The 44,855-nt window shown below is 71.4% G+C and carries 38 protein-coding genes; 13 read left to right on the top strand and 25 right to left on the bottom strand.

The annotated features are described in order from the left end of the window. Positions 1–24: 24 nt before the first annotated feature. From AC5LUJ_RS03810 to AC5LUJ_RS03825, 4 genes are read right to left on the bottom strand one after another with little or no spacing between them, the layout of a single operon-like run. Positions 25–999, bottom strand: a complete 975-nt coding sequence (locus tag AC5LUJ_RS03810) for a TIGR01777 family oxidoreductase (RefSeq protein ID WP_250291275.1) — start codon at positions 997–999, stop codon at positions 25–27. A 46-nt stretch (positions 1,000–1,045) separates the two neighbouring features. After that, positions 1,046–1,501 carry an anthrone oxygenase family protein gene (locus tag AC5LUJ_RS03815; RefSeq protein ID WP_250280687.1) on the bottom strand — a complete coding sequence of 152 codons (456 nt, stop codon included), beginning with the start codon at positions 1,499–1,501 and terminating at the stop codon, positions 1,046–1,048. Positions 1,502–1,504: 3 nt separating this feature from the next. Next, positions 1,505–1,813 carry an antibiotic biosynthesis monooxygenase family protein gene (locus AC5LUJ_RS03820; protein ID WP_250280685.1) on the bottom strand — a complete coding sequence of 103 codons (309 nt, stop codon included), beginning with the start codon at positions 1,811–1,813 and terminating at the stop codon, positions 1,505–1,507. Next, on the bottom strand, positions 1,810–2,142 hold the full coding sequence (locus AC5LUJ_RS03825; RefSeq protein ID WP_250291273.1) for an antibiotic biosynthesis monooxygenase family protein: 333 nt from the start codon (positions 2,140–2,142) through the stop codon (positions 1,810–1,812). The genes AC5LUJ_RS03820 and AC5LUJ_RS03825 overlap by 4 nt, the downstream gene beginning before the upstream one ends. Before the next feature lie 659 nt (positions 2,143–2,801). Between AC5LUJ_RS03825 and AC5LUJ_RS03830 the strand changes: the two genes are divergently transcribed. Next, complete coding sequence (locus AC5LUJ_RS03830) at positions 2,802–4,355, top strand: O-antigen ligase family protein (protein WP_250291271.1); 1,554 nt, start codon at positions 2,802–2,804, stop codon at positions 4,353–4,355. A gap of 95 nt (positions 4,356–4,450) precedes the next feature. Here AC5LUJ_RS03830 and thrS read toward each other — a convergent pair whose 3' ends face one another. The 7 genes from thrS to AC5LUJ_RS03865 all read right to left on the bottom strand — a co-directional run bounded on the left by thrS (position 4,451) and on the right by AC5LUJ_RS03865 (position 13,365). Then, entirely contained in the window at positions 4,451–6,283 is a 1,833-nt protein-coding gene (gene thrS / locus AC5LUJ_RS03835; RefSeq protein ID WP_250280679.1) for a threonine--tRNA ligase, read from the bottom strand. A 341-nt stretch (positions 6,284–6,624) separates the two neighbouring features. Then, a complete protein-coding gene (locus AC5LUJ_RS03840; RefSeq protein ID WP_250280677.1) occupies positions 6,625–7,608 on the bottom strand; it encodes an SDR family NAD(P)-dependent oxidoreductase in 984 nt (327 codons plus the stop codon). Further along, the gene (locus AC5LUJ_RS03845; protein ID WP_250280675.1) at positions 7,605–8,615 is read right to left on the bottom strand and encodes a GumC domain-containing protein; all 1,011 of its coding nucleotides are present in this window, start codon (positions 8,613–8,615) and stop codon (positions 7,605–7,607) included. Before AC5LUJ_RS03845 ends, AC5LUJ_RS03840 begins: the two co-directional genes overlap by 4 nt. A gap of 47 nt (positions 8,616–8,662) precedes the next feature. Continuing rightward, the gene (locus tag AC5LUJ_RS03850) at positions 8,663–9,910 is read right to left on the bottom strand and encodes a DegT/DnrJ/EryC1/StrS family aminotransferase (protein WP_250280674.1); all 1,248 of its coding nucleotides are present in this window, start codon (positions 9,908–9,910) and stop codon (positions 8,663–8,665) included. Positions 9,911–9,927: 17 nt separating this feature from the next. Beyond that, the gene (locus AC5LUJ_RS03855; protein ID WP_250280673.1) at positions 9,928–10,638 is read right to left on the bottom strand and encodes a sugar phosphate nucleotidyltransferase; all 711 of its coding nucleotides are present in this window, start codon (positions 10,636–10,638) and stop codon (positions 9,928–9,930) included. Beyond that, entirely contained in the window at positions 10,532–11,512 is a 981-nt protein-coding gene (locus tag AC5LUJ_RS03860) for a sugar transferase (protein ID WP_493464469.1), read from the bottom strand. Before AC5LUJ_RS03860 ends, AC5LUJ_RS03855 begins: the two co-directional genes overlap by 107 nt. A gap of 509 nt (positions 11,513–12,021) precedes the next feature. Continuing rightward, on the bottom strand, positions 12,022–13,365 hold the full coding sequence (locus tag AC5LUJ_RS03865) for a glycosyltransferase (protein WP_493464470.1): 1,344 nt from the start codon (positions 13,363–13,365) through the stop codon (positions 12,022–12,024). 362 nt (positions 13,366–13,727) lie between these two features. On the opposite strand from AC5LUJ_RS03865, the gene AC5LUJ_RS03870 reads away from it, so the two are divergent. Continuing rightward, positions 13,728–15,113, top strand: coding sequence for an oligosaccharide flippase family protein (locus AC5LUJ_RS03870; RefSeq protein WP_250280667.1), 1,386 nt, complete (start codon positions 13,728–13,730; stop codon positions 15,111–15,113). 23 nt (positions 15,114–15,136) lie between these two features. Here the strand turns inward: AC5LUJ_RS03870 and AC5LUJ_RS03875 are convergent, their stop codons facing one another. The 3 genes from AC5LUJ_RS03875 to AC5LUJ_RS03885 all read right to left on the bottom strand — a co-directional run bounded on the left by AC5LUJ_RS03875 (position 15,137) and on the right by AC5LUJ_RS03885 (position 18,353). Beyond that, positions 15,137–16,219 carry a glycosyltransferase family 2 protein gene (locus AC5LUJ_RS03875; RefSeq protein WP_250280664.1) on the bottom strand — a complete coding sequence of 361 codons (1,083 nt, stop codon included), beginning with the start codon at positions 16,217–16,219 and terminating at the stop codon, positions 15,137–15,139. A gap of 178 nt (positions 16,220–16,397) precedes the next feature. Next, positions 16,398–17,255 (bottom strand): class I SAM-dependent methyltransferase, encoded by an 858-nt coding sequence (locus AC5LUJ_RS03880; RefSeq protein ID WP_250280662.1) that lies wholly within the window; start codon positions 17,253–17,255, stop codon positions 16,398–16,400. A gap of 99 nt (positions 17,256–17,354) precedes the next feature. Beyond that, positions 17,355–18,353: a hypothetical protein gene (locus AC5LUJ_RS03885; protein WP_250280660.1), complete on the bottom strand. Its 999-nt coding sequence runs from the start codon at positions 18,351–18,353 to the stop codon at positions 17,355–17,357. 515 nt (positions 18,354–18,868) lie between these two features. On the opposite strand from AC5LUJ_RS03885, the gene AC5LUJ_RS03890 reads away from it, so the two are divergent. The 5 genes from AC5LUJ_RS03890 to AC5LUJ_RS03910 all read left to right on the top strand — a co-directional run bounded on the left by AC5LUJ_RS03890 (position 18,869) and on the right by AC5LUJ_RS03910 (position 22,832). Further along, positions 18,869–19,438: a tetratricopeptide repeat protein gene (locus AC5LUJ_RS03890; protein ID WP_250280658.1), complete on the top strand. Its 570-nt coding sequence runs from the start codon at positions 18,869–18,871 to the stop codon at positions 19,436–19,438. Positions 19,439–19,977: 539 nt separating this feature from the next. Continuing rightward, positions 19,978–20,610 (top strand): response regulator, encoded by a 633-nt coding sequence (locus AC5LUJ_RS03895; RefSeq protein WP_493464475.1) that lies wholly within the window; start codon positions 19,978–19,980, stop codon positions 20,608–20,610. A 188-nt stretch (positions 20,611–20,798) separates the two neighbouring features. After that, positions 20,799–21,545, top strand: coding sequence for a response regulator transcription factor (locus AC5LUJ_RS03900; RefSeq protein ID WP_250280655.1), 747 nt, complete (start codon positions 20,799–20,801; stop codon positions 21,543–21,545). 203 nt (positions 21,546–21,748) lie between these two features. After that, complete coding sequence (locus tag AC5LUJ_RS03905; RefSeq protein ID WP_250280653.1) at positions 21,749–22,012, top strand: hypothetical protein; 264 nt, start codon at positions 21,749–21,751, stop codon at positions 22,010–22,012. A gap of 517 nt (positions 22,013–22,529) precedes the next feature. After that, entirely contained in the window at positions 22,530–22,832 is a 303-nt protein-coding gene (locus AC5LUJ_RS03910; protein ID WP_250280651.1) for a hypothetical protein, read from the top strand. Positions 22,833–23,250: 418 nt separating this feature from the next. On the opposite strand, the gene AC5LUJ_RS03915 is transcribed toward AC5LUJ_RS03910, so the two are convergent. From AC5LUJ_RS03915 to AC5LUJ_RS03940, 6 genes are all read right to left on the bottom strand, one after another. Next, the gene (locus AC5LUJ_RS03915) at positions 23,251–27,285 is read right to left on the bottom strand and encodes a cobaltochelatase subunit CobN (RefSeq protein WP_250280648.1); all 4,035 of its coding nucleotides are present in this window, start codon (positions 27,283–27,285) and stop codon (positions 23,251–23,253) included. Between the two features lie 99 nt (positions 27,286–27,384). After that, positions 27,385–27,591: a hypothetical protein gene (locus AC5LUJ_RS03920; RefSeq protein ID WP_493464471.1), complete on the bottom strand. Its 207-nt coding sequence runs from the start codon at positions 27,589–27,591 to the stop codon at positions 27,385–27,387. 261 nt (positions 27,592–27,852) lie between these two features. Further along, positions 27,853–28,521: a hypothetical protein gene (locus AC5LUJ_RS03925; protein WP_250280644.1), complete on the bottom strand. Its 669-nt coding sequence runs from the start codon at positions 28,519–28,521 to the stop codon at positions 27,853–27,855. 393 nt (positions 28,522–28,914) lie between these two features. Continuing rightward, positions 28,915–30,576 carry a cobyric acid synthase gene (locus AC5LUJ_RS03930; RefSeq protein WP_250291289.1) on the bottom strand — a complete coding sequence of 554 codons (1,662 nt, stop codon included), beginning with the start codon at positions 30,574–30,576 and terminating at the stop codon, positions 28,915–28,917. Continuing rightward, the gene (locus tag AC5LUJ_RS03935) at positions 30,573–31,640 is read right to left on the bottom strand and encodes a cobalamin biosynthesis protein (RefSeq protein WP_493464472.1); all 1,068 of its coding nucleotides are present in this window, start codon (positions 31,638–31,640) and stop codon (positions 30,573–30,575) included. Before AC5LUJ_RS03935 ends, AC5LUJ_RS03930 begins: the two co-directional genes overlap by 4 nt. Before the next feature lie 356 nt (positions 31,641–31,996). Next, the gene (locus AC5LUJ_RS03940) at positions 31,997–33,466 is read right to left on the bottom strand and encodes an ATP-binding protein (RefSeq protein ID WP_250281388.1); all 1,470 of its coding nucleotides are present in this window, start codon (positions 33,464–33,466) and stop codon (positions 31,997–31,999) included. Between the two features lie 217 nt (positions 33,467–33,683). Here AC5LUJ_RS03940 and AC5LUJ_RS03945 point away from each other — a divergent pair, with 217 nt between their 5' ends. From AC5LUJ_RS03945 to AC5LUJ_RS03970, 6 genes are all read left to right on the top strand, one after another. Further along, on the top strand, positions 33,684–33,953 hold the full coding sequence (locus AC5LUJ_RS03945) for a hypothetical protein (protein ID WP_250281389.1): 270 nt from the start codon (positions 33,684–33,686) through the stop codon (positions 33,951–33,953). Positions 33,954–33,958: 5 nt separating this feature from the next. Continuing rightward, positions 33,959–34,309, top strand: a complete 351-nt coding sequence (locus AC5LUJ_RS03950; protein WP_250281437.1) for a type II toxin-antitoxin system PemK/MazF family toxin — start codon at positions 33,959–33,961, stop codon at positions 34,307–34,309. A gap of 99 nt (positions 34,310–34,408) precedes the next feature. Continuing rightward, the gene (locus AC5LUJ_RS03955; RefSeq protein WP_250281390.1) at positions 34,409–34,741 is read left to right on the top strand and encodes an OsmC family protein; all 333 of its coding nucleotides are present in this window, start codon (positions 34,409–34,411) and stop codon (positions 34,739–34,741) included. A 71-nt stretch (positions 34,742–34,812) separates the two neighbouring features. Continuing rightward, positions 34,813–35,088, top strand: a complete 276-nt coding sequence (locus tag AC5LUJ_RS03960) for a hypothetical protein (protein WP_047224250.1) — start codon at positions 34,813–34,815, stop codon at positions 35,086–35,088. Continuing rightward, entirely contained in the window at positions 35,085–35,492 is a 408-nt protein-coding gene (locus AC5LUJ_RS03965) for a hypothetical protein (RefSeq protein WP_250281391.1), read from the top strand. The genes AC5LUJ_RS03960 and AC5LUJ_RS03965 overlap by 4 nt, the downstream gene beginning before the upstream one ends. A 207-nt stretch (positions 35,493–35,699) precedes the next feature. Then, on the top strand, positions 35,700–36,935 hold the full coding sequence (locus AC5LUJ_RS03970; protein WP_250281392.1) for a cytochrome P450 family protein: 1,236 nt from the start codon (positions 35,700–35,702) through the stop codon (positions 36,933–36,935). 167 nt (positions 36,936–37,102) lie between these two features. Here the strand turns inward: AC5LUJ_RS03970 and AC5LUJ_RS03975 are convergent, their stop codons facing one another. The 5 genes from AC5LUJ_RS03975 to AC5LUJ_RS03995 all read right to left on the bottom strand — a co-directional run bounded on the left by AC5LUJ_RS03975 (position 37,103) and on the right by AC5LUJ_RS03995 (position 44,193). Beyond that, on the bottom strand, positions 37,103–40,045 hold the full coding sequence (locus AC5LUJ_RS03975; protein ID WP_493464473.1) for a DEAD/DEAH box helicase: 2,943 nt from the start codon (positions 40,043–40,045) through the stop codon (positions 37,103–37,105). Between the two features lie 159 nt (positions 40,046–40,204). Next, entirely contained in the window at positions 40,205–41,200 is a 996-nt protein-coding gene (tatC, locus tag AC5LUJ_RS03980) for a twin-arginine translocase subunit TatC (RefSeq protein ID WP_250281394.1), read from the bottom strand. Between the two features lie 51 nt (positions 41,201–41,251). Next, positions 41,252–41,578: a Sec-independent protein translocase subunit TatA gene (gene tatA, locus AC5LUJ_RS03985; RefSeq protein WP_250281396.1), complete on the bottom strand. Its 327-nt coding sequence runs from the start codon at positions 41,576–41,578 to the stop codon at positions 41,252–41,254. A gap of 132 nt (positions 41,579–41,710) precedes the next feature. Further along, positions 41,711–42,547: a formylglycine-generating enzyme family protein gene (locus AC5LUJ_RS03990; RefSeq protein ID WP_493464474.1), complete on the bottom strand. Its 837-nt coding sequence runs from the start codon at positions 42,545–42,547 to the stop codon at positions 41,711–41,713. 218 nt (positions 42,548–42,765) lie between these two features. Further along, positions 42,766–44,193 carry a sulfatase family protein gene (locus AC5LUJ_RS03995; protein ID WP_250281399.1) on the bottom strand — a complete coding sequence of 476 codons (1,428 nt, stop codon included), beginning with the start codon at positions 44,191–44,193 and terminating at the stop codon, positions 42,766–42,768. Between the last annotated feature and the right edge of the window lie 662 nt (positions 44,194–44,855).

Raw genomic sequence — 44,855 nt, forward strand, 5'->3', positions numbered from 1 at the left:
TGGCGGTGGGATCGGCCAGGCCGGTCATGAGCGGCTCCTGGATGCGGCCGTCGTCCGTGTCACGGTCCGTGCCGGCGCCGGGCCGGCGTCGCCGGCCGCGGATGGGGCGAGAACATGGCGCAACGCCGCCTCGAGCTCGGGGAAGCTGAAGGTGAACCCGGTGTCCGACAGGCGTGCCGGCAGCGCGCGGGTGCTGCGCAGCAGGGTTTCCTCCGCGAAGGAGCCGAGCGCCTTGCGCAGGACGAACGGCGGCACGGCCAGCACAGCCGGCCGGCCCAGGACACGGCCGAGGGTGCGGGTGTACTCGGCGTTGGTCACCGGGTTCGGCGCGACGGCGTTGACCGGCCCGGACACCTCCGGATGCTCCAGGACGTGCTGGCATGCCCGGGCCGTGTCCAGCCTCGTCACCCACGCCAGGTATCGGCGGCCGCGGCCGACGCGCCCGCCCAGGCCGCGCCGGAACCGCGGCAGGAGGAAGCGGAGCATGCCCTGGTCCGGGGCCTGGACCACGCCGACGCGCAGGTTGACCACGCGCAGGCCGCCGTCGGCGGCGACCATCGCGGCGGCCTCTCTGTCACGTCCGAGTTCCGCGAGGAAGCCCTGCCCCGGTGGGCTGTTCTCCGTCAGCGTCTCGTCGGTGTGCCCGAGGCCGTAGTAGCCGATCGCCGCCGCGTTCACCAGGGTGCGCGGGGCGTACCGGCCGGTGGCCAGCTGTTCGGCGAGACGCCGTGTCACATCCACCCGGGACGACCGGATGCGGTGGCGTACCTGCGGATCCTCCCAGCGGCCGAGGATGTTCTCGGCGGCGAGGTGCACCACGGCCTCGGCCCGTTCCAGGGCCGCGGGGTCGACCGAGCCGGTCGCGGGGTCCCAGCGTGCCTCGTCGGGAGCGGCCGGCTCCCGACGGACCAGGCGTACGACGTCGTGCCCGGACGCGCGCAGCAGCGGCACGAGATCGTTACCAAGACGCCCGGAGGTACCCGTCACCGCAATGATCATTGCTTTTCCTTCTCCCTCTCATGACACCGCCAGTCGCGTCCGCCACTCACAGGGCCGTCGCGGCAGCGCAGTCCAGGGCGAGCCCGGCTATTGCCAGGGCGAGGCGCAGCCGGTTGCCCCACGCCCAGCGCCGCCGTACCGCCTCCCAGTTCGGCGGCGGATGGCCGGGATCCCAGGAGCGGATCCGGCGGTTCAACGCGACATTGATACTTTCCGAAACAATGCCTACACCTGCCGTGCAGAGGAGCCCGGCGCCGAAGAGCACCTGGGAGGCGGTCGAGTGCGCGGTCACGATCGCGGCGATCGTGACCAGTGCCTTGACCCTGGCCAGCCAGGGCATGAACGGGTCGAACCTGTCGTCGAGAAACGTCAGGGTGGGGACGTACCGGCCCGCCGGCAGCGAGGCGAAATACGGTATGACGGCTTTCTCCACCGCGAGCAGCGCGCCGGCGAGCAGCCCCGCGCCGATCACCACCGCCACCGCGATCGTCCCTGCGAGCACCGGTCACCCTCGCTGGTCCGCCGGGCGCACCGCGACCTCGTACACCGCGCGCTGGAACGTCCGCTCCAGATACGGCACGAGCGGCCCGGTACGCGCGGTGTGGGCGGGGTCGCTGACCCAGGCCGTGAAACGGCGCTCGTCCTCCCATTCCGCTAACAGCAGGTAGCGACTGCTCCCCGGCTCGCGCAGGAGCTCGTCGGCGATGTGCCCGTCGACGCCGCGCATCTGCACCGCGACCTGGCGGTATGCCTCCTCGAACTCCTGCTCGCCGCCCTCGGGAGCCTCCGTGTACAACATCACTCTGATGCTCATGCGTCCTCCGTCGACGTCGGACACGGGCCGGTTATCGCGTCCCGTACCTCGTAGACGCGCCGCTGCGCGTCCTCCCGCAAGTCACGCAGCGCGGTGGTGAGCCGTTCGCGGTAATCACTGCCGCCGAACGCCTCCAGGCGCTGCCGGTCCGCCCAGTCGCTGGTGATGACGTACGTACGCGGATCGGTGAGATCGCGGATGAGCGCCTGGCCGAGGTTTCCCGCAACCTGCGCGATTTCCTCGGCCGCTTCGCGCCAGGCCCGCTCGAACGCGTCCTCGCAGCCCGGACGCACCCGCATCCGTAACTCCGCCCTGATCATGCCTGTCATCCCCGCCCCCTTCGGCGACACCGGTCCCTCGGAGTTCAGCCGTCGGTGACGTCGACGAAGACGTCGACGAAACGGCGCGGCCCTGACCCGCGGGCGTGTTTTCGCGCCCGGATGATGCCGGGTCAGGGATGCACGGCCGTACAGCTGAAGCTGAAAACGTCCGCGGTGCGCACTTGTGGCCCACGGCTCCCACTGGGACGTGTTCCACGCTACGGGCGGCCGGCGGCGGCGTCTTCCGGCTCAGGTCTGGCTTTTCGACATCCATCCTGGGACGGAGACGTGCTGTTTCCCAGCCCGCGGCCTTTCCGCCCGAAGTCCTGCTGACCTGGGATTCCGGGACGCGGCACGGCACCACCAGCCTGCTGGTACCACCCGCTTACGACGAAACGCCTACGACGAAAGTCGTAGGCCGCAGGTCGCCACCAGCGCGGCAGCGGGCCCGCCGAACCGCCCGTGAACGCGGACGAACCATCCCATCGGCATCGGCATCGGCGCCTGCCACCCGCATCCGGCGTAGGCGAACTACCGCGCCTGCGGGGCCTGCGCACGGCCGGGCCGGCATACGGTCGACCACGGTACGACAGATGGGGACGGGATGGTGACGAACCGTCGGACAGGCCGGCGGCCAGGCAGGTGCCGCGCGGACCGGGAGGGTGCACGTGCCTCGACGAGATGGCCGGCCGGAGACGGTGGTCGCCGTCGCCGCCACCGTCGGTGCCGGGCTCGTCGGTGCCGCCATGGCCGAACGGGTGTGGGTGGGCCTGGCGCTGCTCGTGTTCGTGCTGTACGTCGCCCTGGCCACCGTGAACCTGCGGCTCGGTATCGCCCTGTGGGCGCCGACGCTGTTCTTCGAGGCCGTCCCGGCCCTCAACCTCGGCGCGAAAGCGGCCGGTCTGGTCATCATCCTGCGCTGGCTCACGGCGCTGGGAAGACCGGCACAGGAGCCGGCGGGACGGCCGGGGCACGGAGCGCGGGGGCCGGCAGAGCAGGCAGGGCTGACAGGGACGGCAGGGACGGCAGGGCTGACAGCGGAGTACGGGGCACGGTGGGCGGCGGGACGGGGCGTTGGCTTCCGCGCTCTCCGGCAGCGGCCGGGGCTCGTCATCGTGGGCGTGCTGCTGCTGGTGTGGCTGTCGCTGTCGCTGCTGTGGGCTGTCGACATCGGGGCGGCCGCCACCGACCTGTGGCACTGGTGGGCGCTGGTAGTGATCTTCGTTGTGGTGGGCACGGCAATGGCTGACGTGGGGGCCGTGCGCATGGCCAGTGGCGCGTTTCTCGCCGGTGCGGTGCTCTCGGTGGCCGTCGGCCTGGCCGGCGCCGGCCCGTGGCCGAGCAACCCCGCGGACACGGCCGGGGCCACCCGGCTGCAGGGCGGGGCGGGTGATCCCAACTTCCTCGCGTCATGGCTGCTGGCGGCGCTGATCCTGACGGTTGGTCTTATCGCGGCGAGCGAGAACCGGGCGCTGCGCCGGCTCCTCGTCGCGGCCGGCGGCATCGCCGCCGTCGGGCTCGCCGCGACACTGTCCCGCGGGGCGTTTGTCGCCGCCGTCGCCAGCGCCCTTGCCGCGCTCGTCCTGCTGCGGCGCCACCGCCGGCAGCTGGCCGGGCTGATCCTGCTGGTCACGGCCGTGGCCACCGCCTGGCTGGCGATGTCGCCCACGGCCTGGGAGCGCATCACGACGAACGACCGCGGGGACGGCCGGGTGGACCTGTGGAAGGTCGCCTGGAGCGTCGTACGGGACCATCCGCTTCTGGGGGTCGGGCTGAACAACTACACGGCGGTGGAAGGCGACTACGTGCGCCGGGTCGGGCCGGTGCCGTGGCTCGACATCATCGTCAGCCGCGCGCACGAGGTGCACAACGCCTATCTCCAGCTGCTCGCGGAGAACGGGATCGTCGGATCCGCCCTGTTTCTGGCCTTTCTCGCACTCTGTCTGCGGTCGGCGTTCCTCGCCGCCCGGCGTTTTGAGGCGCTCGGCGACCGGCGGAACGCGGCGATGGCGAACGCGGTCCTGCTGGCCACGTTCAGCATGACCATCTCAGGTGTCTTCCTGTCCAACGCGACAGACAAGCGCCTGTGGTTCCTGCTCGCGCTGGGCCCGGCGCTGCTGCGGGCGGCAACCGACAGCCCGGGTCCGCCCGTGGGGAGCTCGTCCACCGAGGGAATGCTCCACGGCCGGCCGGAAAGAAGCCCGGTGGGCAGCTCGTCGTGAGCCGTTCCCCGTGGCCGGGTGTCTCTTTCCCGCAGCAGCCCGCGCGGTGGGGGAAGGACACCCGGCGGGAGACAGGGCCGGTGCGCGGGGCGGGGTCAGCCGGCCGGGTCCAGGTCGAGGGTCATGGCGCGGTCGGCGATGAGCCGGCCGAGCTTCTCGATCAGCTCGGGGACGGGCCGCGAGCCCAGGTTGCGCCGCCCGCGGGCGCGGACGGACACCGAGTCGTTCTCCAGCTCACGGTCGCCGATGACCGCGACGTAGGGCACCTTCTGCTGCTCGGCCCTGCGGATCTTCGCCTGCATCGTGTTGTCGCTGTCGTCGAGTTCCGCGCGGACACCCGCGTCGCGCAGGCGGCGCCAGACGGCGGCGGCGCCGTCGGCCTGCCGGTCGCTGATCGGGACGACCCGTACCTGGACCGGGGCGAGCCACACCGGGAACGCGCCGGCGAAGTGCTCGATGAGGAACGCGACGAAACGCTCGTGCGAGCCGAGCGGCGCCCGGTGCAGGACGACCGCCTGCTCCGCCTCACCGTGCCGGTTGGTGAAGGTGAGACCGAACCGTTCGGGCATGTAGAGGTCGACCTGGTTCGTGGACGCGGCGAACTCCCGGCCGGTGACCGAGGTGAGGATGAAGTCGACTTTCGGCCCGTAGTGCGCCGCGCCGCCGATGTCCTCGACGTAGGGAATCCCGGAGCGTTCCATGGCGTCGCGGGTGATGCGTTCGGCGTCCTGCCACATCAGCTCGTCGCCGTGGTATTTCTCGGTGTTCTTCGGGTCCCGCAGGGCGAGGACCATGTGGTAGTCCTCGATGCCGAGCTTGTCGTAGTAGAGGGCGTGCAGGCGCATGACGGCGAGGAACTCGTCGATGGCCTGTTCCCGCGTGCAGTAGATGTGCGCGTCGTTCTGGGCGAAACCGCGTACCCGCATCATCCCGAACAGCTGGCCGGAGCGCTCGTAGCGGTAGACCGTGCCGTATTCGGCGAGCCGCAGCGGCAGTTCCCGGTAGCTGCGCGGGCGTGCCTTGTACACCATGTGGTGGTGCGGGCAGTTCATCGGCTTGAGGTAGTACTCCTCGCCGTCGATGTCGATGGGCGAGTAGAGGTCGTCCGCGTAGTACGGCAGATGCCCGGAGATGTAGTACAGGTCGCTCTTGGTGATGTGCGGGGTGACGATGCGCTGGTAGCCGTGGGCGCGTTCGACCTCGCGCGCCCAGGTCTCCAGCTCGTCGCGCACGACGGTGCCGTTCGGCAGCCACAGCGGCAGCCCCTTGCCGACCGCCGGGCTGAAGGCGAACAGGTCCAGCGCCTCGCCGATGACCCGGTGGTCCCGCTTCTTGGCCTCCTCCAGCTGCCACAGGTAGTGGCGCAGCTCCTTGGGGGAGTCCATCACGGTGCCGTAGATGCGCTGGAGCTGCTGGCGTTTCTCGTCGCCCCGCCAGTAGGCGCCGCTGACCCGCAGCAACGCCACCGCGTCGGGGTGGACCACGCTGCTGTCCTCGATGTGCGGGCCGCGGCAGAGGTCCTCGAAGTCACCGCTCTCGTAGACCGACAGCTCGACCGGCCCCTCGATCGGCTCGCCGTTGTCGTCGACGCCGCCGGCGACGATGTCGCGGATGAGTTCCAGCTTCAGCGGCTGGTCGGCGAACCTGGTGGTGGCCTCGTCCGTGGTCAGCTCGTGCCGCTCGAAGCGCACACCGCCGCGGATGAGGGCGCGTACCCGCTCCTGGAGCTCGGTGAGGTCCTCCGGGGTGAGGGGACGCGGGAGCGCGAAGTCGTAGTAGAAGCCGTCCCGGGTCGGCGGGCCGACGCCCAGCTTGGCGTCCGGGAACTTCTCCACCACCGCGTGGGCGAGCAGGTGCGCCACCGAATGGCGCTTGGCGTAGAGCGTGGATGCCCGGTACTCGGCGTCAGTCTGGGGGACCTTGCTCATGACCGCCCCCCGCTCCGGCTGCCGTGGGCGCCGGTCAGCGGTGACCGGCCGCCGGGCCTTCTCTTACACATCACGTCGTCCTTGCCCTGTCTGCCTTGTCCGCGTCTGCCGTGCCCGCCGTGCCCGCGTGCCGTCCCCACGGGCGTGGGGACGGTCGGTGCACCGATTCCGCTGCGTCACCGCCACGGCACCGTCCGGTATGACCGGACACCCATGGCCGGATACGCCGGTGTCCCGCTGCCGGCACGCCCTGTTCCCAGCAGACCTTACTCGATACGGGAGTCGCCGATATCCGGCCCGCCGGCGGGCGGGCCGGGCCGTCCAGGGGTGGAACACGCCGGTCATCGCGCGTATTCGCCGACGCGGAACCGGCCCATGTTCGACTTGATCCATCCGATCGTCGTGGTGAGCCCGGTGTCGAGATCGACGCTGGGCGCCCAGCCGAGCAGTTCCCGGGCCAGCGCCGGGTTCGACACCAGCCGGGCGACCTCGCTGTGCGGCGGCCGCAGCCGGGCCCGGTCGACGTCGACGGCCAGTTTCCGGCCGAGCAGATCGCCGACCGCGGTGACGAGCTCCGCCACCGAGACGTCGTGCCCGGTGCCCAGGTGGACGGTCCGCCCGACGGCGGCGTCGGACTCCGCCGCGGCGAGGAAACCGGCGACGGTGTCCGAGACGAAGGTGAGGTCCCGGCGGGTGTCGAGTTCCCCGAGGCGCAGCGTCCCCCCGGCCAGCGCCTGGGTGATGACGGTGGTCGTGACCGCGCGGGCCGACTGGTGCGGGCCGTAGGTGTTGAACGGCCTGAGCACGGTCACCGGCAGCTGGTGCGAGCGGTGGAACGCCTCCATCAGCTGGTCGCCGCCTGTCTTGCTGGCGGCATAGGGGGACTGCGCCGCCAGCGGATGATTCTCGGTCATGGGAATGGTGCGGGCGGTGCCGTACACCTCGCTCGTCGAGGTGTGCACGACCCGGCGCACCCCCGCGCGCAGCGCGGCCTCGGCGACGTTCAGGGTCCCGAGGACGTTCGTCTCGAAGAAGTCCCGGGCGTTGACGTAGGAGTACGGGATGGCGATCTGCGCCCCGAGGTGGAAGACGACCTCCACGCCGGCGGCCGCCCGCGCCACCGGCTCGACGTCGCGCAGGTCACCGAAGACGATCTCCATGTCGCGGACGACGTGCTGGTCGTGCCATTCCAGGCTGCCCCGCTCGCCCCGGGAGTTGTACCGGAGAAAGGCGCGGACGTGGCTGCCGCCGCGGACGAGCGCGGCGGCCAGGTGCCCGCCGATGAACCCGCCCGCCCCCGTGACGAGCACTGTCCGCGCGATCACCGGGCGGGCCCGGCCGGCTGGCCGTCCAGCGCCTCCACCGTGGCCGCCGGGTCCGTTGCCGGTACCGTTCCGGTGGAGCCTGTGCCGGTCGGCGTCGTGCCTGTCGGTCTCGTGTCCGCCGGACCCGGGGCCGGCTGCGGCTGCGTCGCGCGGACGGGCCCGGCGTCCCGGGCGGGGCCCTGCCGGCCGCGCTGGGCGCGGGCGAGCCGTTCGGTCATGACCGCCGCCGCCGATCCGAGGACGAGGCCGGCCAGCGTGCTGATCGTCAGTACCAGCCAGGCCGGGGCGCCCGCGGCCGAGCGCGGGAGCGCGGCGTCCTGCAGCAGCGACATGGTGGGATCACCGCTGTCGCGGACCTGGCCCAGCTCGATCAGCCGCTGCTCGAGGTCGGCGGCGGTGGCGCTCTGCTGGCTGGCGGCGCCGGGCTGGTTGCGCAGCGCGTCGAGCCGGGCCTGGAGCGGGCGGGCCGAGGCGTCGACCAGCCGCCGCAGCGTGGCCTGCCGGGTGTCGATCAGGGAGTGCGCGTACGTGTTCGCGACATCCGTCGCGGTCCGCGCCGCGGGCGCGGCGGCCGTGACCTCAAGGATGTTGGTCTGCCCCTTCGGCATCACGTCGACGGCCCGCTGGACGCGTTCCGCCGTCCAGGGTGCGCCGAGCCGGGTGGCCGTGACCTGCGCGATGCCGCGGTTGTCCGTGGCGGCGGCGGCGGTCTGGATCGTCCGGATCGGGTCCCCCAGGTCGCGGACGAGCGGCAGCCCGAGCAGGTGGTCGTCGTCCTGCGCCAGCGGTGTCACGAGGACGTCCGCCCTGGCGTGGTAGGTGGTCGGGCGCAGGGCGAGCGCCAGCAGGCCGCCGCCGAGCGCGGCGAGCGTGACCAGCGTCACCAGCAGCCGGTGCGCCCGAAGGGCCCGCAGGTCGCCGGCGGGACGCTCGTCGTCCCGCCCCCACGCGGGGCCGTCCCGCCACGGCGGCGTCTCCGGAGCCGCCCCCGGAGCCGCCCCCGGCATCGGGGACGTCGGTGTGGATGGCGTCGTGGGACGTTTCTCCGGTGGCTTTATCGGTGGCTCCATGTCGTCACCTCGCAGGCGTCTCCGTCGCCGCTGTCCCGGCGCCGGGAGCTTGTTCTGGCGAGTGCCAGGGCCTTCCCCGCCGCGGCCACGACCTGTTCCTGCTGGTCGTCGCGCATGTGGGCGAACATGGGCAGGGTGACCGTGCGTGCCGCGTACCGGTCCGTCAGCGGGAGTTCCCGCCGGGCCGCTTCCGGCGGGGCCGCGTGGACGGTGCTGCGGTGGACCGGCGGATAGTGGACGCTGGTCTGGATGCCCTGGTCGGACAGGTGGCCGCGAAAGGCGTCCCGGTCGGCGTCCGCGGGCAGCACGACGGTGAACAGATGATGCGAGCGGGCGCACCCGTCGTCCGCGGGACGGCCCGGGATCACGATGTCGAGGCCGCCCAGCGCCGCCCGGTAGCGGGCGTCCAGCCGGGCCCGCCGCTGGTTCTCCGCGGCCAGCCGCCGCAGCCGGCAGGCGGCCAGCGCGGCCCGCGGCTCGTCGATGCGGTAGTTGTAACCGAGTGCGACGACGTCGTACGTCTGCGCGTGGCCCCGGTGGCGGTCCCAGGTGAGCGTGGTCATGCCGTGGGAGCGCAGCAGCCGGACCCGGTCGGCGATCACCGGGTCCGCGGTCACCACGACGCCGCCCTCGCCGGCCGCGAGGTTCTTGTTCGCGAACATGCTGAAGGCGCCGGCGGCGCCGAAGGTGCCCAGGTGGCGGCCGTGCCACCACGACCCGGCGGCGTGTGCCGCGTCCTCGAGGAGGATCAGGCCGCGGCGGGCGCACAGGTCGCGCAGGGCGCCGATCTCCCCGGGGTGCCCGCCGTAGGCGACGTACAGGACGGCCTTCGTCCGGCTTGTGATCAGCTGCTCGCAGCCGGCCGCGGACAGCCACGGCCGCGCGAGCCCGGCGATGTCGGCGAAGACCGGTGTCGCGCCCGTGTAGCGCACGGCGTTGGCGGTCGCCACGAACGTCAGCGACGGGACGATCACCTCGTCCCCGGCGGTCAGCCCGGCCGCCAGGCACATCAGGTGCAGCGCCGCGGTCCCGTTCGTGACCGCGACGGCGTGCCGGGTGCCGACGAAGCGCGCGAAAAGCCCCTCGAACTCCTGGGTGCGCGGGCCCATGCTGAGCCATCCCGACCGGTAGGTGTCGGTCACCGCCCGCAGGTCGTCGTCCGCGATGACGAGATCCGACAGCGGCACGGCCCAGCCCGCCTCGGCCCGGTTCGTCATGGCCTGCTCTGTCATGGCCTGTTTCGTCATTGTCACTGCTCGGTGAGAAGTGAGACGTCCTGTACCGCCCGTTCGTATTCCTGGGGCGTGCCGATGTCGTACCAGGGGGCGTCACTGGGATATGCCGCGACCTTCTCACCGGCCGCGAGCAGGCGCTGGACCAGTTCCGGGAACTGGCATTCACCACGCGGGAGGTATTTCAGCGCCCGCGGCTCGTAGATGTAGACGCCCATGCTCACGTCGTAGTGCAGCGTCGGTTTCTCCCGGTAGGAGCTGACATAACCGTCCGTGGTCTCGAGCACGCCGAGATCGATGTCGACCGGGTTCTTGTGGGTGGCGATGGTCAGGGCGGCGCCGGCCTCGACATGGAAGTCGACCAGTTCACGGTAGTCGAGGCCGGTCAGCACGTCGCCGTTCATGGCGATGAACGTCTGGTCGAGACCGGGGACGGCCCGCAGCGCTCCGGCCGTGCCCAGCGGTCTTTCCTCCCAGTGCCAGTGCAGCTCCAGGCCCGGTTCGAGCCGGGCCTGGGAGAAATAGGCCGCGATGAGCCCGCCCAGATAGTTCACGCAGAGATCTATCCTGGTCACCCCGACGGCTCGCAGCCGGTCGATGATGTGCTGCAGGATCGGGCGTTCACCGACCGGCACGAGTGGTTTGGGGATGATTGTCGTGTACGGGCGCAGCCTGGTGCCGAGCCCGCCGGCAAGGACAACCGCCCTGATGTGCGACAGACCGTTCATCCCGTTCGTCCCGTTCATCGGCATCCCCATCCTCGGCCCCCCGGTGCGGAACCCGTCTGCTCCGGCAGGTGGCACGTCCGGCTCGCGTGTCGTTGGCAGAAGAATTCCGGACCAGCCGGAAGAGCTCTTTTCGCCCGTCGCACCCGACGGTTTTCCCGTCGTGCCCGGACTTGCTGTGGAGCTCGGTTCCCCCGTCATGTTCTGCTTTCCCGGCGTATTCGACATCGAAACGGCAGAACAGCACGAGCGGGGTCCACAGCAGCAGTTTGCAGTCGGTGGTGAGCCGACGGTCACCGGCGTACAGGCGGTCGAGCCGCACCTTCTCCGGCAGCAGGTCGTCGACGTAGCGGCGTACCGGGTCCACGTCCCGCCCGGCGCCGATCAGGTCGCCCTCGTCCCGGAAGACGAGCTGGGTCCATCCCGACAGACCGGGACGGACCGTCAGGATCTCCTGATAGGCCCGCGGGTGCAGGGCCACGAACCTGGGATCCTCCGGTCTCGGGCCGACCAGGCTCATCTGCCCGCGCAGGACGTGCCACAGCTGGGGGATCTCGTCGATGCGCCGGCGCGCGAGAAAGGCGCCGATACGGGTGAACCGTTCGTCGCCGGTCGCCGTCACCGGCGGCCCCGACGTCCCCACCCGCATTTTCCGGAATTTCAGGACGGCCAGTGGCCTGCCCTGATGGCCCACCCGCAGCGCCCGGTAGCACACCGGCCCCCTTGATTCGATCTTGATGGCAAGAGCGATCAGGAGCAGCGCGGGCAGGGCCAGCAGCAGCAGGACAGCCGCCAGCAGCATCTCGGCGACCATCTTCGTCCCAGCGAGAAGTGCCTCCCCGCGGGTCCGCCCGGTCGCACCCGTCGCGCTGGGCATTCCGCGGAAGACGGATCCTTCGCTGGACGGGCACCCCGCGGCCGAATGCGCGCGTTCCGCTACCGGATGTTCCGCCCGCGCGGGTTCTGTCGTCATGGGTCCCGGCGCCGAGATATCTGTCGTCGAGATTCCCGTCACCGAGATTCCCGTCCCGAGATATCCGGTGCCGAGATATCCGGTGCCGAGATGGTGGTGAAAGCTCGCCGGATGCGCTCCGATATCCCGGCCGTGGCGGTCGGAGCCGGTTCGGCCGCATGAAAATCGTCCGTACGACGGACCACGTCCTCCCCCTGCTTTCCACGTCGGCCGGTGGCGCACCGCCAGCCGGGCCCGGCGGATTCCACCGGTGGCCGGGCTGGGTCCGGCGGATCCCGCTGGATCCGGGGGCCGGAGGCCGGGCCGGACGGCCCGGGGCAGGTGTTCCACCGGTCGCCGACGGGTCTGGAAACCGCATCGTCACCGTACGTCCGCCCCTGCCGCCACCGGCTCCCCCATCGGCACCAACTCCGCTACGCCAGATGCGGGTGGCGGGAGCCGCCCGGGCCCGGCCTCCCCCCGGCGATGAAGCGGGCGACCCGGCCGGCCTCGGCTTCCAGGGTCACCGCCCGGGCCGTGTCCAGGCCGTGGGCGACCAGCCGATCCCGCAGGCCGGCGTCGTCGACGAGGCGGTTGATCGCGGCCACCAGCTCCCCGACGTCCGAGGGCGGCACGAGCAGGCCGGCGCGTCCCCCGTCGAGCGCGGCGCGCACGCCGCCGACGTCGGTCGCCACGACGGGCGTCCCACAGGCAAGGCCCTCCATCAGCACCTGCGGCACACCCTCGGTGAGCGAGACGTGCACGAGGATGTGCGCCTGCCGGTAGAACCGCAGCAGAGCCGGGCCGAAGGGGACGTAACCCCCGAAGACGACGCGCCCGTCGACGCCGAGCCGGCGGGCGTGCCGCCGGACCGCGTCCTCCAGCGGCCCGCGGCCGAGCAGCCGCAGCACATGGCGCCCCGGCCGCTGCCGCTCCAGGTGGGCGAGGGCGTCGACGAGCAGCAGGGGGTTCTTCTCCCGGTCGACACGGCCGACGGCGAGCAGTTCGAGTGGCCCTGTCCAGTCACGCTGTGGCACGGCCGTGGCGACGTCCCGGGCGGGGACCAGGGTGACCGTCATCGGCAGGACCGCCGCCCGCCGCCGCCCGCCGTGGCCGGGAAACCCGTGGCCGGGAAACCCGGCCCACCGGCGCTGTTCCCATCGGCGTAACCGCAACCACAACCGGAGTCGAGGCCGGAGTCGAGGCCGGGCGCCGGAACGGGATCGGCGGGAGCCATATCCGCGGGCGAGTTCCGTCCCGACGACCGTTGTCGGCAGCCACCGCGCCAACAGACGGTAGCTCCTGTCCAGTGCCCAGACCGGCACGAGCGCCGGTGCCCACCGGCGGCCGGGCAGGCGGCTGCGGAAGTAGGCGGGGGTGTCCTGACGGACCCCGAGGACGACCCGTCTGCGCCGCAGGAGAGCGAGCGCGATCAGGAGCATCGCGAACGGGTTCGGCCCGAGCACCCACACGACGTCCACCCGCGCCAGTCCCCGCCACATCCCGGTGGCGGTGCCGGCCGCCGCGCGCGCCAACGCGCCCAGCCGGCGCAGGCTGGCGTAGTACGGCAGCGCGACGAGTTCGGTGCCGGGCGGCAGGACGTGGTCCGCGGGCCGGTCCGCGCGGAGTGTGCGGCCGAAGAGGACGAGCCGGTCGAAGTGCTGCCCGACCGCGCAGGTGAAGAGGAGGAACGCCTGGTCGGAGGAGATCCGCGGACCGTCGGCGGTCCGCTCAAGCCGGAAGACGTCGTCGGAGTAGACGCCCAGGCGTCCGTCCATGTTCGGTCATCATTCGGTCATCCCGATCGGTGTTCGGTGACAAAGAATGCCAAAAAGCGGCACAAGAACGGCCAGAGGAGGCAAGATTGCCACCTTTGATCATTGGCATTAAGCGGATAGTCATCAGCGTAGTCCGGCTCCCGGCAGCGGGCCAGTCCTCCTGGCGCGCCGGCAACGGCGGGGACGGCGGGGACGACGGACGACAGCGGCAGGGCCGAGAGCCGCTGGCCCGTCGCCTCCCGGGCCGGTGCGCCAGGAGGACGCGAAGAAGAACGCGCGGTAGTGAGCGGACGGCCGTGAGCGGACGGCCGTGAGCGGACGGCGAGCGGCGGACAGCGGACAGTGGATATAGGCTGCCGAGAATGGCCGCGCCTTGGCGGGGGGATGGCGACGGCGGCCCCCGGCATCCCAGCTTCGTCTCGTCGGCGCTCGCGACCTGGGGCACACAGCTTGCGGTCGCCGTCCTCTCCCTCGCCAACGTCCTGATCGTCGCGCGGTCACTGGGCGCCACGGGCCGGGGCGACGTCGCCTTCCTCACGGTGATCGCCTACGTCGTCTCCCAGCTCTCCCTGCTGGGCGTGGAACAGGCGAACGTCAACTTCGCCTCGGCCGAACCCGGGCTGCGGCCGGCGCTGGCGACCAACTCGGTGCTGCTCGCCCTCCTGCTGGGGACGGCCGCCGCCGGCGCGGTCGGCGGCCTGATCGCGCTCTTCCCCCAGGTCGGCGGGCATTCGTCGGCCGGGCTGCGCTGGCTGGTCCTCGCATCGGTCCCACTGTTGATCATGCAGGTCTACCTGCTGTTCCTGGCACAGGCCGACTACGCCTTCGGGTTCGCGAACGCGGTGTACCTGCTCGCCCCGCTGGTGAACGTCACCGTCGACGGCCTGCTCGCCGCCCTCGGCATGCTCAGCGTCGCCGTCGCGGTCGCCGCCTGCATCGGCGGCCAGGTGCTGGGCACCGCGCTGATGGCCTGGTATGTGGGACGCCGCGCGGCCGGGTTCGGCCGCCCCGACCTGCGCCTGGCGCGACGGTCGCTCGGCTTCGGGATGAAGGCGCACGCCGGGCAGACGATGCTGCTCGCCAACTACAAGCTCGACCAGTGGCTCGTCGGCGCCATCGCCGGTGCCCACCAGCTGGGTGTCTACAGCGTGGCGGTCGCCTGGGCCGAGGCGCTGTTCTATCTGCCGACGGCGCTGGCCGCCGTGCAGCGCCCGGACCTGGTGCGTTCCCATGGGGGCGATGCCGGCCCGCAGGCCGCGGCCGTGTTCCGGGTGGCGGTCCTTATCACGTTTCTGGTCGGCGCCGGTCTGGTCCTGGCCGCGCCTTTTCTCTGCGTGACCGTCTTCGGCGCCGAGTTCCAGGACTCGGTCGTCCAGCTGCGCGTTCTGACGGTGGGCGCGTTCGGGGTCGTCGCGCTCAAGCTGCTGGGCAACGCGCTGACCGCGCGGGGGAAACCGCTGCTGGAGACCGCCGCGGTGGGCATCGCGTTCGCCGCCACGGTGGCGCTCGACATCATGCTCATCCCCGGGCACGGCGGTGTCGGAGCGTCGGTCGCCTCGGTGCTGGCGTATTCGGCCGGCGGGATCGCGGTCGCGGTCATCTTCGCGCGGGCGTTGGGGACGGGCTGGGGCATTCTTGTCCCGCGATGGGGTGACGCGCGCGTGCTCGGGCGCGTCGGCCTGCGCTTCTCAGCGCGGCTGGTGCCCTCCCGGGCGGCGACGGTGAACACATTCCGCGGCGACGGATGACCCGTTTTTTCGTTTCAGCCGTTTCAGCCGTGTCGCCGTGGCCGGTCGAGAAGCCCGCGCAGGGTGCCGAGGGCGTAGCCCGCGTGCAGCGCCCCGAAACAGGCCGCGACCCTGGCTGTCATCGCCGGAAACCCGTCCGGGTGGCCCCCGGCGACGGTCATGCCGGGAACGGGCCCGCCTCGGCGCGCGCGTCTCACCGCCGTGGCCGCCGACAGCGACGCGGCGGCGGGATATGCCAGCGCACCAACGGTGAGGGCCGTCCGCGCCCTGGCGGCAAGGACCGCCCGATGCGTTCTGGACGCAAAGACCGACGCTCCCGCCAGCCCCACAAGTGCGAGCAGGAAGGACGCCGGCGCCAGATGCCGGGGCCGGAGCATGCCGTGGTGTGCCCGGCACACCCGTACCCGGGCCCGGCCATATCCGTAGTACTGGCCGAACGCGGCCCGCCAGGAGGGCCGAGCCAGATAGTGGAACCCGATCGAGGTGTCGAGCACTATGCGGTAGCCGGCCCGCCGCAGCCGCCAGTTCAGCTCCTCGTCCTCGCCGCAGACCATGTCGGGGTCGAAAAGGCCGACACGTTCGAGCGCCGCCCGCCGGTAGATCCCGCACTGGACGGTGTCGACGAACGCGTGTTCCGCCCGGCCCGCGTATTCGCTGCCCCCGACACCGAAACGGCACGTGCGGGCGAGTGCGGCCGCCGCGCCGAACCGGGTGTCGCCGTGCTGCCGCGGCCGTCCGCCCACACAGGCGACGTCGGGCGGGCCGTCCCGCAGCACGGCGACAGCACGGCGCAGGAAGTCACGCTCCGGGTAGCCGTGCGCATCCACCTTCGCGACCAGGCCGTTGCCGGAGAGGCTGATGGCGAGGTTCAACGCCGCGGGCAGGTTGCGGCGCCGCCCGTCGGCTATCACGCTCAGGCGCCGGTCGGTGGCCGCCCGTTCGGCCGCGATCGCGACGGTGCGGTCCCGGGAGCCGCCGTCGACCAGCCAGACCCGCACCAGTTCCGCCGGATAGTCCTGCGCCAGCACTGCGTCCAGGCAGCACCCGACGTAGCGTTCCTCGTCATATGTCGAGATGATGACGTCTATCGTTTCCCGCTCTGTCATTTCCTGGTCCGTCGTTTCCCGGTCTGTTTCCTCTCGGTTTGCTGTCTCCTGGTCTGCCGTTTCCTGGTCGGCTGTTCTTCGGGCCAGGGTGTTCCCGTCCGGGGTGTTCCAGACCGTGATGTCACGCTGGCCGGCCGGTGGCACGGCGCCCTCCGTCCCGGCATTCTCGGCCGCCATGTCAGGGTGCCGGGCGAGCTGCCACGTCCGGCGTGCCGACCTTGGGAGGCTCTTTCCCGGGACGTTCGTGCTCGGCGTGCCATCCGGTTTCCCCCTGGATATCCCCGCGGGCGACACCGGCGATGATGTACCGCCAGTTCCGCGGGGTGACCCGTTCGCACAGGGCCCGGTCGACGGTGCCGAGCGCCCGCCGCTGCCGTTCGGAACGGCCGAATCCACCGAGTATCCCCAGCGTCGTGTAGTCGACCGTCCCGAACGCGGACAACAGCCCGACGGCATCCTCGGCCGACAGATAACTGCATCCCTTCCGGCCCCAGCCGAAATGGGTGCGGAAGAAACCGTGGATTCTCGTCCCCGCCGCGTTCTCCGCGAACCACAGCTCGCCGCCGGGTTTCAGCGCCCGGTACATGTTCGCGACCGCCTTCCGCTGCGGGACGGGCCAGCTGTCACCGCCGGTGGTCATTCCCGGCAGCAGGGACTTGAAGGCGACGACGTCGAAGGCGGCCGTGTACGGGAGGTTCAGCACGTCGATCCGCTCGTAGGTGACCGCGTCGCCGACGCCGTACTCGGCGTGCAGCCGCCGGGCGGCCGGCGACGGCTCCTGAAGGCCGGAGCACACGACCTGGAATCCCTTCGTGGCCAGCCACAGCGAGAGGCCACCATGCGTCCCACCGAAACCGATCTCGAGGACGCTGGGGGTGGCCGCGTCTGCCCCGCCATTTTTCCCCCGGAATCCGCCGTCGTCCCGGAACCTGCTGTTTCCCCGGAACCTGCTGTGCTCCTCCCAGAAGGACAGGCATCTCGACCAGTTCGTCACGTCCCAGCCGATGCTGTCGCGGAGGAGGCTCGCTCGGTCCATGTCCGCTCCTCTGCCCCCGTACGCGTGAAGTAACCAGGTCCGGCCCCATCGTCGACGTTTGGTCACAGGACGTGACGTGACTGCGCGCTGACTCGTGATCTAGCGCAGGGTCGCGCAGGGGGTGGGCTCGAGGGAGGCGGTGTTGTCGTGCGGCTGGCCGAGGGCGAGGACCCGCATGTGGGTGAGCAGGCTGGGCGGCAGGTCGACGTACGTCTGGTCCCCCCAGGGGTAGGGCACCGTGGTCGACAGCGGGTTCTGCGCGACGAGACCGACGCCGCCGCCCGTGTCGCCGAGGATCATCCCGTACCGCTGGAGCGCGCGAGCAACGATCGTTTCGTACGGGTTGAGGCCGAGGGCGGAGAGGTCCACGCCCGGGTCGAGCTGGAGGCGCGCACCCTCGGGGATCGCGCCGGCATTCGTGCTCCGCCCGTCGCCCTCGGTGGCCGGCAGGACGGGGGCGCCGGCTCTCGTGTCCGGATAGGCGAAGAACAGGGCGTGCCGGATCTCGCCGTCCCGTAGCTCCTCGGGGCGGATCACCCCCGCGGCACCGGCCGCGCCCGAACCGGTCGCCGACAGGCCGCGGGGGTACCAGCCCGGCCCGGCCGTGGAGGTCGCGTTCGCCCAGGACGCCGACCATCCGCCGTCGGCGCCCCGCACCGCCTGCCAGAAGTCGTACTCGCACCCGGTCGCACGGTCGACGATCACCATGTGGCCGTCGCCGGCCGGGTCGGGGACGGCGTTCGCGGGGATCGGGACGTCGGAGATCGTCGACGCCGGTGCCCACGGGGCGGTCAGTGTGACGGTGTGTCGTGGGGTGGCCGCGTCGGCGTGGTACAGCGGCCTCGACCACTCCCCGACCGCGATCACGAAGCTTCGTGATCGCGCGGCCTCGACGACCGTGTGCAGCATCGTGGCCGAGTGCGCGTCGGCCTGCGCGTCCCCTGGGACCGGGGTGTTCCACGGGCTCGTCGGCGCGTAGAGCGCTGGCGCCGGTGCGCCGGCCGAGGGGGGCGGCGGGGTGGGCGCCGGCGGCCGCGGCTCCTGGCAGGCCTGGAGACCGGCGCCCGCCACCAGCGCCAGCAGAGCCGACAGCAACACGGCAGCTCGGTGCCGGGCCCGGGATCGCGGACCGCGGGGAACATCCGGGCCGGACGGAGTGGACGATCCGGATATTTCGAACGGACCGGACAACGGCGCGGGCAGGTGATTTCTGGGCACACTACTTCCTCACGGGAACGAACCCCCCCGGGCGGAGGCACCCTAACAGCTTCCTCCCGGTACACCCAAATCCGAACAACGACGTATGGACGCACACATCGGTATCATCACGCCGACAGTCCGGCGAAACACATGGAGTCAGCGCGGACCATCCGTGCCGCGACCGCGGGAATCATGTCGCTCACCGTTCGTCGGGATATGTCCGGATGCGCATGGAATCCCGGTACCGATGGTGATGCCCACCAAATCCCGGATGATTCCCCTGCCGTACCCGACGGATACATGCCGCGCCGCGCCAGCGCGGCCACCGCCAGTGGCAGTCGCCGATGATTCCGCCCGTATGCCGATCCGCGACGGCAAGTTCGACCAGTAGTCCGGCGCCGACCGATCCAGGGGTGGTGTACCCCGGGGTCGCCGACGCTGGCCGCTCCTGGCTGGAGGCGGGACGGCCGGAGCAGGCCATCCCGCTGTTGGACGATGGACTGCGCCTGTTCGGGCACAGCCAGCCGCGCAACCGCCTGCTGCACGGGGTATCCCTCGCCCAGGCCATGCTGCTCACCCGCCAGCCAGATGGCGCGGTCCAGGCCACCGATCAGGCACTCGCTTTGACCGCCGGACAAGACTCCGGCCGCGTCCGCACCCGCCTCGCCGAGCTGCGCACCGCACTCGCCGCGTCGACGGCGAGCCAGGCCATCGAGGCCGCCGACAGGGTCGCGGCCGCATCCACGCGTAGCCTGGTGGCGCTGGAGGGCACGCACAGAGGGCACGAGGAGACCCCGTTCATGTGGCTGGCCACGAACGTCCCACTCGCCTCGCTGACCACGCTGCGCCCTCGGTGGCCCCGCCCAGGAAGTGGCCGTCCTCGACGACCCTGGCGACTTTCCCGAACTCGTCGCCGCCGCCGGTCGCGCGGGGAGTGCGCCAAGGGTCATCGGGGCCGGCAGCAACCTCCTGGCTGCCGATGACGGCACGGTCCGCATCGAGGCCGACCAGCGGGCGGCCGCGTCCGGGCTGTGCACACCGGCGGTCGCGTCCCGCAGCCCCGCTCTGGTCGAGGGCGGCTCACTGGCTTACCTCACCATCCGCCGGACAGCCACGCCGGGACGCTGGCAGCTCGGCGCCATCGGCCACGGCCCCGACGGCCGCCAGCTCGCCGCCCGCGTCATCGGCCAGATCGACGTCTGGGACCGGGGCCCGTACCGCCGATCCCGAACTGCTCGTGTTCCCCACCGGGGTGCCCATACCGGACACCACAAGAGGAAAGATAATTCTCAAGCCCGACAACCGGCTGATTCTGCGCTACTGAAGGCGGTCCCGGCCGGGCCGCGCGCTGTGTCGCGGAGCGCATACGGCATACCGCCGCGGTGGCCGGGTACGAGTCAGTGGTCCTCGTTGTCGAGCGAGGACACGGTTGTCGGGCGAAGAGATTTCGCGAGTATTGGGGGAAGTTTATGATGGCGCCGACCGACACGGCCCGCGGTATCCGTCGGGGCGTGTCGTGAGGGTGGTTCTCTGCGACGGCCATCGCATGTTCGTCGAAGGTATGGCGACGATGCTGACCGCGCGCGGCTGGACGGTGTGCGCGGTGGCGTTCACCGCCGCCGACGCCGAGAACGCGATCCGATGTCACCGGCCCGACCTGGGGATGATCGACCTCGGTTTCCCGGACGGCGACGGCCTGGATCTGATTCGTTCCCTCGCCGGCCTGGCACCGGTGACGAATCTGCTGCTGCTCACCGGCTCCACCGACGTCGCGGCGATCAGTGCCGCCATCCGGGCCGGTGCCGGCGGGATGGCGTCCAAGACGCAGGACATCGAACGGGTCATCGCGATCGCGGAACGCGTCGGCCGTGGAAAGACGATGACCGACGTGTGCGCCGTCGTGCGAGGTGCGCGCACCCCCCGCCGCTCCGGCGCGCCGGCCACCGTTGACACCCTGCTGACCAGCCGGGAGCGGGACGTGCTCGTCCGGCTCGGGCGGGGGCAGAGCACCGCCGTTCTCGCGGCGGATCTCGGTATCACGGTGAACACGGCACGCTCGCACATCCAGAACGTGCTGACCAAACTCGGCGTACACAGCCGGCTGGAAGCCGCCGCGCTGGCGGCCAGGTCCGGCCTGCTGGACCGCGCCGGCTGACCCCGCTTTCCCTCGCGGCCCCGGCCGGCCCTCCCACGACAGGGATCCTGAGGTTCCTGCCCTGCCGGGGCCCCTGCCACGACAGGGCTTCTTCCACAATTGACGCGCCTTCGGCCGGCCCTTCCGCGAGCGATTCCCGGGCTGATCGCAGGTGCGTCGGAGGTGTGCTGGAAGCACCCGGACGGTACATGTCCAGCATGCAACCGAGCCGGCTACTGATCGTCGATTCCCAGCGTGCCTTCAGCAGTGTCATCGCCGCCGCCATACGTATCGAGAACGATTTCACGGTGCTGGACGCGGTGCCCAGCCTGGAGACGGCGAACAGGATTCTGGACATGCGTCAGGTGGACATTCTTCTACTTGACGTGGAACTGCTCGGTGAAGACGCGGCCGAACTCGCCAGGCGACTGCGACGGCTGTGCGAACGGCTGCCGACGATCGTTGTGACCGATCTGGACGACCCACGTCTGGCCGCCGCCGCGGTACGCGCCGGAGTACGTTCGTGGGTGCCGAAACGGCTGGGCCTGCGCCACCTGATATCCGTGGTACGAGGTATTCGTGACGGTGAGAGCTGGTTTCCGCCGTCCCTGCTGGGGGCTGTTCTCACCGAGCTGGCACGGTCGGCGCAGCCGTCCCCCGCGCAGCGGAAGCTCGCCACCCTCACCCGCCGCGAACGGCAGATCCTGCAGTGCATGGTGAACGGGCTCGACCGCGGCGCCATCGCCGCCCAGCTGTTCCTGTCCTCGAACACCGTGCGCACCCACGTCCAGAACCTGCTCGGCAAGCTTGAGGTCCATTCCGGGCTGGCGGCGGTCGCGTTGGCCGCCCGCGCCGGTATCGCTCTCGACGGAGCACCGGACGAGGCGGCGGATTTCGTGGTGGCCTTCGACGGCGCGGCCGGGCCCTGGCCGCCGGCAGGGCTCAGCCGACGCTGACGGACGCAGACGGGCGCCCGCGACGAGGGCGGCGCGTTCGACGGCAGGACCCTGCCGTTGTCGGGTTTACGCGGCAATGCGGCGGACGGGCGTGACGGCGAGCCTGGACGCCGGGCGCCGTCATCCAGTCGCCTGGCTGTACGTAACCGTATGTTCACTCTGTTGCCGCCGGTCGTCCGCGGACGACCGGCAATGTTGTCGTCATGACAGAGCCGCCGGTGGTCATATTCGGCCAGAGCGCCGATGGTGACAGATGGTGGGCGGTGTTGCCCTCCGCCGAGGTCCTGCGCGCGTCGCGTTTCGACGATCTTCTCGCCCGTGTGGAGCGCGCGATGGCCGGGCAGGCGCCCGGCCGCCCGTTCGCCCTCATGCTCGACCACCGCGGCACCCGCGAGCCGGGCGTCACCCCGCGTCCACGCCGCCGCGGCCGCCGGCCGGCCCGCCCCTCCCAGCCGTCCACCGGGTAGGAACCGGTCACGCGGTCCAGCCACGCGGTGCCACCTACTCCATCCGGCTGCGGGGAGGACGAGCTGGAACCGGGCGCCGTCCTCACCCGTCCCCGCACCTGTGACCATGGTCTGCTCCCGTCGCCGGACCCCGTCGGGTGAGCTCCGGGCGCGGTGGGCGTGCGACGCCACCGCCACCGCCACCGCCGGGGCCGGGGGGATGTGTGGTGGTGTGAACCGGGCGGAGAATCCGGACAGTTCCCGCCCGGTGGGCGGCGGGCCGCCATCGTATTAGCCGATGCTTTCGCGGGGCACCGGTGCCGGTGGTTCTCCGGCCGCTTCCGGGACCGTGCGCCGGGACGGATGGGGCGGAAATGTTAACGGCCGGCCGGCGGAACCGCATCCGCCACTGTCACGCCCCGTCAGAAAAACGGGTGAAGATGGCAATGTTTACCATCACACGGCGGCCGGGCATCCTGGAGCAAGGCGCCGGTTCCTGAAGCCAGCGGCTTACCGGCCGACCATGAAGGGAAACGACATGAAGCTCGTGAAAAAGCCCCTGTACCTGCTGCCCGCGGTGGGCGTGGCCCTCTCTGCGGTCCTGGTCGCCCCGGCGGCCGCGCAGGCGGCTCCGTCAACGGGCCATTTCGACAAGTCGTACGGGAGCGGGTACGACTACGGTAAGTACGACTTCAAGTCATATGGTTTCAAGGACTTCGACCACAAGAAATTCGACCACGACTGGTACGGTTATGGCTGGTACGACCACGGCAAATGGTACGACGGCCATGGCTGGTACGACGGGCACGGCAAGTTCCACCAGGACGAGTCCTACAAGTAGGCACAGGACAAATCCTGCAAGTAGGTGCAGGGCAAGTCCTGCAAGTAGGTGCAGGGCAAGTCCTGCAAGTAGGTGGGAGTCACCGGCCCCATGGTGACGGGAGCCGGGTGAACGACCCCGTTCGTCCGCCGGGAAAGCCGGTGGGACAGTCAGCCGCCGGCTGGCTCATGCCGGCCATGACGGCGCCCGCAGGAATCCCACGGCCGGGACATCGTGCCTGAGACCGCCGGCGCGCACCGGCACCTTTCCGCCGGACGACGGGGAGAGAAATCCGCGGGCCGCCCACGACACCGGGCGGCCCGCGGGCCCATCTGTGGCCACCATTCTCCCGCGTGGCAACGGCCGCCGGTGCATGGCCGGCGACCAGCCCGGGGCGGGAGCCGGGCCGGTGCCGGGTGTTCCCGCCGGCGGTATCCGGTCAGGTGTTCTCGCCGGGGCCTTCGAGGTCGCCTTCGAGGTCGAGGTAGGTCTGGCGGAGGCCGTCGAGGGTGGCGGGGTCCGGCTTCTCCCACAGGCCGCGGTCGGCGGCCTCCAGCAGGCGTTCGGCGATGCCGCGCAGCGCCCACGGGTTGGACGCCCGCATGAAGTCGCGGGTTTCCGGGTCGAAGACGTAGGAGGCGGCCAGCGACTCGTACATCCAGTCCTGGACGACACCGGCGGTGGCGTCGTAGCCGAACAGGTAGTCCACGGTCGCGGCCAGCTCGAACGCGCCCTTGTAGCCGTGGCGGCGCATCGCCGCGATCCACCGCGGGTTGACCACCCGGGCGCGGAAGACCCGGTGGGTCTCCTCCCGCAGGGTGCGGGTGCGCACCGCGTCCGGTACGGCGCTGTCGCCGATGTAGGCGGCCGGGGACGCGCCGGTGAGCGCCCGCACCGCCGCCACCATCCCGCCGTGGTACTGGAAGTAGTCGTCGGAGTCGACCAGGTCATGCTCGCGGGTGTCGGCGTTCTTCACCGCCACCTGGATGCGGCGGAACGCCTGCTCCATGTCGGCGCGGGCCTGACGCCCGTCGAGGCCGCGGCCGTAGGCGTAGCCGCCCCAGACCGCGTACACCTCGGCGAGGTCGGCGTCCGAACGCCACTCCCGTGAGTCGATCAGGGGCAGCAGGCCGGCGCCGTACGCCCCTGGCTTCGAGCCGAAGATCCGGCTGGTCGCCCGCCGCCGGTCGCCGTGGGCGGCGCCGTCGCGGGCGAGGTCGGCGCGGACGTGCGCGGCGAGCAGGTTGTCGGCGTCGGCCTCGTCGTCGAGCCCGGCGACGGTGGTGATCGCGTCGTCGAGCAGGGCGATCACGTGCGGGAAGGCGTCCCGGAAGAAACCGGAGATCCGCACCACCACGTCCACCCGGGGCCGGCCGAGCTCAGCCAGCGCCACCACCTCGAAACCGGTCACCCGTCGGGAGGCGTCGTCCCAGGTCGGACGGCAGCCGAGCAGCGCCAGCACCTCCGCGATGTCGTCACCCTGCGTGCGCATGGCGGAGGTGCCCCAGACGGTCAGGCCCACCGAGGCCGGGTAGGAGCCGGTGTCGGCGAGGTGGCGGGCCAGCAGCGAGTCGGCGAGCGCCCGGCCGGTCTCCCAGGCCAGCCGGGACGGGATCGCCTTCGGGTCGACCGAGCAGAAGTTCCGCCCGGTCGGCAGCACGCCCACCAGCCCCCGGGTGGGCGAGCCGGACGGCCCGGGGGGCACGAACCCGCCGCCCAGCGCCCGCAGCACGTTGGTGATCTCGTCGGAGGTCCGGTCCAGGCGCGGCACCACCTCGGCGGCGGCGAACGCGAGCACCCGTTCGACCTCGGCGTACCCGGGGCCGCAGGCGCCGCCGCCAGCCTCGCCGCCGCCAGCCTCGCCGCCGCCAGCCTCGCCGCCGCCGGTTGTCCCGGTGTCTTCGGCCGCTTCGGCGTCCCCGGTGGCTCCGGTGGCTCCGATGCCCTCGACGGTGCCGGGAGCTTCGGCGAGGGCGTTGCCGGCGGCGCCTGCGGCGGTGTTGCCGCTGCTCCCCGCGCTGCCGCTGCCCGTGGTCATGCTCCCCGCGTTCTCCTCGGCGGCGGGCTGGGCGGCGCCGGATGGGAGAGCGTCAGTGGGAAGAACACTGTCCGTGAGGACGTCCGCGCACACCCTGGCCGCCGCGGCCGGGTCCCAGCCGGTGGCTTCCATGCCGGCGACGAGCGCGCGGGCGGCCGCCTCGAAACCGTCGACCTTCACCCGCGCGGCACCGCCGCCCTCGACCAGGCCGAGCGCGGCCCGCAGGCCCGGCAGCGCCCCCGCCGTGCCGCCCCACACCTGCGACGCCCGCAGGATCGCCAGCACCAGGTTCACCCGCGCGTCCCCGGCCGGGACGTCGCCGAGGATGTGCAGGCCGTCGCGGATCTGGGTGTCCTTCACCTCGCAGAGGTAGCCGTCGACGTGCAGCAGGAAGTCGTCGAAGTCGTCGTCGCCGGGACGCTCGTCCAGCCCGAGATCGTGGTGGAGCTGGGCGGCCTGGATCAGCGTCCAGATCTGGGCGCGGACCGCCGGCAGCTTGGCCGGGTCGAGCGCGGCCAGGGTGGCGTGCTCGTCCAGGAGCTGTTCCAGCCGGGCCATGTCACCGTAGGTGTCGGCGCGGGCCATCGGCGGCACCAGATGGTCGACGATGACCGCGTGCGCCCGGCGCTTGGCCTGTGTGCCCTCCCCGGGGTCGTTGACCAGGAACGGGTAGACCAGCGGCAGGTCGCCGAGGACCGCGTCCGGCGCGCACCCGGCCGACAGGCCGAGGCCCTTGCCGGGCAGCCACTCCAGCGTGCCGTGCTTGCCCAGGTGCACGACCGCGTCCGCGCCGAACTCCTCGTCCAGCCAGCGGTAGGCGGCCAGGTAGTGGTGGGACGGCGGCAGGTCCGGATCGTGGTAGATCGCCACCGGGTTCTCTCCGAACCCGCGCGGCGGCTGGATCATGAGCAGGACGTTGCCGAACCGCAGCGCGGCCAGCACGATCGCGGGCTCCGGCCCGTCCGCGGGCCGCGGCCGGCCGCCACCCCCGCCGCCTGCGCCGCCCCGGTCGTTCCCGCCGCCGGAGCCGCCGGGAACGTCACCGGGAGTGAGTACGGGCGGGTCGACGTAGAGGCTGCCGGGCGGATCGCCCCAGTGCCGGAGCATCCCTTCGCGCAGGGACGCCGGCAGCGCGTCGAACCAGCGCCGGTACACGCCCGCCGGCACCCGTGCCGGGGCGGCCGCGAGCTGCTGTTCGGTCAGCCACTCGACGTCGTGCCCGCCGGCGGCGATGAGCGTGTGGATGAGCGTGTCCCCGTCGGTGGGGACACCCCGTCCGCCCGGCCCGTTCTCGCCCAGGTCGTAGCCGGCGGCCCGCAGCGCGGCCAGCAGCCGGATGGCGGACGCCGGGGTGTCCAGGCCCACGGCGTTGCCGACCCGGGCGTGCTTGGTCGGGTACGACGACAGCACCAGCGCGATCTTCTTCTCGACGTTCGGGACGTGGCGCAGCCGGGCGAGCCGGGCGGCGGTCCCGGCCAGCCGGGCGGCGCGCTCGGGGTCGGCCAGGTAGACGGGCACCCCGTCCGGCCCGGATTCCTTGAACGAGAACGGCACGGTGATGATCCGGCCGTCGAACTCGGGGATCGCGACCTGCATGGCCGCGTCCATCGGCGACAGCCCCGCGTCGCTGCCCGCCCACTGCGCCCGCGACGACGTCAGGCACAGGCCCTGGAGCACGGGGATGTCGAGCGCGGCGAGCGCGCCGATGTCCCAGGCCTCCTCGTCCCCGCCGGCGGACGCGTCCGCCGGGCGGGTGCCGCCGGCCGCGAGCATCGTCACGATCAGCACGTCCACCCCGGCCAGCAGCGGGAGGACGTCGTCGGACGCCGAGCCCAGCCCGCGCAGGGAGGCGGCGAACACCGGCCGGGCATTGGCCCCGCGCGCCTCCAGCGCGTCGCACAGCACGTCCACGAAGGCGGTGTTCCCGGACGTCGCGTGCGCCCGGTAGAACACGACACCGACGGTGGGACGGTCCGTCTTCGCCGCGCGCATGCCGTGCACCCCGGCGGCGGGCATCGGCGTGGGCGGGGCGAACCCGAACCCGGTCAGCAGCAGCGTGTCGGCGAGGAAGCGGTACAGCTCGGCGAGGTTCGCCGCGCCGCCCTCCACCAGGTAGGCGAGCGCCTCGGTGGCGACGCCGGCCGGCACGGTGGAACGGCGCATCAGGTCGGCGTCGGGCACCGCCTCCCCGCCGAGGACGACCGTGGGCAGCCCGGCGGCGAGCGCCGCCGCCAGCCCGTCGGGCCACGCCCGCTGCCCCCCGAGCAGCCGGACGACCACCGCGTCCGCGCCCCGCAGCAGGCCGGGGACGCCGTCGGCGGCGAGCCGGGCCGGGTTCGCCACCCGCCACGGCATCCCGCTGGCCCGGGCCGCCAACAGCTCGGTGTCGGCGGTGGACAGCAGAACGATCACCGGCTCGCTGCCAGGAGGTGTCACGTCGATACTCCCGATGAGAAGAAAGGATCAGCCGGCGGACGGGTGCGGCACGCGAACCCAGGTGGTCGACGTCCTGGTCCCGGGTGGGACGTCGGTGTTTCAGGAGATGGCCAGGCAGCCGTCGGAGAGAACGATCTCCCGGGGGAGGCCGGTGGCGCGTCCGGCTCCGATGTCGTCCATGCCGGGCCGGGTGGCGGCCCGTGGGCCGTTGTCATGCGCGGCACCCGGTACCTCCGCGGCACCCGGTACCTCACCGCCGTGCCGCTGCCCGGCGTTGCGGACCTGCCACCGCATGCTGACCCTCACAGTCCGGTCGACCAACGGCATACCAACGGCACACTGTAGCCGGACGGGACGGGCCAGGGGCTGTTCCGCCGGATCCGGGCTCTTCGGCCACCCTCGCCCACCCTCGCCCACCTCTGCCGGCCGGCGTCCGCGGACACGGGAACAACGGGAACAACGGGAACGGCCAGCCGGGCAATGAGCCGGGCAATAAGCCGGCAGAAGCGGGACGCGGATGGTCGGCCCAGGCCGGGCCGCGCGTCACGCGACCGGTGTTTCCCGCGGTCAGCAGGATGTGAGCAGGCAGGCGTTCTTGTCCCACCAGGAGGCCACGGAGACGGCCGACTGGTCCTCCCGGACCGCCACGACGCGCTCGGAGTCGAACGCCCAGTTGATCTGGAACTTGCCGTCCTTCAGGAAGATGCACACCTTGCGGCCCAGCGTCTCCTTGACGGAGCCCGACGAGTGGTACCAGGTGGTGTTCGCCTCCTGGCCCTCCTTGCAGTTGCCCAGGCCGTTGACGGAGCCCGCGGCGCGGTCCAGGTACGCGTTCAGGTCCGCGACGGTCCGGTAGCGCAGGAACTGGATCTTGGTGGAGTCCGTGGCGGTCTCGCACGTGATCGCGGTCAGGGCGTTCCAGGGGGCCACCGACTCCAGGTCGGGACGGCTGTAGCAGGAGCGACGATCGATCTTGCTGCTGCTCAGCAGCGCGCAGACGGCCGCCTGATCGGTGTCAAGGGCCGGCGAGGCCGTCCCCGGCGTGCACGGCGGCCGGGACGTCGGCGTCGTACGGACCGGGCTCGGCGTGTGGCTCCTGGTCGGCGTGGGCGTGGGTGCGGGTGTCCTGGTGGACGGCGAGGTCGAGGGCGGGGGCGGCGGCGGGGGCTGCACCGTCCCGCTGCCGGTGAGGGCCAGGGCCACCAGCGGCCCCAGCACCGCCGTCAGCACAGCCACGAGGGAGGGAATGACGATATTGGGATTTCGCCACCACGGGTCGTTCGACAAGCTCGGTACCCCCTTGAGAGCCTGTTCCGACTTCGGCGCCTCTTCCGGGCCTTCCGCCCGCCCGGATGGTCATTACCCGGGCAGGCCTGACCACTCCCGCGGATCCTGCTCGTCCCGGCCAGACCGGTATACAGCGCCTGACGCTGTGACGGGAAACAGATGAGCGGATCCCCGCCGACGGATTACCGACAGGCCAGGACGAGCCGATCATCGGCCGGCGCGCCGGCCGGGACGAACGACAGCCGTTCCGGATCACGTCGAGCCGGCCATAACGGTCATTTCTCCGGACGGCCGGTGGGCGGCCGTCCGCGCGGCGCCCGGCGGCCGGCCGTGGGGCCGCTGTCACCTCGGTGCTCCCGGCGGGACGAAGGGCAGGCCGGCCGGCGGGCCGCCCTCGAGCAGCCGGCGGACGGCCGCGGTGTCGAGATGGTCCGCGACCAGGTCGCCGAGGGCGTCCAGGCGGCGGCGGCGGACGTCGGCGAAACAGGTGCGGGCCGGGGTGAACGAGCGCCCGGCGCGGGCCGCCACGTCGATGAGGAACACCCGGCGGAACTCGTCGTTCTCCAGCAGCCCGTGCCAGCTCGTGCCGGCGACCGCGCCGGCCCGCACCCCGTCCGCGGCGAACGGCTCGGCGGCCGATCCCCCGACCGCCCCTCTCGCCGACCCACCCGCCGACGCCGCGACCGGCCCGGTGTCGTGGACGGTGAGCCGGCCATGGCGGATCTCGTAGCCGGTCACGGTCAGGCCGTCGGGGGTCGTCCCGATACGGCGGCCGAGCAGCTTGTCGGGGGCGAAGGCGGTGGTCACCGGCAGCAGGCCGAGGCCGTCGACCGTCCCGGCGCCGGATTCGACCGGGTCGTCGATGCGCCGGCCGAGCATCTGGTAGCCGCCGCAGATCCCCAACACCGGCCGGCCCCGCGCGGCCCGGGCGCGCAGGGCGGCGTCCAGGCCGCGCCGGCGCAGCCAGCCGAGGTCGTCGACGGTCGCCCGGGTTCCGGGGACGACCACCAGATCGGCGTCGGTGAGGTCGTCGGGGCGGGTCGCGAAGCCCACCAGCACCCCGGGCTCGGCCCGCAGCGCGTCGATGTCGGTGATGTTGGACAGCCGCGGCAGCCGGATCACCGCCACCCGCAGGACGTCCCCCGGGTAGCTGTTGGTGCTGCTGCCGCCGGTACTACCGGTACCGTCGGCGGCAGTTTCGTCACTGTGGGTGTCGGCAGCGTTGGGTGTGCCGGCGCTGCCGGCGTCCGGGTGGGCCGGGTAGGAGGCCGGATAGGAGGCGAGGTCCAGGGAGTCCTCGACGTCCAGCCACAGCCCGGAGCGCCACGGCAGCACCCCGTGTACCGGACGGCCGGTGAGCCGTTCGAGCTGGCGCAGCCCGGGCTCGAGCAGCCGGGGGTCGCCGCGGAACTTGTTGACGATCCAGCCGGCGACCAGCGCCTGGTCGCCGGCGTCGAGCAGCGCGAGGGTGCCGAACAGGGCGGCGAACACCCCGCCGCGGTCGATGTCGCCGACGACGAGCACCGGCAGGTTCGCGGCCCGGGCCAGGCCCATGTTCGCGATGTCGGTGTCCCGCAGGTTGATCTCCGCGGGGGAGCCGGCGCCCTCGCAGATCACCGCGTCGAACCGGCCGCGCAGGTCGGCCAGGCAGTCCGCGACGATGCCGGCCAGCCGCGCCTTGTACGGGCGGTAGCCCAGCGCGTCGACCTCGGCGACCGGGCGGCCCAGCACGACGAGCTGGCTGTGCCGGTCGCTGCCGGGTTTGAGCAGCACCGGGTTCATCGCCGCCTCCGGCTCGACCCCGGCGGCGGCGGCCTGCATCGCCTGGGCCCGGCCGATCTCCGCGCCGTCCGCGGTCACCACCGAGTTCAGCGCCATGTTCTGCGCCTTGAACGGCGCGACCCGCACGCCTTCGCGGGCGAGCCAGCGGCACAGCCCGGCGGTGACGACGCTCTTGCCCGCGTCCGACGCCGTCCCGGCGACCAGCAGCGCTCCCCCGCTCACCGCCGGCCCCGCCGGCCCGGCCGGGCAGCGGCCCGCGCGCGAGCCGGGGAAGCGGGCTGTGCGGCGGCCTGTGCGGCGGCCTGTGCCGAGCCCAGCGCCGACCGGGCCGTCGCCGTGGCCACGGCGACACCGGCGGCCAGCAGCAGCGCGCAGGCGCTGACCGCGGCGGAGAGGACCGCGGCCCGTTCCAGGTCGGCGGGTACGGCCGGCCGGCCGTAGCCCATCACCGGCCGGTGCTCCACCCCGTGGTGGTAGCGCAGCGTCCCGCCGAGGCGCAGCCCGAGCGCGCCGGCGAACGCCGCCTCCACCTGGCCGGCGTTCGGGCTGGGATGGCTGTGGCCGTCCCGGCGCATCACCCAGAAGGCGTCGACACACGAGCCGCCGACGACCGGCGCGCACGCGCAGGCCAGCAGCCCGGCGACGCGGGACGGCAGCAGGTTCGCGAGATCGTCCAGGCGGGCCGAGGCCCAGCCGAAGCGGGCGTGCCGGGTGCTGCGGTAGCCGACCAGCGCGTCCAGGGTGTTGACCGCCCTGTAGCCGAGCAGCCCCGGGACACCGCCGAGCGCCCCCCACAGCAGCGGCCCGACGACCGCGTCCGAGGTGTTCTCGGCCAGCGACTCCACCCCCGCCCGGGACAGCCCGGCGCGGTCGAGGACGGCCGGGTCCCGGCCGCACAGCGACGGCAGGCGGCCACGGGCGGCGAGCAGGTCGTCGCGCAGGAGCTCGCCGCCGAGGCGACGGCCGTGGCGGCGCAGGGACGTCCCGCCGAGCACCGTCCACGTCGCCGCCGTGGTCAGCGCCACCGAGGCGGCCCGCTGGCAGCCGAGCCGCCGGCCGGCCCTGGTCACCCCGGAGCGCGCCAGGGCGCCGACGGCGACAGTGCCGCCGGCGAGGGCGCAGGTGTAGGCCAGCCCGGCGGCCCGGCTGTCGCGGTAGAGCAGCCGCTCGGTGTGGTTGGCGACGCCCCCGAAGGCCGCCACCGGGTGCCGCCGCGCCGGGTCGGCGAGGGCGGCGTCGAGCGCGGCGCCGGCGAGCAGCCCGACAGCACGCAACCATCCGGACACGGGAGTTCTCCCTGGCACGAAGACGGGTCACGCCAGCCGTACCGGCCCGGCGGAATGATCGACTACCTGGTACGATCAGTAACTTGGCATAATCGGACGTTCAGCGTGTGGGGCGGCGGTGCCGCGGCGAAGCCCCGCGGGACGCATGGCGCCCGGGCCCGGCCCGCCAGGTCGACCGGTCGATGTCAGGGGAACTTCCACCGGCTTCCTCCGCGTCCCTCATGCGTCCATCGGCCCTTATGCGTCCATCGGCGACGATGAGCGGGCCTGGGCCCATGAGATGATCACCGGCGAGGCCGCGTAGCGGCATGGTATCGCGTGAGAGGCTCAGCCGTACCGGGACCCTCTTCGCATAATTACTCACCGTAATAGATTCTGTGTAGATCGACAAGCTGGATGGTGGAGTCCTCGGCAGCGGCCTGCCGTAGCTCGTCGGTGAAACCCGCGCCGCTGAAACACATCAGGCGTGTCGGGTGGGCGGGGGCGGCGTGGCGGGTGCGCAGCAGTCCACGGATGTGGTCGAGGCGGCGCAGGTGGCGCAGGCCCATGACGTCGCCCCACTTCGCCTCACCGATGGCGAGCAGGACGTCGTGGCCGGATTCGTCGTGGCCGAGGACCGCGACGTCGACCTCGTGACTGGTCCTGGCCGCCGGATCGTTGACGGCCCCTGCGGCCACCCGGTAGGAGTGGCCACCGTACGTGTCGGGAACCGCGTACCAGCGGGCCCATTCGCGGCAGAGGTTCTCGAAGTGCGGGCCGACCACTTTGCTACGGAAGGTGGGCCCGGCACGCCGCCACACGGCCGGGGCCCGGCCCGGCCGTTCCAGATCGCCCCAGTAGGGGCGCATGACGGCGTGGTAGAAGGTGACCAGGGGTTCGGCGATCCGATAGGTGGAACGGTTCCGGCGGAACGCGTCGGGCTCGTGGCGGATCAGGCCGACGTCCTCGAGAACGCTCAGCGGATGGGCGAGGTCGGTGGATCTGCGGCCGAGGTAGTCGGCGATCCCGCCGCGCGCCGCGTTACCGGCGGTGATGGCTGCCAGCACGGAATGGTAGAGCGCGACGTCGTGCAGGTCGGGTTCCTCAGCGAGGAGGTAACGGGCTTCGCGGAAGAGGGGCCGGGCGGGGTTGATGACGGCCCGGGCGACCCAGTCGTCGAAGTCGTCGGGGCCGGCGGGGACGTCACCCTGGGTGAATTCGCGCCGGTAGGCGGGGGTGCCGCCGACGACGGCGTGGGTGAGTACGGCGGTGCGCGGGTCGGTGATCTCCCAGAACCGGCCGGCGGTACGGAAGTCGAGGGTGGGAACGACGAGTTCGAGCCCCGCGCGGCCGCGCAGCGGGGCGTTGCCGGCGAGCAGCCGGCCCATGAAGGGCAGCGCGGAGCCGCACAACAGCAGACGCACGGGTGTGTTGCCGTGCTGCGCGGCGGGGTCCAGAGCGCGCTGGATGATGGACGGCAGCGCGGGTGACGCCTTGGCGAGGAAGGGGAACTCGTCGATGACGGCGGTGGTGGGCCCATCGGTGGCGATCCGCATGAGCTGGTTCACGGCCTCGTCCCAGTGGGCGAAGCGGAAGGGTGCTGGCTCGTCGCGGTAGCGGGCCAGCGCCGCACCGAACTGCCTGAGGCCATCGGCTTCGGTGGTCTCGGTCGCGGTGAACATGAAACCGCCACCGGCACGGGTGACCGCGTCGAGGAGGAACGTCTTGCCCTGTCGCCGCCGGCCGGAGACCACCCCCAGGGTCGCTTCGCCACCCGGATAACGAGCGAAGCGGGCCAGTTCGGCCCACTCGAAGTCGCGGTCGAACATCTCGGCAGGCTTGTCCATCGCCCCTCCCAGTGACGCTTCCCAGCGCGCCTCCCATCATGGATATCTCAAGTTATTATAACTCGACCTATACTATTGTCTTCCTGTCGCGTTCGGTGCGCTCCGCCATGACCCGAGAGCCCGCACCCCGCCCACACCGCAGATCCCGCTTGTACGCACCCGGTCTTCGACCGGCATCGCCACGGCACGATCTATAGCACATGCCATACTGGAGCCTATGGCTACGACGTCCATGCAGCTTGACAGCGGGCTACGCGACGAGCTGGCGGAGATCGCCGAACGCGACTTCCACGGCGTGTCCCTGGGCGAGGCGGTCCGGCATCTGGTGCGGGAACACAAGATCAACCGCATCATGCGACGCTACGAGGAGCTGCGCGCCGACCCTGACGAGTGGGCCAGCTACCAGGCCGAGGCGCGGCCGGCCGACAACGCGGCCGGCGACGGCCTGCCCGACGCGCGTGAGGAGTACCCGGAGTACAACCGGTGAGCCGGATGCTGAGGCTCGCGCCCTGGCAGGTGTGGCTGGTGGACTTCGGCCAGCCGATCGGGCACGAGCAGGGCCACCTACGCCCGGCCGTGGTGGTCGGCTCGGCGACGCACTGCCGGTTCCCGATCGACATGGCCCTCGTGGTGCCCCTGACCACGCGGGACCGGGGCCTGGACCATCACGTGCGCATCGACTCCCCCGAGTCCGGCCTGGACAGGCGGAGCTGGGCGCGCACCGAAGAGATCACGGCGGTGTCCACCCGGCGGTTCGCCCGGTCCGCGCCGCTGGGCAGCGCGTCGGCCACCGAAATCGCCGAACTGAGCGAGTGGCTACGCGAGATGGTCGCCTTCCGCTGACCCGCCACCCCGCTTCCAGCAGGCCGCTGGTACTCGGTTATCGGTTATCGAAGCCGCCGACGTCCTGATGGTGAGAAACCGCCCTCGTCAGGAGGCTGCGTGGATCAGCATGAGCGGCACCGGTATCGGGCCCGCTGCCAGTGGGAGGGCTCGACGGCCGCCGGCTACGAGGCGTACGGCCGGGAGCATCACGGCGAATGCCCGCCCGCGTCCGTAAGCGTCCAGCTCAGCGCGGATCCCGCCTTTCGCGGCTCACCCGAGCGCCCCAACCCCGAACAGCTCCTGCTGCGGCCACGCATCGTGGTTGCCGGGGACGTCCCGCTCGAGCGGCTGCACCGCCTGGTGGAGCTGGCCCACCAGGCGTGCTACATCGCGAACAGCCTGCGCTGCGAGGTCGACATACAGCCCACCTTCGTCCGGATACGGGTGTAGGCGCCCGGCCGGTGAACCGATCGGACGTGACGACGCCGCTGTCGTAACAGCAGAAATGTTACAGTACCCATATGAGTATCCATGAATACCCGCTGGGTGAAGGTCCTTCCACTCGGTTGAGCCTGTCCCTTCCGCAGGGGACCGCTGACGCCGTACGTGAGCTGATCGGTAAACGCGAGTTCTCCGGCTTCGTCGCAAAGATGATTGAGGACCGTATTCGCCGCGAACTCCTCGCCGAGGACATCCGTGTCTACCAGGAAGAGCACGGCGCGTTCACAGACGACGAGCGGGCCTGGGCGCATGAAGCGCTCACCGGCACGGTTGCGCAGGAGCACGACGCTGCGTGAAAGTCTCAGCTACGCAGGGGACCCTTGTTCTTGACTGCGCGGGACTGTCCGGCTTCGTCGAGGGGCGGCGAAGGGTCATGGTCGTCCTGGACGGGGCACAGCGCATGGAATGGAGGGTCAGGACCTGCGCCGCAACCATCATCGAAGCGACACACCCCAGAACAGACGCGGCGCGCATGACCTGGATCCTCGCTCGCGTCCAGGTGGAATCCCTCACCAGGGATGCCGCACGAGCCGCGTCGGCACTGCTGCGGGCCGCGAACCTACATGGGCACAAGTACGCCATCGACGCCATGGTCGCGGAGATGGCGCTGCGTCAGCGAGGGCCAGTAGCCATGATCACATCCGATCCGGGTGACATGGCCCGACTATGCGGCCCCGGCGTCCGCCTGATTCCGCTCTGACGGTTGAGAAACAGTTTTCACCGTTATTTTCGTCGCGCTCATCGTCGACGGGCGCAGGCGGCTCCGGTCTCATACTGTCGATGCTGTGACGTGCGCGCGTGCGTCGAACACGGCCGAATCACGCGACCGAGGGACTGAACGGTCGTGACAGCAGCCGTTTTCGCCCTCGATTTCACGGGTGGAAGCATCCAGCAGAAGGAATCCAGTATGAGTGAAGTCACACAGGCGGTTCCCGCGGCCGAGCTGTTCACCCCGGAATTCCGTCTTGACCCGTACCCGACGTACGCCCGGCTGCGGGAGAACGCGCCGGTCTGCCGGGTGAAGACGCCCAGGTTCGAGACCTGGATGGTCACCCGGTACGCCGACGCGAGAGCGGTGCTCTCCGACCCGCGGCTGAGCAAGGACATCGACCGGGCCGGGGACCTCTACCTGCAGGTTTTCGGTGAGAAGTCGGTCGCGTTGAACAGGAACATGCTCAACGCGGACCCGCCGGAACACAGCCGGCTGCGCCGCCTGGTCTCCCAGGCGTTCACCCCGCGCCGTATCGAGGCGCTGGCCCCCCGCGTCCAGCAGCTCGTGGACGAACTGCTGGACGCGATCGTGCCCGCCGGCCGTGCCGAGCTGATCGGCGAGTTCGCCCTTCCGCTGCCGATGAACGTGATCTGTGAACTTCTCGGCGTCCCGGTCGAGGACCGCGAGCAGTTCTTCAGCGGCACGCAGGTCATCCGCACCCAGGGCACGGCCGGGCGCAGCAACGAGGAGGACCGGGCCGCCATCCAGGAGGCCCAGCAGGACCTCTACGCCTATCTGACCAAGCTGGTCGGGAACAAGCGTGACCGGCCCGGCGACGACCTGATCAGCGCGTTGATCACGGCCCGTGACGGCGGCGGGAAACTCTCCGAGGAGGAGCTGGTCTCGACCGCGTTCCTGCTGCTGTTCGCCGGTCACCAGACAACGGCCGACTTCATCGGGAACGCGGTCACCGCGTTGCTGACGAACCCGGACCAGCTCGACCTGATAACGAAGAACCCGCACCTCCTGCCGGGCGCGATCGAGGAGCTGCTCCGTTTCAACGGGTCGGTCCCGGTGGCGAGCTTCCGGCTGGCGACGGAGGACGTCGAGTACAGCGGGGTGCGTGTTCCGAAAGGCTCGATCGTCACCGTCGTCCTCAACGCGGCCAATCACGACCCGGCGCATTTCACCGACCCCGACCGGCTGCACGTCGACCGGACGGACAACCCGCACATGGCCTTCGGGTACGGCGTCCACTACTGCCTGGGTGTGTCACTGGCCCGGATGGAGGCGCGGACCGCCATCGGCACACTGCTGCGAAGGCTGCCCAACCTCGCGCTCGAGGTGGCGCCGGAGAACCTCCAGTGGCTGCCCGCGGCGTCGTCCTTCCGCGGCCTCCTCGAGCTCCCGGTCCGCTTCGGCGGCACCTGAAGGCGCTATATGAAAGCGGCGCCTGAAAGCGGCATCTGACGACAGCGGGACGGATAGGAGCCGCGACCGTCCGCGGCGGTGACAAACAGGGTAAATACAAGATCAGATAAAGGCCGCCGTATCGGCCTGGGACGCCGTACCGCAGGGAGCCGTGCCCTTACAGGGAGCTATATCGACATGGCGTAGGCGACGACGCCGCGGCGGACGGCGTCGAGCGCCGCGCGGGCGACACCCCGCACGGTCGAATCCTCCGGGGCGACCTGGACGATCTGGTCGAGCAGGTCGATGAGCTGACGCATCCAGCGGACGAAGTCGCCGGCGGTGAGGTCCAGACCGGAGTCGGTCAGGACCTTCTCCAGGGAGCCTCCGGACGCCCAGCCGAACGCCACCCAGGCGAATCCGGGCTCGGGCGGGCGCAGGAAGTCCAGTCCGTGGCCGGCCTCGATGTCACGCAGCCGGCCGGCGATGCGGGCCGTGGCCGTAAGCGCGTCCCGCAGCCCGGGATCGCCGGGTGTCTTCGCCGCCGTCGCCTCCTCGCCGCGGGGCTCGTAGACGAGCGTGGAGACCGCCGCGGCGAGCGCGGCCGGTGACAGCCCCTCCCACACGCCGTCGCGCAGGCATTCGGCGACGAGCAGGTCCTGCTCGGTGTAGACACGGCTGAGCAGAGCGCCGGCGGCGGTGACGGTGTCACCCCGCAGGTAGCCCAGCGTCTCCAGAGCCGCACACACCCGGTCGAAGATCTTCGCGACGGTGTTCGTGCGGTTCTCGATGCGCCGCTGGAGGGTGTCGGTCTCCCGGCGCAGCTTCGCGTGGCGGTCCATGACGCGCAGGTGCGCCTCCCGCTCCGGGCAGCCGTGCACGGGATGGGCGCGCAGCGCGCGGCGCAGCCGGGCGAGTTCGGTGTCGTCCGCGGCGGCGGCCCGCTCCCGGGCCCGCCGCCCCTGCTCAGGCGGGACGTCGACCTGGCGCAGTGACGACGCCAGGTCACGGCGCGACTGCGGCGAGCGCGGGTTGAACGTCCGCGGCACCCGGACGCGGCCCAGCGCCTCGACGGCCACCGGGAAGTCGACCGTGGAGAGCCGGCGGACCTGCCTGTCCACCGTCAGGACGACCGGGCGCGGGCCGTCGTCGCCGTGGCCGTTCACCCCGGGGTCGAGCACGACCGCCAGGCCGCTGCGCCGGCCGGCCGGGACGCGCACGACATCCCCGACCCGCAGCCGGGACAGCGCCTCGAGCGCTTCGGCGCGGCGGCGGTTGGCGCCCTCCCGCGACAGCGCCGCCTCGCGGGCGCGGATCTCCTCGCGCAGGCGCGCGTATTCGCTGACCGGGCCCTGCTCGCAGGTCAGCTCGGCGGCCAGCTCGTCGAGCGCGCCGCTGTTGCGGCGGACCTGCCGGGCCAGGCCGACGACCGCGCGGTCGGCCTGGAACTGTGCGAAGGACGACTCAAGAACGCTGCGGGCCTCGGTCCGCCCGAGTCGCCCGACGAGGTTGACGGCCATGTTGTACGACGGCCGGAACGACGACCGGAGCGGATAGGTGCGGGCCGACGCCAGCCCCGCCAGGGCCACCGGGTCGAGACCGGGCTGCCACAGCACGACCGCGTGCCCCTCGATGTCGATGCCGCGCCGCCCGGCCCGCCCGGTGAACTGGGTGTACTCACCCGGGGTGATGTCGGCGCGGGTCTCGCCGTTGAACTTGCTCAGCCGCTCCAGGACAACCGTGCGCGCCGGCATGTTGATGCCCAGCGCCAGGGTCTCGGTGGCGAACACGGCCCGCACCAGGCCGCGGACGAACAGCTCCTCGACCACTTCCTTGAACGTGGGCAGCATCCCGGCGTGGTGCGCGGCGATGCCGCACTCAAGACCGTCCAGCCACTCCCAGTAGCCGAGTACGCGCAGGTCGTCCGCGGGGATGCTCGCGGTGCGGGCGCGCACGTGCTCGCGGATGGTCTGCCGTTCCTCCGTCGTGGTCAGCCGCAGGCCGGCGCGCACGCAGGCGGACACCGCGGCGTCACAGCCCGCCCGGCTGAACACGAAGGTGATCGCCGGGAGCAGCCCGGCGCGGTCGAGATGGCGGACGACCTCGGGCCGGCTGGGCACCCAGGGCCGCTCGCGCGGCGGGGCCACCGCCCCGCCGCCGCGGCCCCGCGGCCGTGGCGGGCGGCGGCTGTCCTGCCGGGACAGGCGGATCAGGTCCGGGTTGATCCGGGGACGTGCCGGGCCTGTGTCCCCGGCCGCGTCCGGGCCGGTGACCGGGGCGGCTGTCGTGCCAGGAGCCACCGTGCCAGGGGCTGTCGCGTCCCCGCGCCGCGCGCGCCCGAGGCCGCCCGCCGCGTCCCCGCGGGTGCGGGGGAAGACGTCCGCCGCCTCCCCGCGCGGGCCCGGGAGGGTGCCCGCGGCGAGCGGGCCGGCGACGAACAGGTCGTGCAGCTGCCGGTCGGCCAGCACGTGCTGCCACAGTGGAACCGGGCGGTGCTCGGAGACGACGACCCGGGTGTGGCCACGGACGGTGACCAGCCAGTCCGCGAACTCCTCCGCGTTGCTCACCGTCGCCGACAGCGACACCAGCTGGACGTGCGCCGGCAGGTGAATGATCACCTCTTCCCACACGGCTCCGCGCTGCCGGTCGGCGAGGTAGTGCACCTCGTCCATGACGACGAAGGCGAGCCGGTCGAGCCGTTCCCGCCCGGCGGGCTGCGCGTAGAGCATGTTGCGCAGGACCTCGGTGGTCATGACGATCACCGGCGCGTCCGGGTTGCGGGTGGTGTCGCCGGTGAGCAGGCCGACCGCGCCCGCGCCGTGGCGGGCGACAAGGTCGGTGTACTTCTGGTTCGACAGCGCCTTGATCGGGGTCGTGTAGAAGCAGCGCTGCCCGCGGGCGAGCGCGAGGTGGGCGGCGAACTCGCCGACGACCGTCTTACCGGCTCCGGTGGGCGCCGCGACCAGCACGCCCTCACCGGCGTCGAGCGCGGTGCACGCCTCGATCTGGAAGGGGTCGAGACCGAAGGGATAACCGCTGACGAAGCCGGTCAGAGCCGTGGGTATGGCCGTGGGTATGGCCGGGGGGAAAGCCCCGGGCCCGGACGGCGGGCCCGCCGGCGCGGTGGACACGTCGTCAGCCTACGCCCGCGCCGCCGGGCCGTTGCCGGGCGGATGTTCACCGGGCCTGGCCGGCCCTCCGACAGGACCGGCGGACCAGGCCTGATGATCGTCCAGTGGGGCTGGGGGATCCATCGGAGCCGGACGGTGCCAGACCGGCGCCGGGCGTTGTCAGGTGATGTCGATGTGGGCGGCGTCCGCTGCGGAGCCCGGGGCGCCGGCCGCGCCGACGGCGCTGCCCACCGGGTCGGCGGACGCCGTGGGCCTTGCCGGCTCCCCCGCCATCGGATGCGGCAGGTCGAGGTCCAGCGGTGACGCCTCGTCGTCGTCGAGACCGGCGTAGGGCGAGGTGTCGCCGCGGCGGGCCCTGCGCTTGTCGTTGGCCCATCCGATCACGAGGGCGACCTCGTACAGCACGATCATCGGCAGGCCGAGAGCGATCATTGTGAACGGGTCCTGGCTCGGTGTCACGATCGCGGCGAAGACGAAGACCAGGAAGATCTCGGGGCGCCGCCACGAGCGCAGCCGGGCCGTGCTGACCACGCCCGCCAGGTTGAGCATCGCCACCAGCAGCGGGATCTCGAAGGACAGCCCGAACACGAGCAGCATGGCGATGACGTAGCTGAGGTACTTGTTGACGTCGAGGACGCTGACAAGCCCGTCCCCGCTGAATCCGAGCAGGAGCTCCAGCCCCTTACTCAGGGTCAGGTAGGCGAAGAAGGCGCCGAGGACGAACAGGACCAGCGAACAGCCGACGAACGCCAGTGACCATCGGCGTTCGTGCCGGTGCAGGCCCGGGGTGATGAACGACCAGATCTGGTAGAGCCAGACGGGTGAGGAGAAGACGGCCCCGGCAACCATCGCGATCTTCAGTCTGATCATGAAGGCGTCGAGGATGCCGAAGAACGCCAGCTGGCACTGCCCGTCGACACCGGAGCGGACGTCCGCGGGCAGGGAGCAGTAGGGCTCCTTGAGGAAGTTGAAGATGTGCGGCTCGAAGTAGAAACAGACCGCCGCGGCGACGACGAGCACGATGAGTGCTTTCGCCAGCCGGTTGCGCAGCTCCCGCAGGTGCTCGGTGAGCGACATCCGGCTGTCCTCGACCGTTCTGGTCCGGCGGAACTGCACCGCCTGCGCTATCCGCCGCGGCGTGGGAAACGCGGGCACGTGCCGGCTACTCCTGCTCGTGGGAAAGGCGGTCGGTGGTCTTCGGCCCGGTCAGCCCCGGGTGGAGTCGCCCGTGGCGGCGGAGGTGCCGTTGACCCCGGTCGACGCCGGCTGCGGGCTGACGACCGGCTGGCCGGCCTCGATGGGCCGCGGTGCCGGCTGCGCCTGGGGCTGTGGCTGTGGCTGTGGCTGTGGCACAGTGGCCGAGGGTGCGGCGGCCTGGGCCGGCTCGTCCTGGCTGAGCCCCTTGGTCTCCGCCTTGAAGATCCGCAGTGAGCGCCCGAGCGAACGCGCGGCATCGGGCAGCTTCTTGGAACCGAACAGCAGGATGACGACGAACGCAATAATCAGAAGCTCGGGGGTACCGAGGTTGGTCATGGCATGCGTCCTTTGCTCCGGTGCCCGGCCCGTCAGCCGGTGCGTGTTTGATGCTACGTCGGCCAGCCTTGCCCCGTCAGACGACGGTCCGATGTCCCGCGCGTGACGGCCATACGACGCCTCAGGGCACCCTCAGGCCGCCGTGCGGAAGCCGATGTTGCCAGCGGAGCTGTCCGGGGTGTTCGAGCTGCGTGCGGCGACACGGTACCGGTTGCAGTACGACGCGTGGCACATGTGTGATCCGCCGCGCATCACCTTGGCGTGACCGTCGGGCGGCCCGGTCGGGTTCGTGCGCGGCCCGGCCAGGTGGAACGTGGCGCTGAACCAGTCGGCGCACCATTCCCAGACGTTGCCGACGGCATTGTAGATGCCGTAGCCGTTGGGCCGGTAGGACTTCACCGGAGCGGTGCCGAGGTACCCGTCCTCGCCGGTGCCGAGGTTCGGGAAGTCGCCCTGCCAGATGTTGCACCGCTGCCGCCCACCGGGCGTCAGCTCGTCCCCCCATGGGTAACGGCGCTGTTCCAGCCCGCCTCGCGCCGCGTACTCCCACTCGGCTTCGGTGGGCAGCCGGACGCCGGCCCAGGCGCAGTACGACTGCGCGTCGTTCCACGAGACGTGCACGACCGGGTGGTTCTGCCGGGAGGCGGCCGACGAGCCCGGCCCCTCGGGATGCTTCCATCCCGCTCCGGAGACGGCACGCCACCAGGGAGTGGCGTGCACGGCCGGCGAGACCCGGCTGAGCTCCTCGGACAGGAAGCCCTCGAAGACGAAGGAGAAACCGTACCGCTCGGCGTCGGTGACGTACCCGGTCGCGTTGATGAACGTGGCGAACTGGGCGTTGGTCACCGTGGTGGGCTCGATCGAGAACGGCTTCAGCTCGATTTCCCGGACCGGGCCCTCGCCGTCGGCGCGGTAGCCCTCGTTGTCCTCGGTGCCCATCAGGAAGCGTCCGCCGGGCAGCTGGGCCATACGCCTGGTCCGGGGTGCGGACAGGCGTACGGGCGTGACGGTCGCGATGCCGACGGGCTCACGGCCGGGGGTGCAGCAGGAAGCAGACACGGCGTCTCTCTTTGTTCGTCTTTTGTTCGTCGTTCGTCTTTTGTTCGTCCCGGGTTCGCCCGGGACGGTGAGCGACGGGTGGCCCGCCCCGCCCGGGCAGGCGGGCCACCGCGGCCGGCCGTCCGGGGTCAGCTCGCGCGGTCGGCGGCGAGCTGGGCGGCCAGGGCCGGGATACCCAGTGCCTGCTCCTGTGCCGGGGTGGCGTTGTAGAGCTTGTTCACCAGCTGGTACGGGTCGTTGGCCAGGTCGTAGTACTCCCGGAATGCCACCGTTCCGGTGCCGACCGGCTGACCGTTGGAATCGGTGTGGAGGTGATAGTACTCGGTGTACTGCTTGGTTGTGCTGACATAGGACGACCAGGTGTGCGGGCTTCCCGCGGTGTGGGCGCCCTGTTCCCACCATTCGACCAGCAGATGGTCACGGCTGTAGGTGGACAACAACGAGCTGCCGTTCTGCGGCGTTGTCGGGGTGATTCCGGCGGCGTTGAGAATGGTCGGGGCGATGTCGATGTTGGCGACGATACGGTTGTCGGTCGTTCCGGCGCCCAGTCCGCCCGCGGGCCAGGACAGGTAGAACGGCACCTCGATGGACGGCAGGTAAGGCACCGACTTCTTGGTCCAGCCGTGGTCGGCCCAGGAGAATCCGTTGTCGCCGATGTAGATGACAAGCGTGTTGTCGAGCTGTCCGGTGGCCGCCAGCTTGTCGCGGATCGCCTGCACCGCGTCGTCCACCGACAGCAGGGTGCGGAACTGCGCCTCCCGTATCGCCCGGCCGTCGGCCAGCGTCGCGTTCGCACTCTGGATGTAGTCCGGTTTGTCGCTCTTGTCGGTCTCGAAGACCGACGGACGGCCGTCCCAGGTCGGTACGACCGTGTTGGCGTACTGCGGCTCCGGGGTGTTGGGGCCGTGCGGGGCCTTGGGAGCGATGTAGAGGAACCACGGCCGGGTGTCGGTCGTGCCATTCTGGATGAATCCCTTGGCGAAATCCCTGATGACGTGGGTGCTGTAGCCCGGGATCGTCTTGATCGTGCCGTTGACGTTGTACTGGCCGTCGTTGTAGACGACCGGGTCCAACAGGGCGAAGTCCTCGAAGTGCGGCGGGGCGTCAGCGACGTTCCAGGCGTTGAGGTACTTGCCGAAGAAGCCGGTGCGGTAGCCCGCCTGCTTGAGATAGCGCTGGACGGTGGTGTTCTGGTTGAGGTTGTAGGGGTGCCCGTTGTCCCGCACGCCATGGTTGTGCGCGTAGCGGCCTGAGAAGATCGACGACCGCGAGGGGGCGCACAACGGCGTGGTGACATGGCCGTTGGTGAACTCCACGCCCTGGGTCACCAGCCAGTTACGGATCTTCTGGGTTGCCCAGTTGGTCTGCTTGGGCTGGTCGTCGGTGACGATGACCAGGATGTTCGGCCGGGTGGCCGCGGACGCGGGCTGGACAAGGCCCGGCAGTGTCGACAGGCCGGTCGTCGCGGCCGCCGTGGCGGCTGCCAACGAGCCCGCGAGAAAACCGCGGCGACTGGCCTGTCCCTGTTCCTCGTCCTCCTGGTTTTCCTTGCTCACTCCAGTGCTCTCCTTTGTTTTCTGGGCCGTTGGCGGCGCGGCTGTGCATGCACGCTCGCGCCACCTTCGGCTGTCGGTTGTTCCTCGCCCGTGCGGTCGAGGAATCCGCCATGGGGCAGTCGCGCGCAAGCGCGGTCCCGACATGGCCGATGAGCCTGTTGCGCCGTCCGGTCAGATGCGCGTGCTCGACCGGGCATGCGAGTATTCCGGACCGCGCGGAAAGACGCCGGACAGGCGGCATCGCACGGTTACGGGCGAAGAAAAAATCCGGATGACGACATACCGGTGTGGTGGGAACACCGGGGGCATCCGGCGGAGCGGATAGACCGCCGAAAAATCAGCGCGCGACAGCGGGCGCGGCTTCGACCATCAGGAGAGGACGAGCGAACACAGCGCGCTCGCCTTCCGCCCATAGTCGACATGCAGGCAGGCTATGAGAATCTCGCCCCGCTTCACGTGAGCAACAATAGAAGAAGATCCGCAACGCGGTCAATGTACTTGCGGAAGAAACCGTCGACTACTTTGTGCCATCAGAACAAGATCTCCAAGGGGCGGGCCGCGCCCGCCGGACGCGTAGCTCGGGCCGGGAAGGGAGAGCCCGAAACGCTGATTCCCGCGGGTCGCCGGGGGCCAAAAAGTGGCGTGATCATGTTCTTTGCGCA

It is taken from the genome of Protofrankia sp. CiP1_Cm_nod3, assembly GCF_982290655.1.

What these genes read in the sequence shown, in the direction of transcription:
- AC5LUJ_RS03970 (WP_250281392.1), top strand. Translation starts at nt 35,700, where the DNA reads ATGAGTGAAGTCACACAGGCGGTTCCCGCGGCCGAGCTGTTCACCCCG.
- AC5LUJ_RS03875 (WP_250280664.1), bottom strand. Translation starts at nt 16,219, where the DNA reads ATGACAGAGCGGGAAACGATAGACGTCATCATCTCGACATATGACGAG.
- AC5LUJ_RS03910 (WP_250280651.1), top strand. Translation starts at nt 22,530, where the DNA reads ATGAAGCTCGTGAAAAAGCCCCTGTACCTGCTGCCCGCGGTGGGCGTG.
- AC5LUJ_RS03845 (WP_250280675.1), bottom strand. Translation starts at nt 8,615, where the DNA reads ATGCCGGGGGCGGCTCCGGGGGCGGCTCCGGAGACGCCGCCGTGGCGG.
- AC5LUJ_RS03880 (WP_250280662.1), bottom strand. Translation starts at nt 17,255, where the DNA reads ATGGACCGAGCGAGCCTCCTCCGCGACAGCATCGGCTGGGACGTGACG.
- AC5LUJ_RS03950 (WP_250281437.1), top strand. Translation starts at nt 33,959, where the DNA reads ATGCTGAGGCTCGCGCCCTGGCAGGTGTGGCTGGTGGACTTCGGCCAG.
- AC5LUJ_RS03850 (WP_250280674.1), bottom strand. Translation starts at nt 9,910, where the DNA reads ATGACAGAGCAGGCCATGACGAACCGGGCCGAGGCGGGCTGGGCCGTG.
- AC5LUJ_RS03905 (WP_250280653.1), top strand. Translation starts at nt 21,749, where the DNA reads ATGACAGAGCCGCCGGTGGTCATATTCGGCCAGAGCGCCGATGGTGAC.
- AC5LUJ_RS03960 (WP_047224250.1), top strand. Translation starts at nt 34,813, where the DNA reads ATGAGTATCCATGAATACCCGCTGGGTGAAGGTCCTTCCACTCGGTTG.
- AC5LUJ_RS03870 (WP_250280667.1), top strand. Translation starts at nt 13,728, where the DNA reads ATGGCCGCGCCTTGGCGGGGGGATGGCGACGGCGGCCCCCGGCATCCC.
- AC5LUJ_RS03900 (WP_250280655.1), top strand. Translation starts at nt 20,799, where the DNA reads ATGTCCAGCATGCAACCGAGCCGGCTACTGATCGTCGATTCCCAGCGT.
- AC5LUJ_RS03945 (WP_250281389.1), top strand. Translation starts at nt 33,684, where the DNA reads ATGGCTACGACGTCCATGCAGCTTGACAGCGGGCTACGCGACGAGCTG.
- AC5LUJ_RS03860 (WP_493464469.1), bottom strand. Translation starts at nt 11,512, where the DNA reads ATGCCCAGCGCGACGGGTGCGACCGGGCGGACCCGCGGGGAGGCACTT.
- AC5LUJ_RS03940 (WP_250281388.1), bottom strand. Translation starts at nt 33,466, where the DNA reads ATGGACAAGCCTGCCGAGATGTTCGACCGCGACTTCGAGTGGGCCGAA.
- AC5LUJ_RS03990 (WP_493464474.1), bottom strand. Translation starts at nt 42,547, where the DNA reads ATGGCCCAGCTGCCCGGCGGACGCTTCCTGATGGGCACCGAGGACAAC.
- AC5LUJ_RS03825 (WP_250291273.1), bottom strand. Translation starts at nt 2,142, where the DNA reads ATGACAGGCATGATCAGGGCGGAGTTACGGATGCGGGTGCGTCCGGGC.
- tatA (WP_250281396.1), bottom strand. Translation starts at nt 41,578, where the DNA reads ATGACCAACCTCGGTACCCCCGAGCTTCTGATTATTGCGTTCGTCGTC.
- AC5LUJ_RS03865 (WP_493464470.1), bottom strand. Translation starts at nt 13,365, where the DNA reads ATGGACGGACGCCTGGGCGTCTACTCCGACGACGTCTTCCGGCTTGAG.
- thrS (WP_250280679.1), bottom strand. Translation starts at nt 6,283, where the DNA reads ATGAGCAAGGTCCCCCAGACTGACGCCGAGTACCGGGCATCCACGCTC.
- AC5LUJ_RS03855 (WP_250280673.1), bottom strand. Translation starts at nt 10,638, where the DNA reads ATGAACGGTCTGTCGCACATCAGGGCGGTTGTCCTTGCCGGCGGGCTC.
- AC5LUJ_RS03820 (WP_250280685.1), bottom strand. Translation starts at nt 1,813, where the DNA reads ATGAGCATCAGAGTGATGTTGTACACGGAGGCTCCCGAGGGCGGCGAG.
- AC5LUJ_RS03810 (WP_250291275.1), bottom strand. Translation starts at nt 999, where the DNA reads ATGATCATTGCGGTGACGGGTACCTCCGGGCGTCTTGGTAACGATCTC.